This is a genomic window from Psychrobacillus sp. INOP01 (assembly GCF_018140925.1).
GTDB lineage: Bacteria > Bacillota > Bacilli > Bacillales_A > Planococcaceae > Psychrobacillus.
In genome coordinates this window covers 3,401,843-3,459,513 of record NZ_CP073315.1, presented here as the reverse complement: position 1 = coordinate 3,459,513, position 57,671 = coordinate 3,401,843, and the positions used below count along the sequence as shown (strand labels likewise).

Sequence of the window (57,671 nt, the reverse complement as noted above, 5' to 3'; positions counted from 1 at the left end):
TGAACCTCTATTAAGGGGATTCTTTTATGTTTTGGCGTTTAAGTTTTTGAACTCTCAAGTACGTCTAGCATTTTTTACCGACTACTTACCATATAAACTTAGAATCACTCCGAGAAGTTGTAAAAACTGTAATTAGATTAATAGCGCAAACAATGGGCAAACAAAAGATCCAAATATCGCACTTAAAGTCATAGAAACAGATCCCATCGTCAATGTTTCCTCTCCATATTCAGTTAGTTTGGAAACTCCGATACCGTGGGAAGCACTACCCACTGATATTCCTCGACTTATCGCTTTATCTATACGAAAAATCTTAAAAATAACAGGCCCAAATATGGCTCCAACAATACCTGCAAAAATAACGAAAACAGCTGTTAATGTTGGGATCCCCCCTATTGCCTCACTAATCGGAATAGAAACCGGAGTCGTAATCGATTTCGGTAATAAGGATAATAATATATGATCATCCAATGACATTAACTTAGATAATATTGTAATACTGATTAAACCCGAAAACAGAGCAGTCAATACACTCAAAAGAATTGGAACTTTGTATTTGAAAATTTTCTCCCGGTGAATGTAAAGAGGATAAGCCATACTAACAACAGCTGGTCCTAATAATTCATTAATCCACTTTCCACCCGACATATATGTATCATATGGTATTTTACTTATTACTAAAATAATCACAATTACCACCGTTGTAGAGAAAATAGGAATTAATAACGGATATGTAAATCTTCTATATATGAGATTCATTACATAAAAAAGCACAATTGTTCCGATTATCATCATAAACGCAATCATTCAATCTGCTCCTTTTCTAATAGTTTCCGCTCGAGATATTGACAAAATTTACCTGTTATAACAATAGTTATTATCGTACTAATGACAATTGATAGAACCATCCCTAAACCAGCCCAGGATAGGAGTTCTGGATAGTCCATTATTCCAACAGTAGCAGGTATAAAAAACAACGCAAGAAAGGTCAATAAAAATCCTGCTCCATCTTTTATTAGTTGGACCGGAATAATGTTAAAATATAAGCAGCCAAAAAGTAACAATAATCCAATAATACTTCCAGGAAATTGAAGGGATAGAATTTGTACAATCCAAGATCCGATAAACGAGAAAAGGTATAAAATAATTACTTGAAGCACAATACGAATAATCCTAACCATATATACACTTTAAAAGATCTTTCATAAAGCTTTCACCTCCAATGGTATATAGGGAATAATTTTACGCTTAATATGAAACCCTGTCTATGTAAAAAGACACCTTTGGATTATCCAAAGGTGTGTAGATTATTAAATTCCTTTAATCGTTTTCGGATCAATTAAATCATACCCTTTTGCACGAAGACCCTCAACAATACCTCGTAATGCCTCTGCAGTCCATTCACGATCATGCATTAATAAATTTGCGCCATCTGTCAAATATTCAGTGTTCAACATAATATTAGTCAAACTTTCAGCATCTCGATATTGTTTTTCCCAATCATATCCGTATGTCCAATTCATTAAAAGCATTCCTTCTTGTAGGACAAGAGACTTACTGAAATCTGTATTAACTCCAAATGGTGCACGGAAAAATTTAGGCTTTTCTCCAATTACTGCTTCTACTGTTTCATTTACTTTTAAAATTTCTTCCTTTTGCTGTTCTTCAGAGCTTTCCTTTAAATTAGCATGTGTTTGTGTGTGATTACCGATAGAGAATCCCATATCGTATATAGCCTTTAAGTTAGTCTTTTCTTCATCTGTATCTATAAAATGTCCATTCACGAAAAAGATAGCCGGGGCATTTAATTCTTTCAACGTTTTTGCCATTTCTACTGCATATTTTTCAGGTGCATCATCGATGGTAAGTAAAACTGCTTTTGGATTTGCATCTTCAATTGGCTGGAATGTCCAGTTTGCCTCGTTTAATTCGTATAGGGGTTCAGGCTCCTTAATGGTTACCTCCTCCTCTACTGCCTCATCCACTTCTTCTACTACAGGCTCTTGAGATACTGGTGTTGTCTCTTCCGTTTCTTTTTCTACTTCAGGTTTTTCATCTGCAACGCTACATGCAGAAAGTCCAAGTAACATAACTGCTGGTATTATCCAAGTTGTAAGTTTCAATCTAATCACCCTGTCCCTTCCTCTATATTTTAACAGTGGAATGAGATGGATAGTAGGGTATATCCTTACTACTTTTACTCTCCTAATCACAAACATATAGGTCATTAAATCCATAAATACTGAAAATGAGTATTTGAGACAATATTATTTCCGACAGTTTTTCTCTTCACAAGGGAATGATGGTATGGAGCGTAATAGTCAACTATAATTTCATTAATAAATATAGCAATTTAATAATAAACACACTAAGAATAATTTCCTTAGTGTGTTTTAGAAGACTGATATTGTTCCGAGACGATGAAATCGTCTTCCAGTAGAACATAAGGATGTGTTTCCATCAAACTTGTTTTGAGGTAATCTGGTAATTTCTCACCATCGTATGCACATATCAATGGAAAGGCAAGCAGATTTACAGCTTCATCTACAATTTCCTCTAAATCTTTTATGAGATGCAATGGCTCTTCCATAGTAGCCCACTCAACATGAGCCCAAGCTCGGAAAGAGATTTTGTTTTCCACATAAGGCTGAACCGTTTTACTAAAGTAATCCGCGATTGAAGGAGGATGATAACTACCACTCGACCAATAGAAATCGAGACTATTTACATAGTGAACTAACTCTAATTGATCTACCGTAAAACGTGTGCTTAATTCTTTTTGAATAATAGGATAAAGACGAGAATTCTCAATAAGAATCACGTAATCACCAGCTGCAACACCATCTTCTATATAACTCAAAATCTGAATAATGTAATTTTCTATTCCACGGTACTTATACAGAATATGAAGATGAACATCTTTGTTATTTTCAAACACCTCGTGCATTTTGCTTTTTACTTCACTTTTAACAATCTCATTCGAGATTTCGTCCACATTTATCACCCCCTTTTTTTAAAATTCGACAGATATCTCTATAATTCCTTCGTTAACGAACAAACTCAAGAAAACTAAATAACATTTTCTTTGTTGCCACTTAAGAGCTAAATTCCATTCATATAAAAAAAATAGACTTGTCGCAAAAAGCGAACAAGTCTATTTTTTAACCCTAGAGGGAAATTATTTAGAAAGAATATGAATCGGGTGACCCATAACTACTTCTGCAGCTTCCATAGCAATTTCACCTAATGTTGGGTGAGCATGAATAGTCATTGCAATATCTTCTACAGTCATTCCTGCTTCGATAGCTAAACCAAGTTCAGCGATCATATCTGAAGCACCTTGACCAACGATTTGCGCTCCAAGTAATAAACCATCTTCTTTACGAGAAACAAGTTTAACAAAACCATCTGTAGCATTTAGAGCTAGTGCACGACCGTTAGCTCCGAATGGGAATTTCCCAGCAGCAACGTCATACCCTTGTTCTTTTGCTTGTGCTTCGTTAAGACCAACTGTAGCCATCTCAGGATCTGTGAAGCAAACAGCAGGAATTGCTAAGTAATCCACAACAGATGTCTGACCAGCGATTGCTTCTGCAGCTACTTTTCCTTCATAAGAGGCTTTATGAGCAAGTTGAGGACCAGCAACAATATCACCAATTGCATAAATATTAGATATGTTTGTACGACACTGTTTGTCTACTTCTAATAATCCGCGCTCAGCAAATTTAAGACCAATTTCTTCTAGACCCATTTCATCAGTATTTGGACGACGACCTACAGTAACTAAAACGTAATCAGCTTCGACTTTTTTCTCTTCTCCGCCAACTTCATAAGTTACTACTACGCCAGTATCTGACTCTTCCACACCTTTTGCAGATGCTTTAACTGCTATTTCAACGCCTTTTTTCTTCAAGCCTTTTTTAACAATTGTTGTCATTTGTTTTTCGAAGCCAGCTAGAATATCGTCGCCACCTTCAACAATAGTAACTTTTGAACCTAAGTTAGCAAAAGCAGAACCTAGTTCCGTACCAATGTATCCTCCACCAATTACAACTAAGTTCTCTGGAATTTCAGGTAAGCTTAATGCACTCGTAGAGTTTAATACACGTTTAGAGTATTTAAAAGTTGGAATTTCTACAGGACGAGATCCTGTTGCAATAATTGCATTTTTAAATGTATATGTTTGCGCAGATTTTTCGTCCATTACACGAACAGTGTTAGCATCAACGAAATAAGCTTCGCCCATAACTACTTCCACATTGTTTCCTTTTAACAATCCAGAAACTCCGCTAGTTAGTTTTTTAACTACACTGTCTTTAAAAGCTTGCGATTTAGAAAAATCAATTTTTACATCTGTAGCTGTAATTCCCATATCATCAGCGTGTTTCGCTTGTTCAAAACGGTGACCAACAGAGATTAATGCTTTAGAAGGAATACATCCCACGTTTAAGCAAACTCCTCCGATATGTTCTTTTTCCACAACTACAACTTTTTGTCCTGTTTGTGCTGCGCGAATAGCTGCAACATATCCTCCAGGGCCTGAACCTATTACAAGTGTATCTGTTTCGATTGGGAAATCTCCTACTACCATTTTTTACGCCTCCATTAATAATAATTCTGGACTGCTAAGCAAACGCTTCATATGATTCAACGCATGTTGAGCAGTCGCACCATCGATCATTCGATGATCAAAGCTCAATGATAATGCTAACACAGGTGCAGCCACAATTTCACTATTTTTTATTACAGGTTTCTCTGAAATTCGACCAATACCTAAAATAGCAACTTCTGGATGATTGATAACTGGAGTGAACCATTGCCCGCCCGCTGATCCAATATTTGTGATAGAACAAGAAGCGCCCTTCATTTCGGCAGCAGCAAGTTTACCATCACGTGCTTTTCCTGCAAGTGCATTGATTTCATCCGAGATTGCAAAAACAGACTTGCGATCAGCATTTTTGATAACTGGAACTAATAATCCTTTATCCGTATCTGCTGCGATACCTATATTGAAGTAATGTTTTTGGATTACTTCGTTTGTATCATCATCATAAGATGTGTTTAACGCAGGGAATTCTCTAAGTGTACTTACTAAAGCTTTTACTACATAAGGTAAGTAAGTTAACTTGATATTTTTTTCTGCAGCAATTTCTTTGAATTTTTTACGATGTGCAACAAGTTCAGTTACATCTACTTCATCCATCAATGTAACATGTGGAGCTGTATGTTTGGAATGTACCATAGCTTTAGCAATTGCTTTGCGCATCGGTGAAAGTTTTTCTCTTGTTTCAGGGAATTCACCTTCAAAAGTTACTGGCGGAGCAGATTTTTTAGCCGTTTTTTCAACTTGTGCTTCAGTAGTTGTTTCAGCTTTTTCTTCTACTGCTGAAGACTGATCTCCGGATAAGAAAGCTTCAATATCTTCTTTTAAAACTCGACCATTTTTACCAGAACCAGTCACATCCGCAATGCTCACTTCGTTTTCACGTGCAAACTTACGAACAGAAGGCATAGCAATAACGCGTGTATCACCTTTTGGTTGTTCTTTAGGTGCTGTGTTAGAGTTTTTAGTAGAATTTACTTTTTTGTCAGAAGTCTCTACTTTTTCTTTGTCTACTGCTTGACCATCTTCTGCAGTTGCTTGAACTTGTGCTTCTGTCTTTTCTTCTGCTTTTTCCTCATCACTATGATCGCCTTTAAATTTAAGGTCTTCATAACCAGGTGCATCAAGCTTAACTAGCACATCTCCAACAATAGCTACTGTTCCTTCACTTACAAGAACTTCCGTAACTTTCCCTTTTACAGGAGAAGGAATTTCAACAACGGCCTTATCATTTTGTACTTCACATAAAATATCGTCCTCTTGTACCTCATCGCCAACTTTTACAAACCACTTAACAATTTCACCTTCATGTATACCCTCACCGATATCTGGTAATCGAAATTCAAATGACAATGTATTCACCCTTTCTATAACAGATTTTATATTAGAACGTTAGGACTTTTTTAGCTGTTTCTACTATATCCTTAGAACTTGGTAACCAAACTGTTTCCGCTTGAGAGAACGGGAAAACAGTATCTGGAGCAGTTACACGTAGTACAGGAGCTTCTAAACTTAAAATAGCACGTTCTGTAATTTCCGCTACAACGTTTGCTGCAATACCAGCTTGTTTCTGCGCTTCTTGAACAACCATTGCACGATTCGTTTTTTCTACAGAGGCAATAATTGTTTCAATATCTAACGGCTGCACTGTACGCAAATCGATTACTTCTACAGAATGTCCTTCTTTTTGAAGTTCTTCTGCAGCTTTTAAGCTTTCATGTACCATCGCACCGTAAGAGATAATTGTTAAATCCGATCCTTCACGTTTAACATCCGCTTTACCAAGAGGAATTGTATATTCTTCTTCAGGCACTTCGCCACGGAATGAACGATATAATTTCATATGCTCCAAATAAATTACTGGATCATTATCACGAATTGCAGAGATTAATAGCCCTTTTGCATCGTATGGAGTAGAAGGAATAACAACTTTCACACCAGGTGTTGAAGTCATAAGAAGCTCTAAACTATCTGCGTGCATTTCTGGTGTATGAACACCGCCACCAAATGGAGAACGGATAGTTACAGGTGCATTAAATGCCCCACCAGTACGGAAACGCATACGAGCTAGCTGACCAGCTATAGAATCCATAACCTCAAAAACGAATCCAAAGAATTGAATTTCTGGAACAGGACGGAACCCTTGTAATGATAGACCTACTGCAAGACCACCAATACCTGACTCTGCAAGTGGTGTATCAAACACACGATCTTCTCCGAATTCTTTCTGTAATCCTTCTGTTGCACGGAAAACCCCGCCGTTAACGCCTACGTCTTCACCGAAGACTAGAACGTTTTCATCATTTTTAAGCTCAGTACGGAGTGCGTCCGTAATTGCTTGAATCATCGTCATTTGTGCCATCGGTTACTTCGACTCCTTCTCTGTGTAGTAAGCTAATTGCTCATCTAAGTTATATGGATTTTCTTCATACATAATATTGATGAGGTCAGTTACTTTTTGTTTTGGTGCTGCATCTGCTTTTTTAACTGCTTCTTTAATTTCTTCTTTAGCTTTTTCAATTACTTCTGCTTCTTTTTCTTCATTCCAAATACCTTTTGTTTCTAGATATTTGCGGAAACGAACTAATGGATCTTTCTTTTCCCATTCAGAATCAGTTTCTGAAGTACGGTAACGAGTCGGGTCATCCCCTGCCATTGTGTGTGGACCGTAACGGTAACATACAGTTTCGATCAGACTAGGTCCTTCTCCTTTAATAGCACGTTCTCTAGCATCTTTCGTAGCCGCATAAACAGCAAGTGGATCCATGCCATCTACTACAACACTCGGAATACCAGCAGCAATACCTTTTTGAGCTATTGTTTTTGCAGATGTTTGTAGTTCACGAGGTGTTGAAATCGCAAATTGATTGTTTTGAACGATAAACACTGCCGGTACTCGGAAAGCCCCAGCAAAGTTAATACCTTCATAGAAATCCCCTTGAGATGATCCACCGTCACCAGTATAGGTGATAGTAATTGCTTTTTTACCACGTTTTTGCATACCAAGAGCTACTCCAGCTGCTTGGATAAATTGGGCACCGATAATGATTTGAGGTGGAAAAACATTTACACCTTCAGGAATTTGGTTCCCCATAAAATGCCCACGTGAGAATAGGAACGCTTGCCACAAAGGTAAGCCGTGCCAAACAATTTGAGGTACATCACGATAACCAGGTAAGATAAAATCTTCTTTTTCTAGCGCATACTGAGATGCTAGTTGTGATGCTTCTTGACCTGCCGTTGGAGCATAGAAACCTAAACGTCCTTGTCTGTTTAAAGAAATAGAACGTTGATCTAAGATACGTGTATAAACCATACGACTCATCAACTCTACTAATTCCTCGTCTGATAAGTTAGGATTTGCTTGTTCGTTAACAATTTCCCCATCTTCGTTTAAAATCTGAAACATTTCAAACTTTTCTTCAATTTCGTGAAGCGTTTTCATAGGGTCTAACTGCGCTGGATTGTTTGCAGCCATTATTACATCTCTCCTTTTCTTCTGTATTAAAATTTTCATTTAAATATAGTAGTACAACAATATTTCCTTTTTAGTATACTCAAGAATAAATCTGGGGTCAATCATATGAAATAAACGAATTTAATTGTCGGAACATTGAAATTTTCGTAATCTGTATCACTCTTAAATTATGTCTGTACTATATCAGATTACTATGATTATATAAAAAAGCAGCTCTGTGTAGAGCTGCTTTTTTATTTTTCTTCTTTCTGTAAAGAAGTTAATACTTCTTCTTTTACTTCATTTACCCTTACAGTTGCATCATTAAACTTTTGGACAGATTGTTGAACTAATTCATTATACTTATTTACTTCTTGAACCTGTTCTTGTATTGCAGTAACATCTGCAGATTCATCGATTAACATATTATATAAATCTTGTTGCATTGTAGCCAACTCATTATAGTTAATCGTCACTTCTTCATACGCTGTAATACGGTCTTTCAATGAAGTTTCCATTTCTTTTAGACTTTCTTTTTCAGAAACATCTTTTGTATCAGTAATAAGTGTACTAATTTGTTTGATGCCGTCTGAAGTAGAGTTTATAGAGGCAGCTTCCTTCTCTACTAAATCTAATCTAGTTGCTAATAGAGTTGCAGTATCTTCAACCATTTTAGTAAGTTCTTCTTTTTGATCCTTGGTCAGTTCCATCATCTGTTGAAAGTTTGCTTGTTCTTTTGATTCAGTTTCAGCTAACTCTTCTTGCACATCTCTATAATCGGCTTCTGAATCATAAATTTCTGTTAAGATGTTTGATAGCTTTTGTTCTGTTGACTCACCAAAATTACAGCCAGCGAGTAGTAATATACTGCTGAAGATGAGTATATATTTGCTTATTTTCATCATGTAACCCCCTATACCCATTCAACTATAATTGTATTAACTATTAAATTCAACTGACAAAAAGGCTGTTTTTTGTTTAGTAAATGGTCAAATTTCGCTATAATAGATATATGAACATTGAAAGGACGATTAAAATGATTCTAATGAATAATATTGTCAGAGATGGACATCCATCTTTACGAAAAAAAACCGAGGAATTAACTTTCCCCTTATCAGAAGAAGAGCTAACTCTAGCAAACGATTTACTGGAATATGTCATTAACAGTCAAGATGATGAAATGGTAGAGAAATACAAAATACGTCCAGGAATTGGTATTGCTGCTCCACAGGTAAATGCTAACAAAAGAATGTTCGCACTTCATTTAGAAGATGAAAACAATGAAGAAGTTAGCTTTGTGGCAGTCAATCCCAAAATAATTAGTCACTCTGTGGAAAAAACCTATATTTCTGCTGGAGAGGGTTGTTTGTCTGTAGATGAAGTAATTGAAGGATATGTGCCAAGATACGCACGTATTACTGCAACAGGATTTTTCCCAGATGGAACTCCCTTCAAGAAACGATTAAAAGGATTAGCAGCAATTGCTTTCCAGCATGAGCTAGATCATCTAAATGGCATCATGTTTTATGACCATATTAATAATGAGAATCCGTACGCTCCTATTCCGGATTCTGTTCCATATGATCGTTCTTAAGTTAAACGCCAGTCCTACAATTGTAGGACTGGCGTTTTGCCTGTTATATTGCGATTCATCGTATCGAACTTGCGTTTTGAACAGATTATATTGCAATTCGAAGCTTTGAATTTGCGATTTATATCAATACTTCATTGTTGTAGGTCTATTAATCTTGGCATGGCAGATAATGCACCGGACTTAGTAGCGCAGATTCCGCCTAGTTTATTGCCAAACGCGATATATCTAATCCAAGCTTCTTTTGTTGAGGGGTGACCATCCAAATAAATTTTAGAAAGAATACCTGCAACAAAAGCATCTCCAGCTCCAGTGGTATCAATCGGAATTACTTTTTCCACTGGAACATGTACCGCTTCCCCGTTAATCACTGCATAGGTACCTTCAGCGCCAATTGTAATAAGTAATACCTCGATATTATACTGCTGTAGGTAAGTGACTCCTTCTTCTATTGTTGTCGTTTTCGTTAAAAAGAATAACTCTTCCTCGGTCAACTTCAATATATCTACAAAATCAAAGAAAGAACATATCGTTTCCCTACAAATCTCTTCACTCTTCCAGCGTAATGGTCTGATATTAGCATCGAAGGATATAAGAACATTCGATTTTTTCATACTCTCTACAATTTTTCTTGTAGTCGCAAGAGCAGTCGGATGAAAAAGTGTTCCAGAACAGAAATGAAAGACAGATGTCTGATGAATTGCCTCGCTTTTAATAGAGGAAAAGTCTACTTGGATGTCAGGCGTCGCATCTACATAACGTTCAAAATGACGTTCATTATTTTCCAAAAGATGCACGTAAACTCCACTTACCTCTTTTTCTGGCACTATCTGTGAAAAGGATAAATCAACCCCTTCAGAAATCAATTCATTTCTAACAAATTCAGAGGTTTCATTTTCTCCTGTTACAGTTATAAACGAGGATGCTGCACCGAGACGGGCAACACCTGCGGCAACATTAACCGTAGCCCCGCCTAAAAACTTTGAAAATCGACTATTGCTCTGATCCTCCGCAATATAATCGACAAACGCATCCCCATATATGAGGACAAACTTTTTGGACATCTAGTAAACTCCTTTAGATTAAACTTAATTTTTTCATTGCGTTGGATAATCCGCTCTCTGATACATGATCCGTAACAAAGGTAGCGTGTTCTCTTAACTCTTCGACACAGTTCCCCATAGCGACACTTGTCCCAGCGAATTGAAGCATTTCTATATCATTTAAACCGTCTCCGAAAGCAACTGCATCCTCCGGCCCTCTACCAATATGCTTCAATAATAGATCCATTCCTTTAGCTTTTGAAATGCCTTTCGGAAGGACATCACAGGAAACACGATGCCAACGGACGAATTTCAAGTTAGGAAAAGCTTGTTCATATTCCTTTTGCTCTTCCAAGTTGCAAAAGATTAACGCTTGATGAATATCATTTGTTAAAAAGAAATCTTCTACATAACGCGGAATGTTTATCTTCAATGTAGAAATACTATCAAATACATCTTGGTGATCTGGGAAATTAGAAACCATCTCATCACTATCCATATAAACTAGTGGTTGATTCTTTACGTTCGCAAAATCCGTTAACCGCTTCAGCTCTTGCCTCTCAATAATTCCCTTATGTAGTATTTCTCCTTTAAACTGAACAATTTGCCCATTATAACAAACAAAAGAATCTACCTTTAATTGATCTAACACAGATTGAGCAGTAAAAGGTGAGCGTCCAGTCGAAATGACAATTTCATGTCCGTTATCTCTAGCTTTTTGTAGTGATTCCTCTACCCCATCCGGAATATTTTTGTCGTGATCTAAAATAGTTCCATCAATATCAAAAAATAAAATTTTATTTTTCATAAAAATCCTCCATTCTAAGATACAAATTATTTGACTTTTCTGTCTTAATCCTTTACACATTTCTTCCTTGAGTATATAATACTCTATAAGGAGTGAATAGCCATGTTGAAACGCCTGAAAAGGAAATTGTTGAGACGGCTCGGTGGAATGCTCAGAAACAAAACGATCGCTTAAAAATAAAACTTCAATCCGGGTGTTCTTCATCCCCCCGGATTGTTAGTTTAATCAATCAAGCGTTTACGGACAGTTAACGCGGGATAAATACTTTTGCCCTCTTAAAATGGAGGGCTTTTCTTTATTTTAAATAAGTGTCGTGATAATATAAAGAGAATTGATTTATTTTGAACGTGAAAAAGGAGAGTATAAAATGATTTTTAAAGTTTATTATCAAGAGAATGTTCTAGAAGTGCCAGTTCGCGAAAACACACAATGTTTATATGTAGAGGCTGAAAGTGAGCGCGAAGTTCGTGCCCTTTTAATAGACCGCAAATACAATATCGAATTAATTCAGTTGCTTGAAGGTAATCATTTAGAGTACGAACAAGCTAGCGAAAATTATAAAGTAGAGAAGATTTAACATATGAAATTTGTAAAAAATGACCAAACTGCAGTTTTCGCCCTCGGCGGACTAGGCGAAATCGGCAAAAACACATATGGTGTTCAATTTCAAGATGAAATTATTTTAATCGATGCTGGTATTAAATTTCCAGAGGATGACTTACTAGGTATTGATTATGTAATTCCTGATTACACTTATTTAGTAAAAAATGTTGATAAGATTAAAGGATTATTTATAACACATGGTCATGAAGATCATATTGGTGGTATTCCTTATCTATTGAAACAAATTAATGTACCAGTTTACGGTGGAAAGCTAGCACTTGGTTTATTACGAAATAAATTAGAAGAGCACGGCTTACTTCGTCAAACAAAAATGATTGTTATTCAAGAAGAAGATGTTATTAAATTTAGAAAAACTTCCGTAAGTTTCTACCGTACAACACATAGTATTCCAGATGCGTTTGGTATTGTTGTAAAAACTCCACCAGGTAATATTGTACACACTGGTGACTTTAAGTTTGACTTTACTCCTGTTGGAGAACCAGCTAATTTAACAAAAATGGCTGAGATTGGTCGTGATGGAGTTTTATGCTTACTATCAGATAGTACAAATGCCGAAATTCCTAACTTTACAATGTCTGAGCGTAAAGTTGGAGAAAGCATGGATTCTATTTTCCGTAAAGTAGACGGTCGTATTATCTTTGCTACTTTTGCATCTAATATTCATAGACTTCAACAAGTAACAGATGCGGCTGTTCTACATGGTCGTAAAATTGCTGTATTTGGTCGAAGCATGGACAATGCTATGACGATTGGTCGTGAACTTGGCTATATTACTGCTCCTAAAGAAACGTTTGTGGATGCAAGTGCATTGAATCGATTACCGGCAAATGAGGTACTGATCCTTTGTACAGGTAGTCAAGGTGAACCGATGGCAGCATTATCGCGTATCGCTAACGGTACACACCGACAAATTCAAATTCAACCTGGAGATACAGTAGTATTTTCTTCTTCTCCTATCCCTGGAAATAGAGCAAGTGTCAATCGTACGATTAATCTTCTATTCCGAGCTGGAGCAGAAGTAATCCACGGTTCATTAAATAATATTCATACTTCTGGTCATGGCTCACAAGAAGAGAATAAGCTTATGCTTCGCCTTATGAAGCCGAAGTTCTTTATGCCGATTCATGGAGAATATCGTATGTTGAAAATTCATACAGAGTTAGCCGTTGATTGTGATGTAGATCCGGATAATACATTCATTATGGAAAACGGAGAAGTACTTGCCTTAAGTGCCAATGAAGCACATGTCGCTGGTCGAATCCCTTCTGGTGATATTTATATCGACGGAAGTGGAATTGGTGATATTGGTAATATTGTCCTTCGTGATCGCCGTATTTTATCAGAAGAAGGTTTGGTCATTGTTGTTGTAAGTGCTGATATGGAGAAGAAAAAAATCGTATCAGGTCCTGATATTATTTCACGAGGATTCGTTTATATGCGTGAATCAGGAACAATGATTAATGAGGCTCAACAAATGTTAAACAAACATTTAAGATACACTATTCAAGGTAAAGAAACAGAGTGGGCAGAATTGAAAAATGAAATTACGGATGTACTAAGTCCATATTTATATGAAAAGACGAAACGACGTCCAATGATACTTCCAATTATTATGGAAGTCTAAGTAAATAGCTAACAAAAGAAATACCCTTCGATTCAGGTAGAATCGAAGGGTATTTCTTTTTATTAATTCGGTCTGTTCTCTTAAGATAGAACTTTCTTTTCAAAACGATTGATGTCCACGTCTGCTCCAATAATGATTAGAACATCATTTAGTATTAGTTTTTCATCCGCTTGTGGAGAAACAATAATATTATTTCCACGTTTGACCGCTACAATATTAATGCCATATCGTGCTCGGATATCTAAGTCAATAAGCGATTTACTTGCTATTTTCTCATTCACTCTTATTTCCATAATAGAATGCTCATCTGAAAGCTCAAGGTAGTCTAATACATTATTAGACAAGATATTGTTGGCGATCCGAATACCCATATCTCTTTCGGGATGTACTACCTGGTCTGCCCCGATCTTTCGTAGCACTTTTTCGTGGTAGTCATTTTGTGCTTTCACAGTGATTTTCTTAACACCTATTTCTTTTAGCATTAAGGTTGTCAAAATACTCGATTGAATATCATCACCAATAGCAACAATAACATGTTCGAAATTTCGAATACCTAGTGATTTCAGCACAGCTTCGTCTGTTGTATCAGCTACTACTGCTTGCGTTGCGATAGTGGCATACTCATCCACTCGCTCTGATGCTATATCAATTGCCATAACATCCGCTCCTTGGTCAATAAGCTCTCTTACAATACTACCGCCGAATCTTCCTAAACCGACTACAACAAATTCTTTGTGCATTCTAATGCCCCCTACATATCTAGTGCATTAAGTTTACCACATCCATTCCGTTTATTGATACGAAATCAATATGATATTATTTGTTCTCATTCATCAGTAAAAGTAGTCTTTTTTCTAACATCATCATTCCTGCTTCTCCCAATTGTATATGACGTAATAATCCCTTTTTATCAAACAAATAAAAAGATGGAACTATTCGATTTTGAAATTGTTTAGTCACTATCAATTCGTGGTCTAAATAAATGGAATCTTCCATCTGTCCCTTTTGAATTGCATCTTGAATGCGTTTCTCCTGTAAGTCCTCTTTAGATCTTGGCATATGAATACCGATAACGTGGAACATTTTCCCATATTTTACTTTCCACTGTCGAATGTAATTATAAGCTCCTCCACATAATGGACAGCTTACTGACCAAAAGTAAACGAGAACAGGCTTTTCCCCTATTAACTTTTCATTGTTTATACGTCCATTTATCCATTTTGCATCTGTTGGAAATGATGGTATTTTAGTACGTAACTTCACTACGTATATCCCTTCTTTCTATAAGCATTCATTAGTATATGCGTTCGCAAAAAATAGCGTATATTCAACTACCTAAAAAAATTTTGAAATTCATCAAATAAATTGTTAAAGTAAACTTTAAGTTGTGTTAAAATAAACTTTGTTTCAAAATATGTTATTTTATTTCCGAAGGAGCCTAAAAATATGCAAATTGGGAAAAAAATAAAAAGGTTACGATTAAAGAAAGGTCTTACACAAGAAGAATTAGGAGAAAGAACAGACTTAAGCAAGGGTTTTATCTCTCAATTAGAAAGAGATATAAACTCTCCTTCTATAGAAACACTATTTTCAATTCTGAATGTTCTCGGCTCCAAGCCAAAAGACTTTTTTGATGATGAACAATATCGCACGAAAGTGGTTTATCCAATAAAAGAACAGACCATTTACTTGGATGAAGAAAAAAAGTACAAGCTCCACTGGCTGATTTCAGAATCCAATGAAAATGAAATGGAACCAGTGTTGGTTTCACTGGATATAGGGGGACAATTTAAACAATTTGAGCCTTCTCTTTCCCAAACTTTCATCTACGTGCTACAAGGAAAAGTGACCCTAACACTAGGTAAGCAAAACTATATTGCAACGGCGGGTGAATCCCTTTATTTTGAAGCATCTGACAATCATCTTCTAGAAAATGCAGCAGAAGAAATTGCAAAGGTAATCTACGTCGTTACTAATTCTTATTTGTAAGAAATTTTGATATATAACAATGGAGGTAAATTATGTCTGATAATACTATTATTCGTTTTGAGAATGTTTCAAAATCATATGACGCAGAAACAACAGTATTGAATAACATCAACTTGGAACTAGAGCGCGGGAAATTTTACACGTTGCTTGGTCCATCGGGTTGTGGAAAAACAACTATTTTACGTTTAATTGCAGGATTTATGCAGCCCACAAGTGGGAGCATTTATTTTAATGGTAAAGTTATCAATAACGTCCCTGCCAACGAGCGACAAGTAAATACAGTATTTCAGGACTATGCTTTGTTTCCGCATTTAAATGTATTTGAAAATGTAGCATTCGGTCTTCGAATTAAAAAACTTGGCAAAAAAGAAATTGATCAAAAAGTTATAGAAGCATTGAAATTTGTTAACTTAGTAGGTTACGAAAAAAGAGAGATTGCTGAAATGTCAGGTGGACAAAGACAACGTGTAGCAATCGCACGTGCAATTGTAAATGACCCTGAAATCATTCTTTTGGATGAGCCTCTTTCTGCATTAGATTTAAAATTACGTTCAGAGATGCAATATGAGCTACGTGAGCTTCAACAAAGACTTGGCAAAACATTTATTTTTGTAACACACGACCAAGAAGAAGCATTGGCAATGTCTGATGAAATCTTTGTTTTAAATGAAGGTGAGATTGAGCAAAGTGGTACCCCAATGGATATTTACGATGAGCCGATTAATCGTTATGTAGCTGATTTTATTGGGGAGTCTAATATTGTTTCTGGCACAATGGTCGCAGATTTCCGAGTAAAAATTGGTGGGAAAGAGTTTGAATGTGTGGACCAAGGACTTAATCCAAACGAAAAAGTAGACATTGTCATTCGTCCAGAGGACTTAGAAATAACAGCTGTCGAAAAAGGGAAAATGAAGGTAAAAGTAGATACTCAATTATTTAGAGGAGTTCACTATGAGCTTTCTACATACGATGACGAAGGAAATGAGTGGCTTGTACACTCAACAAAAAAAGCAGACGTTGGAGAGTTTATTGGCTTAGATTTTGATCCGGAGGCTATTCACGTTATGCGTTTAAATGAAACAGAAGAAGAATTTGATAAACGTCTCGAGTCTTATGGAGAAGACGCATATGCAAACTAAAACTACAAAAGCGTTTTATTTAATACCATATTATGTATGGATTGTGTTATTTGTTGTAGCTCCAATTGCATTAATTGCATATTATTCCTTCTTCGATTTAAGTGGAAATTTCACTTTAGACAATTATTTAAACTTTTTTACGTCTGTTTACTTAAAGCTAACACTTAGTTCGTTTTGGTATGCTTTTCTAATAACATTCTTCACTTTACTTATTGCATATCCAACAGCATATTTGCTCACAAAAACGAGACATAAACAATTATGGCTTCTGTTGATCATCATTCCCTCTTGGATCAATTTGTTATTAAAGACTTACGCATTTATCGGAATTTTCGGCTTGTATGGTCCAGTGAATGCATTTTTAAATGTATTTGGGTTTGGGGAAACACAAATTTTATTCACAGATTTTAGTTTCGTCTTTGTAGCTGTATATATATTTATCCCATTTATGATCTTACCTATTTTTAACTCTTTGGATAAATTAAATCCATCCTTAATAGATGCCAGTCGAGATTTAGGTGCATCAAGCTGGACTACTTTTTCAAAGGTTATTTTACCCTTAACTATCAATGGTGTTAAAGCAGGGATTCAAGCTGTATTTATCCCTTCCCTATCGTTGTTCATGATTACTCGCTTAATCGCGGGGAATAAAGTAATTACTTTAGGTACAGCTATTGAACAGCAATTCTTGGTTACGCAAAACTGGGGAATGGGATCCACTATCGCAGTTTTCTTAATCATATTTATGGTAATTATTATGATCATTACTGGTCAACGTGATAAGGGGGCCACTTCAAATGGAAAAAACAAGTAAGTCAGCGAAGTTTTACTTAGCCCTTGTGTTTATCGTATTATATACACCAATTCTTTACTTGATTTTTTACTCTTTTAATAGTGGTGGCAGCATGAATAGCTTTGAATCATTCACTTGGGAACATTACGCCGCTGTATTTTCAGACACCCGCCTAATTATGATTCTTATAAACACAGTAATTGTAGCCTTACTTTCGGCATTAATTGCAACAATTATTGGTGTTTTCGGTTCGATCGGTATTGTATTTATGAGAAATAAATCACTACGTAGATCTATCCTTTCTTTAAATAATGTTTTAATCGTAAGTCCAGACGTTGTAATTGGTGCATCTTTCTTAATCCTATTTACTGCCATTGGGGTAAAACTTGGATTTGCATCCGTACTAATATCACATATTGCATTTAGTATTCCTATTGTAGTATTAATGGTATTACCAAAGCTACAAGAGATGAATAGCACGCTAATAGATGCAGCAGCAGATCTTGGAGCAACAAAGCGTGATATTTTGACTCGCGTTATTATCCCATTTATTAAGCCTGGGATTTTTGCTGGATTTTTTATGGCATTAACATATTCATTAGACGATTTCGCGGTTACATTTTTTGTAACAGGAAATGGCTTTAGCACACTTTCAGTCGAAATTTACTCTATGGCAAGAACGGGTATTACGTTAACTATTAATGCTTTATCTGGAATCGTCTTTATCGTGACACTTCTTCTCGTTGTTGGTTATTATTTTGTTAGCCAACGTGGGAAAAACCCTGTCGGAATGGGGGTTCGAAAATGAAAGAAATAACAAGAGCAGCTATAGCAATAGTTATAGTTTGTATTATTTTGTTTGGTGTTAACAAATATTTAAATCAAAGCTCCGGAAATGCTAGTAGTGATACATTGACTATCTTTAACTGGGGTGAATATATTGATCCAGAGTTAATCACTCAATTTGAGGAAGAATCGGGTTTCCGAGTCGTATATGAAACGTTTGACTCCAATGAAGCAATGATGACAAAAATTGAACAGGGTGGCACATCTTATGATATTGCGGTACCTTCAGAGTATGCTATTGAAAAGATGAAAGAAAAAGATTTATTGCTAGAAATTGATCATTCAAAGATTCCGAATTTGAGCAATATGGATCCATACTTTTTAGATTTAGCATTCGACCCAAAAAATAAATACTCTATTCCTTATTTCTGGGGAACAGTTGGTGTTGTATATAATCCTACCCTACTAGATGGACAAACTTTTGAAAGCTGGGATACACTTTGGGATCCTTCCTTAGAAGGTAAAGTGTTACTAGTAGATGGTGCCCGCGAAATCATCGGAATGGGATTAAACAGCCTTGGCTATTCCCTTAACTCTACAGATGAAAAAGAATTACAAGAAGCTACAGCTAAACTGAAGGAATTAACCCCAAATGTAAAAGCAATCATTGGGGATGAAGTAACTCCATTAATGATTAATGAAGAAGCTTCTGTAGCTATAACCTTCTCCGGGCAAGCAGCTGATATGATGTGGGAAAACGAAGATTTAGATTATGCAGTTCCTCAAGAAGGCTCTAATTTATGGTTTGATAATATGGTTATTCCTAAAACGGCTGCAAATGTCGAAGGGGCTCATGAGTTTATCAACTTTATGTTAGATGCGGAAGTTGCTGCACAAAATGCAGATTATGTTGGATATTCGATACCAAATGCTGCAGCAGTTGAGTTAATGGATGAAGAAGTTACTTCTGATGAACGATTCTATCCTCCAGAAGAGGCTAGAGAAAACCTAGAAGTGTACAAAAATTTAGGACTGGAAATGCTCGGTAAATATAACGAGCTGTTTTTAGAGTTTAAAATGAGTGCTAACTAAACTGGTGAGTCGTCGCTTAGACGGCTCATTTTCTTCGTCTTCAAAAATCATATAATTCGTTACACGAAAGTTTTTATTCTTTGAAGAATATGGTAGAATCGATAGATGCGTAAAAGTATTTATAGAAAGCAGGAATTTTATGGCGAAGAAAACTAACAACTCTGCATTATATATTTTAATGTTTAATATGTTTATTGCAATGTCTGGTATAGGATTAGTAATTCCAGTTATGCCTCAATATTTAGAAACATTTGGAGTGGCAGGTCAGGCACTCGGGTTTATCATTGCTTCCTTTGCATTTGGACAGTTTTTATTTTCACCACTAGCTGGTGATCTATCTGATACATTAGGAAGAAAAAAACTCATCATTGTAGGACTGATCATCTTCTCAGCCTCTCAATTATGGTTTGGGCTAGCTACTCATGAATGGATGTTGTACACCGCGCGATTTATTAGTGGTATAGGAGGAGCTTTTTTAATTCCAGCGACTATGGCATTTGTTGCAGATATAACCACACTAGAAGAACGTGGAAAAGGAATGGGCTTCTTAGGGGCATCCATGTCTTTAGGATTTATGATTGGACCAGCAATAGGAGGGTTTTTAGCAAAAGTAAGTTTAACTTTCCCATTTTATATGGCTTCAATAGTAGCAGTAATTGCAGCTATAATTTCAGTCATTATCCTACCCGATATTAAAAATGCAGTTTCTGAAATTCCGCCGGAACCTAAAAAACGTGAAAATATATTAACACAAATGAAAAATTCAGTGAAGACACCTTACTTTATGATGTTAATTATTATATTTGTTTTCACTTTTGGTATAGCAAATTTCCAAACGACATTTTCATTGTATGTAGATCATAAGTATAATTACACTCCGCAAGATATAGCTGTTGTTTTAACAGTTGGAGGATTTATCGGTGTCATTGTGCAAACGTTAGTAGTTGAGAAACTATTTAAACGTTTTGGTGAATTAAATGTTATCTTGGTCAATCTAGTTGTTGCTGCTATAGCATTTCTATTATTCTTCATCGTAGACGGTTTCGCTCTAGTATTACTTGTTGCATCGATTTTCTCTACTGCTACTACGCTCATTCGTCCAGCAGTTAATACTGTTATATCTAAATTGGCAGGAAATGAGCAAGGCTTTGCTGCCGGTATGAATAATGCCTATATGAGTTTAGGAAGTATGATTGGACCAGCACTTGCAGGAATGTTTTTTGATATCAATATTAATTATCCATTTATTGTAGGATCTATCATTTTATTAGGTTCTTGGGCAATCACACTTATTTGGATTAAGAGAAAAAAACCAGTACTTGAATAGAAAAAGATTACTGCAACGCGGCATAAGAGTTCTTCTATTGTAAAAAAAGTACGAGTAACCTTAAAGGTCAAAACTTGATTCTATTGTTTACGGTGTGCTTTGAATAGACTTTTTGCTATAGTATTACCGACTGATTTTTTAAAGGTGCTAGTCGTGACGTCAGTCACGACTAGCACCTCTTTTTCTCGGTAATCTTATAGCGTTTGTCTGTCCTATCGCCCTCCTTTAACTTTAGATACAATTGCATATAAAAGAAGCGCCGGAAGATACAATTTCTGGCGCTACTCTCCTTCTTTATTGTTTTTTATCCTATTTATCTTTTTTTCTTTTCTCTAACTAATTTTTCTACATTTGTTGTAGTAGTTGAATTTACTGGATCCATTTTTTTACCTGCTCTTTTAAACGGAGCAAGCAATAGATTGAAACCAAATCTTCTTATCGTAATATCGATGAAAAATAAGAAGATAGCTAACATTAGAAGAAATTGTTGAATAGATTGTTTCTCTGAGCTAGATAGCTCCATTTCACGGAAAGCTTCAGAAGCTTCCGTCAGTAGCTTTCCATTCGTTCTACTAGTAATCATCTCCAGAATAGCTGTATTCGGCTTTTGTATTTTGTATTCCTCGCTATAGGGAATGGAAATACCTGCTTGATAAACAGCATCCTGTTCATTGGAAATACGAAAGAACACAAGTCCTGGTTCACTGTCTACTGTTACTCTTGCTTTACCAGGTGCAAGTGCTTCAGATGTTACTGAAAGCTCTTCCCCTTTTTCATTGACAGCAGCTATCTCTAGAAATGATGACTTGCCAGTAGGATCCGTAACGGTAAATGATTCATCCGATGACTTTTGGATAGAAAAAGGCACCTCACTATAGGCTGGTAGTAACCTCGATACTGCCGTATTCCAAAAGTCTCCCCAATTACTCCATCTTGCAAAGTCTCCGCTCCACTCACCGGTAGAATCCGATGTAAATGCAATTGTGCGACCGAGTCCATACATCCATTCAGCTAATACGGGGTCTTCTTTTTCACTTTCTGCAATAACGGATGCAGTTTGTTTCGCAGTTGTTGCTATATAAGCATTCATTTGCGGAACTCCTTCTGCAAATAAGCTCGTCCATGCTGCGTCCCCATAAATAGTTGGATAGAATGGATTATCCTCAATATAGGTTCTGGAAATCATTGCTGTCTCGGTGGACATTATCGCTGGAATGGTGGATTCATCTTGGACATCGTAAAACGTGCCCCCTCCCATTTCTGCTAAACTTTCTAATAATGCTCTATCTGCATCTTGTCCAACAGCAACAGTGGAAACGGTTATCAAATTATTCTTCCCGTCCTCTAACAGCGTTTGATAGTCATTGCTTGTAGCTGACTGACCATCCGTCAATAATATAATATGCTTTCGCTGTAATTTTAGAGGAGATAATTTTTCATATGCTAGAGCTAAACTCGTATATATTTCTGTTCCTCCGCCTGCTCCTACTGAAAGTATACTTTCGACAGAGGTTTCTTTATCGTTTAATGGAGAGGCTTCAATAATTTCCCATGGTCGATCATCAAATGCGATAAACCCAAGAGTGTCTCCTTCTCGAAGCATTTCCACAGAACGTGCCGCTGCTTCCTTCGCATATTCTAATTTAGTTCCACTCATACTACCTGACCGGTCCATTACGATGATTAACCCTAATGAAGGCAGTTGCTGTTTTCCTTTTATCTCCATCTCAACTGGTAATAATCGTTCAATTGGACTCTTAAAATAACCTCCTAAACCGAAACTGTTGTTCCCGCCAACCATCATAAAGCCGACACCAAAGTTTTTCACTGCCTGTTCAATAACCGTCATCTTTTGTTCTCCGACGACATGACCAGGTACATTATCAAATATAATAGCATCGTATGCTAAATAATTTGATAAATCAAAAGGTAGTACACTTGCATCAATAACATCCGTTGCAATCGCCTGCTGATCAATCACAGTCGCAATATTAGAAGAATTACCATCATGAGTGACTACTAATAGTCTCGGAGAGCTCTCCACATTCGTGACACTTGTCAACTTGTTATTCTCAATTAACCCATCCTCTGCTAGTACTACTTGAGCTTCATACTTAAGTAATCCTTCCCCCTTGGAGGCATTTCGAAATGTAAACGTATTAGTTCCTGGCTCTACACTAATTTGCTCTCGCGTGATTAGCTGATCATTTTGATATAGAAGTAACTCTGCCTCTGTATTAGTCGTCGCCTCTAGCGTGACATTTAGTTGTTGCTGCTCACCTTCAAAAGCTACTGGTGGCGTTTCAAAGGAAGTTATCGCAACATCCTCCGACGATAGTCTTGCCATTTGAACAACATCTATCGTTACATTTCCTCCAGCTATTTTGACGATTTCATCACTAACAGATCCAGTCGTTTCAAGTCCGTCAGTAAAGAGTACAATTCTTGTTGCCTTATTAGGCTCTACTATGCCTGTTGAAAGCTGTAAGGCCTTTGCTAAATCAGTATTCCCGGCTTCTAACATAGGGGTAAAAACAGGTAAATTTACTTCCCCATCTGTTATGGCAATTTCAGTTTGAAAGTCTTCTGCAAAAGTATAAACACCTACTAGATGAGAAGCTTTTTTAGATTGTAAACTTTCTTCTATCCATTCCGTTATTTGCTGATCAGTTCCATGTAGGGAAGCAGAACGGTCTACCAAAAATAATACCTGTTCTTCTTTAATAGGTAATAATAAATATGGATTAGTAATACCTAATATCAAACATAGGATAGCTATAATTCGTATACAAAATACTATTTTTCCTTCTCTTTTTAAGCTCTTCTTATCTTTTTTCCAAGTCCAAATAAAATAAATACCAATAGGAATTAATAACAATAGCCATAGCGGTTGGTCAACTCGTAAATCCACGTCGTCTTTGCACCTCCCACTCTATAACAAATAGCAATACTAATAAGAATAATATATAAGGAACAAAGGAATGGGCTTGATGGTCATCTGAAGCATTTATCTGTTGTCCAGTCACTTTATACGAAGTTCCTTTATCAATCACTTTTTCCTCTTGTGGCAATATAATAGAAAGATTCTTCACGATGTCGTTTGAACGCAGAACATATAGTCCTGGTTCACTTGGTGCAACGAATTTTCCACCATTTTCAATGGCATATTCATACTCATCATCCATTGTATAAATTTCCCACTCCGCCGTAGCTCCAAGGGATAGAGGCTTTCGCTCGTTTGGAGTGAATGTTCCTAAATAATCACTTCCTGCTGAAAGATGCTCCTTCACACTCCACATGAAAAGTGGAAACGTTGGACTCAAAGGCCAATCCGTCATTTGAATATCTGCAAGAATAATAATATCTCCAGTTGGTGAGGTTTGGATGAAAGGATCCTCTCCAATAGTAGCAATAGTAGTATATCCGTCTATAGGGGGATATACCGAGCTCACATATATATCCGATAAATTAGCAAAAGCAAATAACGGAGATTCCGTAGTCTGAACTATTCCATTTACTTCTTTAGGAAATGCATCATTCCTCCCTATATATAAGGTTGGTTTCTGAGTTTCACCCTTTATTCCAAATTGATTGGTGACAATTATTCCCTCTTCCTTTAACAACCCTACTTGTTCTGAAGGTACACTGCTCACATTAATATCTAATGACTGAAAGGCAGTTCGAACGAGCGAATGAATGGAGCTATCTATGAAAACATTAGACAATTGATCCTGCATGAAAACAATATTCTCATTATCTAAAAGGTAAGAATCTTGTATGTCTATATTTGCTTTCAAATAACTTGAATTCACTAGGTCATCAAAAGATAATGTAATCGTTTCTTTTGGTGGCAATTTAACTACCTCAGAGACTAATTTCTTCTCTTCATTTGATATCGTCAGCTCTGTTACAACCTCTTTATTTGATTGATTTTCCAGTTGAACTAGCGTCGAGATTCCATTTGCAGTTTCTGTTGCACCAAAACGTTTAATAGATGCATTCGTAATATTTGTGGTTAAAGCTTCTACATTCCAGCTTACATTTTCATGTTGTAAGGGAAGAGATTGTCTTTCTAATTCATCTGTAAAAATATAAACAGAGGTTGCTTTGTTTTGAAAAAAGGATTGGGCAAAATCCAAAGATTTTGACATATTTTCTGCTTCATAGCTTATTTCTAGTTTCTTAATTTCTTTTATCATTTGCTCTGTATTCATTTCTTGGCGTAATAGGACAGCTGGTTCGTTTCCGGTAGTGATTAATGTAAGAGGCTTGCCTGCTAACTGTTCAACTAGCTCAAGCATTTTCTCCCTATGCTGTTCAAAAAGAGAGATAGAATTATTCGCATTTACTTTCATCGTTGCAGAAGTATCTACGATAAATACAATCTGTTCCCCAGCTATTGCTTTCGTTTTCCAATATGGTTGGAGTAATGCTAGAACAAGCAAAAGCATAGCCAGCATTTGTAAATAAAACAAAGCATTCCTTTGCAAATGCTGCAAATACGGAGAAGCTTTCGTTTCCTTCATTGCCTCTTGCCAAAACAGTGTAGAGGAGACAGACTTTTTGACATATTTTTTTCGAAAAAAATAATACAGAAGCACAGCGATTGGTAAAATGGCTGTCCAAGAATATATTAACTGATTAATACCCAAACCTTTTCACCTCATTGCACCCAATTTGCTCGTAGTAATTGATGAAACATAGTATGCGAAATACCTTCATCTGCATTTACCTGAAGTATTTTAATACCAAACTTATGACAAAGTAGTTCTATTCGTTGCTGATGCTCTTTTCTTTCCTTATGATAGGCTTTTAGTACTCTAGAAGATATGGATACATTTACTTTTTCCGATGTTTCGATATCCTCTAATTGCACATCTCCACCGTATGATGGAGCAAGCTCTTCACTAGTAACTACTTGTAAAATTCTAATATCACTAGCGAACTTTGGCAGTTTTTGAAGTAATCGTTCCCATGATTCAATACTTTCTAAGCAATCAGTTATGACAAATAAAACTGTACTATCTTTCGGTAGAAAGGGTAGTGCATTATCTGTAAAAGAGGAACTCATGGTTGGATCGTCCATGTCAGAAATAGTTTGGATAAAGGCTTTCCGGTAAGTTGCTCCTTTTCTTCTAAAAGGAAGCTTTTTCCCTTCACTAACGGCTGAAAAGGATAATCGATCATCTCTTTGTAATACAAGAATTCCCAACGAGGCTGCTAATTGTTTAGCGAAGGTCCATTTAATAGAACCTCCCATAGACTTAGTCGTATCAAGTAAAATATGCACCCGCATTTCTTGTTCGTCTAAAAACCGTTTGATAAAATACTTATCGGTACGTGCATATACATTCCAATCTATTTGCCGTACATCGTCACCTGGTGTGTACTCCCGAAAGTCTGAAAAGTCTAGAGAGGCACCAAAACGTTGTGAGCGATGAGAACCTTTATGCTGACCTCTTAGTTTTGATTTGGTTGTTATGGATAATCTACTTAGCTTCCCTGCCCAATCCTTTGGAACTAATTGTTCGATACTCATACAGTTTGTCCTTGCTTAACGGTTTGTAGGATAAGGTCGATCAGTTCTTCTGCCGTTTTTCCTTCTGCTTCTCCTTCATAATTGAGTAATAAACGATGCCTCAATACGGGTTTAGCAACTGTTTTAATATCTGCAATCGATACATGGTAACGTCCTGCAACTAATGCTCTTGCTTTGGCAAGCTTGATTAGACTTTGTAAGCCACGTGGACCACTTCCGTATTGAACATACTGAGCAATTTCAGGAATACTTGCTTCTCCAGGATGTGTAGCAGCAATGATATCCACTGCGTATTCCAACATATCATCTGCTATAAGTACTTCCTTAACCATCTGCTGTGCATGCACTATTTCTTCTGCATTCATTATTTTATTCAATTGAATCGTTTGTCCGCCAGTAGTACGTTTCGTTATTTCCATTAATTCGTCTTTGGAAGGATAGGAAACGAGTATCTTGCATAGGAAACGGTCCATTTGAGCTTCTGGCAATGGATAGGTACCTTCCATTTCAATTGGATTTTGCGTTGCAAGCACAAAGAATGGCCGATCCATTTGTTTGGTCTCTCCAAGAACGGTAACTGTTTTTTCACCCATAGCTTCTAGAAGCGCACTTTGTGTTTTCGGTGTTGCTCGATTTATTTCATCCGCTAACACCATTTGGCTAAAAATTGGTCCTTTTTGAAAGGTAAATTGTTGTTTTCCATTTTCTAATCGCTCAATCATACTCGTACCAGTGATATCTGAAGGCATCAAATCTGGGGTGAACTGAATACGTGAAAAGGATAAATCTAACACTTCCGAAACTGTTCGTATGAGCATAGTTTTACCTAATCCAGGTAATCCCTCTAAAAGGGCATGCCCATCAGCTAACACACAATAGATAGAAAACTCAACTGCCTCCTTTTGACCAACGATAAATTGACCTATTTCTGTTCTTACATCATCTAAACGCTTACTCATATACATGTAGTCTTCTGTTGTAAAAGTCATAGTTCCCTCCGTTATTCACTATTTTCAACTGATGAAAAGTAATCTTGAACAATCCTTTGTAAATCGGATGGTAACTGCATACGCTCGGAGCTTTTTATATACGACTCAGAATATTCGTTGACCACTTCTTCATATGGTCTTGCAGAACCTCGAGTAATAGGTGTATCCGCTGGTTTCTCACTAGCGGAATCTCCTTCTCCAAGTCCACCTGAATCGACCGAAGTTTCTCCATTTCCTCCAATTCTTGTAGGAATAGAAAGTAAATCTCTACCTCCTGAACCTAAACCTGCTCCTTGGCCATTACCTTGTCCCTGGCCCTGGCCTTGTCCTTGTCCTTGTCCTTGTCCTTGTCCTTGTCCTTGTCCTTGTCCTTGTCCCTGACCCTGTCCTTGACCTTGGCCCTGTCCTTGACCTTGACCCTGTCCTTGACCTTGGCCCTGTCCTTGACCTTGACTCGATTGATTTTGTCCCTGTTGACCTTTAGAGCTACTTGAAGTTTGTGCATTGCTATTTCCCAGGGCTATCCCGCTGGAACTGAACGGTAATGATTTACCCATCTTACTTAAAGTAGTTTGAGAATTAGAAGCACTTTTTGCAAGTGAATTACTAATATCCTCTAAAGAAGCTAGCTCTTTTTGCTCCTCAGCTGTTAAAGATGATTCAGATGCACCTTCCTGCTCAGCCACCTCTTTTTTTTGTTCTAGCTTCTGTTCTTTAAGTGCTAGTTCCTTTTGCTTTTTCACTACTTCACGTAAAGCTTTTTCTGCTGTATCTGCTTCTTTTAATTTTTCTTTAAGATCATTCAATTCTTTTTTTACTGACTTTGATAACTCTTTTTTCTCTAGCTTACTTACTTCTTTCTTTAGCTCCTTTACAATTTCCTGCTCTTTTTCCAAATCCTTAGCCTCTAATTGCGTAGCAGCTGGAAATGCATACAAAAAGAGTACTACTGCAAGCGCCAAAACAAATCCCGTAATACACTTAGGTAAAAAGTACTTTTTATCACGTTTCTTGAACAGCTGGAATGCAATTTCACTGTTTTTTTCAGCTTTATCTATTAACCCTTTAACGAGCAAAGATTTTTCCTGCATGAAAGCTAAAGCACTCACCAATAAATTATCCAAATAGAAGGAATCCAACTTCTGTACTGCTTCATTTTTTGAAGGTCTTTTCCAAAAAGCATACAAAAACGTGCCTATAAAAACAGAACTTCCAACAAGAATGGAAGTTCTTAAAAAATACGGAAAGACAAACAAACGAGATACTAAAAGAATCATCGCAGTAGCACTAAAGCCATAAAATAAGGCTGCTTGGAGCATTCTAATATAATGCTCCACTGCCAGACTGTTTTTAGCTCTAGTAACGTACCGGATTAACTTTTTTGGACTATTCATCTATTGTCCTCCTCACTTTGTCCGATTCATATTAACCCGCAGTTTTTTAACCGATATAAAAATAGCAAATGCTGTAATACAAATATAAAAGATGGCATAGCCTGCCCAAATTGGGAAATCGACTTTAGTTGTATCTGTTATAAAAGTATCAGAACCTGGTGATACAAGCGTCAGAACTAACACAACTGGGTTAATACTCGCAAAGAAATGACCTACTGGTGATGATGCTAGTGAACCTGATACCATAGTATTCATGCCTGTTATAACTAAGTAGATAAAACCGGTTACCGCACTTAAAAAGATCATTGTCCCGTATGTCGCTATCATAGAAACAATTGTTTTACGAATGATGGTCGAGTACATAATTCCGATGCTTCCGATGGCAAGCATTGTTAAAAAGAAAAATAAGAAAATAATGCCTAATTGACCTGGTGATACCCCACCGAATAAGAAAACCATGCTATAAATAGGCAAGCCTGCTATTAATAACAAAAGTAAAAATGCAATGGAGGAAGTTAATTTGCCAAAAATAATTTGAAATGAAGTCTGCGCTGTTGTTAATAATATATTCAATGTTTGTTTTTCTCGTTCCGAGCTAATAGCACCTGCTGTTAAGCCTGGAGTGATGAAAAGTATTAACCCAAGTTGAATATAGGTGAGCATCGTAAACATAAAAAAGCTTTCCTCAGGGCGGAAATAACCAGTACCCGAAAATTGAGTAGTTAGCATGATAAACCCAAATACAAAAATACACATAGCAATTAAATAAAATAGAATTCCTATGAAACTTTTTGGGGAACGAAAGCGCAACTTTATTTCTTTTACCAATACTGGATTAGAAAACACCTGCTTCATGTTATTTCGCTCCTTTCGTGATTTCCATAAAGACATCCTCTAAATCCGTTTCTGTCTCGGAAAAGGAAATAATTTTTATCGAATGATCCATCGCTTTTTTAAGTAAATTGATTTGATCATCCTCAGTCCCTCGATAATGGAAGGTAACTGAATTTTTCTCTGTGTGTAATTCTACTGAAGATACAAAAGGATCCTCTTCAAAGAAGGTCGCAACATTCTCTAATAATCCCTTCACCTTCACTGTAATATGTCTTTCTCCTGCAAGCTGTGCTTGAATATCTGCAACAGAGCCATGTGCAATAAGCTTTCCTCCATCAATCACACCTATTTCATCACACATTTCAGCTAACTCTGGTAATATATGTGAGGAAATGAGGATCGTTTTCCCCATCCCTTTTAGCTGTTTTAAAATATCTCTCATCTCTACACGTGCCCGTGGATCAAGTCCTGAAGCCGGTTCATCCAATATAAGAACCTTTGGGTCATGTATTAATGAACGAGCCAAACATAATCGCTGTTTCATCCCTCGTGAAAGTAAATCGACATATTCATAACGTTTATGGGTCAAGTTGACAAGATCGAGCAACTGCGGAATTAATACCTTTCTTTCCGCTTCGGAAATTCCATAACTTGCGCCATAAAAATCTAGATACTCATTCGCTTTTAATTGATCATACACTCCAAAAAAATCAGGCATATAGCCAATTTGTTTGCGCACTTCACTTGCATCTGTCCTTACACTTTTACCATTTACAAAAGCATCTCCAGAGGTCGGCTGAAGCAATGTAGCCAGGATTGAAAAGGTTGTAGACTTACCTGCTCCATTTGCTCCAACAAAACCAAATACCGTGCCTTCTTGTAGTGTTAAATTTAAATCATTTAATGCATAAAAGGAGCCATACTTTTTAGTTAATCCTTTAATTTCTATCATTACTTCACTTCCCCCTTCATACGCACTTCTGGAAGTCGTGTATATGGATCACCTTGTACTGATTTTTTGATCAATTTGTAATGTATTATTCCTGTTTCATTGATATACGTATCAATATTTTCAGTTAAAGTAAAACGGCTTTCAGTGATTTCTTCAAAAGATTCTGTTTTTAAGTTCCAAATCTCAATTGTATGGGAATTACGATCTGTATTCGCAATTTGTAGCTGCGTCCAATTGACTTTGTCTAAAGGAAGTGTTTCTGGTACTGCCCAATACACATTATATTCCCCTTCATCTAAATACCATTCGAGGTTACTATTTTGAACCGGCTCCATATATTTGCCGTATTGCTCGGTATTCACATTGACTGTAAACATATTAGCTGGAAGCGTAAACTCTCCCGAGAAAATAGTAGTAGCTGTGAAAGGTTGAATAACTAAATGTAAGGCAGAAAGCTCTACTTTTTTATCCTTCAATTCAACCGGAAGAATATTGTCCTCTGCAAAGCCAGTAATAGCTGGAGTCGAATTAGTGTTTTTAAATATAATGCTTGATGAATATAGGGCTTGTTTACGTTGGGACATTAAATCGATTTGGTTGTTCGCAAATGCTCCGTAATTTGCATTAACATATGGGTTCGAAGTTGGCATAAGCATAACTGTACCAAGTTCTTTATCAACCTCTAGCTTTTCTCCAGCGGCTAAATCACCTAATTTATATAGTTTACTACCTGACCAAATAGCGACATCTTTTAATCCAAAAGGAAAATTATTTTGAACTGTACCGAGAATTTTACTAGAATCGACTCTTAAATCTACCTCGAAATTACCTACGTCCTGGATTTGTGTCTCTCCAAACAATGAAGATACAGACCAATAACCAACATCACGGAATGTTAGCTCACTATTCGTTGCATGTTTTTCCATTATTGCATTTTCATACACATTTGCAGTTTGACCCGTAAACGAGTTTGTACTTCTCTTTGCAACCATCGTAGTGGTAATTGGTGCCTCAAAAGTGAAGTCTCCGCTTTTATTACTTAAAATCGATTCCGCATAGTATCCATTCAGGCTCTTATCCTCATTTACTTGAAGGAATGAGGATTGCTGTACTTGAGGCCTTGCAATTCTGTCCTTTGCACCGTAGCCAAAAATTGCTAGAGATGCAATTATAGCTGTGAGAGGAATGATACCCCAGGCATACTCTCGTTTATCTTTTCTTTTCAAAATAATATATAACAATGGAACTATTATGATCATGTAGACAATGACAATTCCAATCATTAATGGTGTTGATACTTTAAAGGAACTAAATAACGAATTTGTATCACCTAAATTATATACAAGCTCGTCTTTTAGATTATTATAACCGTTCATACTATGTGTATTTTTCACTTGTACTGCCTGCAGTATAGTTGACATTAAATCACTATACACAGGATCAGCAGCCAAAGGAGCATCTCCTAGTGAAAAAGTAGTTTGAATGATCGTTCCGCTACCGAGCTGTTTCTTACCTGCTAATATTGTCCCATCCAGTTGTATCAACGGTGACGATCCACTAGTTAATGACGCATCATATATCTTTAGATCATTTGTCAATAAGTTATTCGCTGTTAATGCACTTGCTTGCTGAGCAGTAATACTTTGAGTTGATGTATGTAAATTTAATGGTAAGTAGTTGCTTAGATTCCCAAGCTCTGCAGTTACATTATCAGAAGCACCAACTACAATTATTCCACCGGTAGAGACATAATCGATAAGCGCTTGCTGTTGTTGTTCAGTTAAATCAGCAATCACGAACTCATCTATAATGATGTAATCTGCCATTTCCCAAGCAACTGCCTCTTCAGGTAATGCAAAGTTATTCTGTTGTGCTACATGAATAATTTCATCGTTAACTTGATTTGGTTGCTTAAGCTGATTGAGAACCTTTAAGCGATCAGCACTTTCCGTTAATGTTAAATAGTAGATAGTTGCTGGATCTTGAAAGTTTGTTCTGAACGTTTTATTCCCTTTGAAGTCGATGGACTTACCTTTTTCCCATCCTCCTTCGAAAAAGTGAATCATTTGAACATTAGTTCCTTGATACATATAATCTTCCGCTAACCCACTTGCTGCAATTTGTATGGTCTTTGTTTCACCTGCTCCAATCTCGAACGGAATAGACTGAGCATTTCCTAAATTATAGGACTCAGCTAGATCAAGAACAATATCACCTGAAAACGCATCTCCTTTGTTTTCCACTGTTAGTGATATAGGCAAGCCTTCTCCATATTTTGCTTTTCCATTAAATCCAGTTGTCACTTTTACATTTAGTTCAGGCGCTGCTAATGCTTCTATTGATGGCGTTAAAATAAAATAAATCATAAATGCTGAAATAACCATCACAAACTTTTTTATATGCATCTTTTTCCCCCCTTTGTCTTTATATGTATTAGTACGATAATGGCTTAGTTAGGTTCCATTATTGAAAATTTTTAGCATGTTTTTTTACAATTTCGACAAACGCATCAACTTGTGGTAGATTGAATGACGCGTCATAGCCGATAAGCCATGTATCTCTCGTCAATTCAAATTGTTCTTCATTATTCGTTAAGGGTATTTTGTTCACTTCCTCATGACCCGTTAATGTGATGGATGGTAAAATCGCATAACCTATTCCATTTAGCGCCATTTGTTTACAAGTTTCAATTTGATCGACGATAATTTGTCTTTTAGGATTAATCGAAAAATGCTTTTGCCACCATTGTTGAATTTCCTGATAGTAGTTAGAATCACTTTTGAATTGGATGAAAGGCTTTTCCGTAGTCAACACTTCATCAATGGACATCATCTCCTTGTCCACCAAATATAAAGTATCTCTAAATAAATGAATTTTATTTCCCTTCCAATCAGATTGACCACGCACTATTCCAATTTGAGCCTCTCCATCGTAAATCGATTTAACGATTTCTGAGCTCCATCCAGTCAACAAGGAAATTTTTGCTTCTGGGTAAGTTTGCACGAAGTCCTTTAAGACCATTGGTAACCAGTTTTGACCAACAATAGAAGCACATGCAATTTTCAAGGTCCCATGTACTTTCGATGTTAATGATTGAATCGTTTCATATACTTCTTCCCTTTGCTGAAGTATTTGGTTAGCAAACTCAATTACAAGCTCTCCTTCTGGAGTTGCAGTTAAGCCTTTTTGTGATCTTAAAAAAAGCTTCGCATTCCACTCTTTTTCAATTGTTTGAAGTCTTAGAGATAACGCTGGCTGAGATAGAAACAATCTTTCTGCTGCTTTTCGCATATTTTGTTCCTCAGCTAGTGTTCTAATAATTAGAAAATCTGTTACCATTGGCTTTCCTCTTTTCAAATGGGATTGTGATGTCATTCATGCGCATTCTAATAGGATACGCGCATTTCATGAATTGATGGAGATACAAAGCATGAGATTAATGGCTAAAATACCCTTTCGAAAGTAATTCTCCTTTGTGAGCATGTAAACTAACAGTGAGCCAAAGTATTTTATAATAGTAAGCGAGTAAATTCATCATGAAGGCAAGTAAAAGACGTGTCAAAGTAAGTAAATGTTTGTAGGATAAAAATATCTATTCATCAGGTTTTTTTACACAGATGCACGCTTCGCATGAGCCTACAAGGACGTGGTCGTTTCGCTCCTACGACTTGTTGGAGCACACCCTAGTGATTACAGTTGAGAGGACAACACTTTCTAAAATAAGTATCCATACTTTGCAACAACCCGAACTTGTATTAATTCTATTAATAATCATCGTGTTATTATAAGCGCCTTAACCAATCATTTAGTTAGTATCTGTTCACTATTTGATTGAAGTGGAATGCGGCGACTCCAGCGGGACAAACGAGAAAGTCGAGACCCCTCAGGAGTGTTTTTAAGAACGAAGACTAAGAATGCCACATCGAATGTCGACAATTTGTAACCAGTATCATACTGCCCAAGGAGGCTCGACCTCGCCCGCGGAAAGCGTCCGCATGAAACGAAAATCATCAGCATTACTTATTTAAATCTTTTAGCACTCGAATCTTCTATACAATATCAATTTCTATGCCATAAATCTTATGAAAAAAGAAGGCCAACTAAGATTGGCCTTCCATGCGTAAAAAATATCTGGGATTTTATTGTGCTTGATAAAGGTACTTTTTCATTTGTTTTAAAATGACTCTTCTTGTTAAAATCCCTAAAAAGGTCTGCTCATCGTCTACTACACAAATATAAGGATTGTTTACTAGTAAATCTAATCCTTTTTGAAATTTTTCATCCACATGAATGACAGCAATATCTGTTTTCATAATATCGTCTACTTTTAAATCTGGTAAACGTTCGTATTCAATATGTTCTAATCCTAAAATTTCATCTGTAATTTGTTGAGAGCTTATTAAGCCCTGAAGTCTATATTTTACATCTAATACTGGAATAGAAGAATACCCAGTCTTTGTGAGTACAAGTAAAGCATGTTCTGCGTTATTTCCTAATTGTACATGTGCAACCTTTTCTGCAGAAATAATGTATTCCAAAATCGGAATTTGTAAAAAATCTTTGCTGCTCACAGTTATCATTGCATCCTACTCCTTTGTTTGCTTTCATCATAAGAAAACACCCTATGTAACTATCATAGCATATTAAAGGAATAAAAAAACCATGAAATCGCTTTCTTTTTTTATTAGAAAGGATTAGGATTCAGCCATTGTCCACCATCTAACGTGACAATTTCTCCATTCATATAAGAAGCTTTATCGGATAATATAAATGTTGCGAGCTCTGCAATTTCCTCTGGTTTTCCAAGACGTCCAAGCGGTACAGATTGAAGTGTTCTCTTCGCAGCTTCTTCGGATTCCCAAAGCTTTCCTGCTCCTCCTGTACGTTCAATAGGACCTGGTGCAATTCCATTTACTCGAATTCCATATTTACTTCCCCACTCAACCGCTAATGTTCTTGTTAATGACATCACACCAGCTTTTGCGGCGGCTGAATGTACTACCCCAGCTCCTGCTCCCCATGCGTATGTGGCAAGCATATTTAATATAGACCCCTTGCTTCCTTTGCTAATCCAATAGTTTCCGATCGCACTTGAACAATAAAAAGAACCATTCAAAACGATGTCAATTACTGCTTTCCATCCATTAGGAGAAAGTTTTTCTGCTTCTACTATAAAATTGCCCGCAGCATTATTAACTAAACCATCAATATGACCGTATGCTTTGTCTGTAAATTGAATCATTGCCTCAACATGCTCTGGATTGCGAACATCCATTTGAAAGAACGATATAGTATTACCATATGCTTCGATTTCCGTTTTAGCTCTCTCTAACCTTTCTAAATCACGCCCGGTTATGACTACGTTTGCACCTTCTGAGACAAACTTCATCGCCATGTATTTTCCCATTCCGTTCGAACCACCTGTAACAATTATCGTTTTCTGTTTCAACATAATAAGACACCCCTTTAATATTGAATGAACACTCACTCAATATTTTACCATACACAAACGAAAAAATCCGAAAATTCTAAGAACCAAAACCTGTTTCTATCGTTTCCAAGGTGCTTTGGACAGACTTCTCGCTCTTTGACTACTATTTTCATCTATGCAAAAAACTTTGCCAAATCTTATAGTTGAGTACTACATTCTATATTGATTGTATTGGGAACAGCGTTAGGCGAAAGCATCCGTCTGAAACGAAAATCAACTGTGTCGATATTTTGATTTTATTCTTCATAAATACCTGTATCACTCTTCAAGACACAATATTTTATACTTTCATTCATTAAAAAAAGCCGTAAATTCTTAACAAAGGAATTTACGGCTTTTCAGATTGCATATAAGATTCGTTGATATGTTCAATTGGAACAGGTTTACTAAACAAATAACCCTGAGCTTTTTGGCAATTAGCAGATTTAAGTATTTCTACTTGTCGGTCCTTTTCCACTCCTTCTGCAATAACTTCCATGCCTAAGCTGTGAGCAAGTTGGATAATGGTTGTAGCAATAGCTGCATTTTTATCATCTAATTCCATATCTTTGATAAATGATTGATCTATTTTGATAATATCGATAGGATACTTCTTTAAATAGCTTAGAGAAGAATAACCAGTACCGAAATCATCAATCGAAATAAAAACTCCTATATCCTTCAATTCTTTTAAAGTAGTAAGAGTATCCTGCATATCGGTCATTGCACTCTCCGTGATTTCCACTTCTAGTGAACTTGGACTGATATCATACTTTTGAATTTTTTCGTGAATCTTCATAGCAAAATTGTCTTGTATAAATTGTTTTGGCGATATATTTACAGCTATTCTAACTGGTCGATACCCTTTTTCTTGCCAATACTTTAGCTGTTTACAAACCTCTTCTAATACCCAATCTCCTATTTGCATAATCATACCGGACTCTTCAGCAATTGGTATAAAATTCATGGGTGATACATATCCAAATTTCCTATTATTCCATCGAAGTAACGCTTCAAATGAATTTATTTCACCCGTTACTAGATTCACCTGCGGCTGATAATGAATAGAAAACTCTTCTTTCTCAATCGCTCTTCGTAAATGCGATTCCATCAAGGCATCATTTGGAAAGGCTAAGTTCATTTGTTCTTGATAATAGCGATAATGCGCTCTTCCTCTATCCTTCGCAATATATAATGCTTGGTCCGCTTTAATGAGTAGCTCATCCATCTTTTTTCCGTCGTATGGATACATAGAAATACCTATCGAAGCTGTGACGAAATATTCTTGGTGATCTAAGTATAGTGGCTTAGAAAGTTCTAATAAAATATTTTCTGCAAACTCACTAGTTTCATCTCTAGATTTATCTATAATGATAAAAACAAATTCATCCCCACTTTGACGGTATAAATTACTTGATTTATCTATGTATAACCCAAGCCGATCTGCAATTTTTTTCAGTAGCTCGTCTCCATAATTGTAGCCAAGCGATTCATTTATCATTTTAAATCTATCTAAATCAATCCGTACTACCGATATTTCACTACCCGGTTCCGCATTCACTAAAGTATCCCGTAAATGCTCCTTTAGAGCACGTCTATTCCATAAGCCTGTAAGATGATCATGGTAAGCAAGATAATACAATTGTTCTTGTTCATCTGATTCTGTTGCTGTATCTCGAAGAACCAAATGGAAACCATTTACATTATTATTTATTTCCAGCGGTATTGCTTTTATGTACATAGGTAAATAATGACCTTTAACATGCTGTATTAAGCAATTTTGCATTTCTGTAGCATAGCCAGTTAATGTTTGCTTCATCATCAATTGAAAATTTCTCATCGAGTTTTCCTCTATCAACTGTTCAATTGATTGACCTACTAAGATTTTTGGGTCATAGCCTAAAATTTTTGATGTTATAGCGTTCAGGTCGGAGACATTTCCATTCTCACTAACCGAAATAATGGGATCCAAATTATTATTAAAAAGGGAAAGATATTTGTCTTTATATCCCTTTAACATACTTTTTTCTTTCTCATCCTTCGTTCTATCGTACATTGTCACACCGTAGATCGTTTCTATTTCATCTTCTAGCAATATAATAGTAACATCATATGTATACTGTTTTTTTTGAATAGTAAAAGGGATATTTTGATGGAATTCATACTTTCCATTGCTAACAAGTAGTGTTTGTAGTTGTTTCGACACTGATTCTAGAGAGCTTTGTTCAAATGGTTGAAAAATAGAAGTAGCAGCATCATTTACATAAATAACAGAAAATCCATTTTGTTTATCTTTTTTCAGCATATATGTTGGGATTGAGGGATTTTCCTTGATGACATTTATTAAATAATCACTGATAGCTAATTTTTTATCTGATGAATTATGCATATAGTCCTCCAATGATTACGTAAAAGTACTTGTTATATAAATAACTTTACTTCATTTTATCGGTTTATTCACTATATTCTTTAGAAATGTTATCCAAATATATTTATTTTCAATATTTTTTTGATTTGTGTACACAATTTACTATGGAATTGGTATGATATACTTATGGAGCAGCTTTCGAAGGGGGATTATATGTCAGTTATATTAGATGAAAAAAACATAGCAACCGCAATCTATACAGTAAACCGTCATGCGAAAACAGCAATAGATAACAAGCCGCTTTATGAATTAAAAAAGTTAACAATTGATAAACTATTAGCCGAAAACAAAGCCAAAAAAGTTGGTCTTCATTTCGTTCGAAACCCTAAACATAGTCAACAACAATCCTCTGTCTTGATCCAGTATGCCGACTATTATTTTCATATGATTCCTGTAAAAGAAGATTTTAAAAACCTCCCTCATCTTGGACACTTAGACGACACCTATCGAAACCCAATTCGAAAGATGAATTTAAAGTTAGCTAAACAGTTACTTGCTGAATATATTGGTCCTCAACTTATTGTGAAAAAGTCCCCAAAACAACCTGTTGTTTGTACTAAGCCCTACATGAGAGAGCACCGAAAAAAGCGTACGATGAAATCCTATCTAGATAGGTAAGTAATCTTGAATTTATTTTACATTGTGGTCAGAGTAAGCAAATATAAAAAAGGCTAGCAGGAAGAAATTAATCTTCCTGCTAGTTTTTTTAAAAGAAAAGAAAGTATATTAAAATGTCCCTTGAACACTGAGCTCTTGGGACTTTCTTGAAGGAATAGTACTGTTGATTTTCGTTTCAGGTGGAGACAAGGGTACGATGGCTAAGAACGCCACTTCGTGTGGCAACGCGTTCGTCTGTGATGGTTCATCTTGCTCACTCATCCTGCCGGAGTCGCCACCTTCCACTACAATCAATATAATGTGTAGTACTAAGGATATAGTATAGCCTATAGCTAAGATGATAAGATTAGTTAAACTTTAGATAGTGAAAATCATCTGTAATGGCAGTTGAATTAGAAATGTTATTATCCAATAATAGATGGAGAAAGCAGATTTTCTTTTATTCTAGTGGAAATAAAGAAAAGTAATAAGTGATTGACTCATAAAGAAGCGAAATAGCGAACGAAATTGCATCTTCGAGAGCTTTTTCTCTAAATTAGAAAGTACCTTTTCTCCAGTTATCCAAAAACGCACTAACCTGTTTCTAAAAGTTGTAGGATGGCGACGGACAGATAAAGTGAAACTTCAATCAGTGGGGCTTCTTCCCCCACTGATTGTTAGTTGAACCATTCGGGCTTTTACGGGCAGTTATCTACTGCCCGTTAATGCGGGATAAACGCCATAAGATTACCGAAAAAAGTGATATTGGTTGTGACGGAGGTCACAACCAATATCACTAAAAATTCACTCGGTAATAAATATAGCAAACGTCTGTCCAAAGACCTTCGAAAATGATAGAAACAGGTTTTGACCATAAGTACCGGTCGTATTTTAGCCCGATTTTCTTAGAAAGTACATTAGATAGGCTTATCTGAATATTTATTTGAGAATTCTGGTCATATTTATTTCTGTCCATATTAAAAGTACACTTGAATTCAAATCTCCAATGGACCATCATTCTTTAACTGTTTCTTTTGAATCACTTTACTAAATAATGAAGCAAGCACTTGCTGGAATAACATTCCAAAGACTACAGGCATGGCAACTTTTGCAGGGAAATAAGTGGTAGCAACAATAACACCTACAGCAATATTTCTCATACCACCAATGAATACGAACGTAGTTAAAATACTTGTATCCTTCCAGATAAATCTACCAAGTAGCATAGCAAAAGTATAACCAGAGATAGATAGAATGAGTACAAAGAATATTACCCTAAATAATTCCCAATTAATATCTTTTAGGTAGGGAGCTACGGCACTACTGTTAATCATAATTATCCCAAAAAGACTTAATTTTGAAAGTGGTGCTAAGTGTTTCCCTAAAGTGTTTTGGATAGAACCTTTGGACAGTTCATTAAGTGCAATCCCTGCAATGGAAGGCAGTACTATCATCCATAGTAAATCTATGATAATTGATGTTGTATCAATAGCAATACTTTCTCCAACAATTATATGCAATAAATATGGCATAATTATTGGAGATAATAATGTATCAATTAAAATGATAGATAAACTAAGCGGAATATGTCCTTTACACATATTAACCCAAATTACACTGGTAACCCCAGTAGGGACAGCAACAGAAAGAACGTATCCAATAGTTAACAAATGATCATCAAATACAATTTTAGATAAGGAAAAAGCCCATATAGGCATCAAAATATGTAAAAATGCGATACTAAATAAAATAGTTTTGTGATATTTGCTAAACACCTTAATATCGCTAAGCTTCATACTCAGACTACTGGAAAAAGTCATGAATGCAAATAACCATGGAACTAAGAATAAGAGATACCCACCCACATCTTCAAGAAATACACCTAGTACTAAACTTAAAGGAGTTAAAACAGCCATCCATTTTTGGATAAAGAAATTGAACTTTTGTAGCAAGGTACTTCCTTCCTTCTAACATGATAAGTGCACATTAAACACCTAGTTTCTTTATAAAAAAGGTCTATAATTAATAACGAGGTTGATTTATGATTGCCCGATAATAACGCCACAAGACTACCCAAAAAAAAGGAGAGCACGATGCTAGTCGCGACCCTCCATATATATGCTAAGGTAATGGTACAATTCTGTGTTTAATTGCACTTTTATTCCTTTTTAAATTTCATATTAGCGACGCTTATAAAATAAATTTATCGATTTTTAAGACTAATTCCGCTATCTCTGGTTTACTAATTTGATCCTCTGCGCCGACTTGATCTCCTTTATGACGAAGATCATCCGTAATTAAACTTGAGAAAATAAGAACAGGTAACTTCGATAAATTGTTATGCTCTTTTATCTTTTTAGTTAGTGCATGGCCATCCATTTGAGGCATTTCAATATCTGTTACAACAATTTGGACATGTTCTGAAATGTCACTTGTTACTATTGTTAATTGTTCTAAATAGTTAATAGCATCTAATCCGTTCTCAAAAAACTCTAAGTTTGCGTAACCCGCTTCCGCCAAAGTATCATGTAACAGTTTACGTAGTAAGGGTGAATCCTCTGCTATCACAATTTTTTTGTCTGAACGCTCACGTTTTCCAAGCTTTTTAACGGACTCCACATTAATACCTGAATCTGGGTTAATATCAACAATAATTTTCTCGAAATCTACTAATAGAATCATTTCTTCCTGTCTTTTAATAACCCCAATAACATGTGAAGCACTGCCTTGATAAATATCTGATGGTTTTTCAATTTGATCCCATGAGATCCGATGAATTTGAGTGACGTTATCCACATGGAATACGACCCGTTGTTTGTTGAATTCTGCTACGATAAACTTTTCTTGGTCGCTTTTGTTTTGGGTAGGAATACCTAATACTCTATTCATGCTTACTACAGGTAAAACCTCTCCGCGAAGTTGAACAATGCCCTCAACATGTGGATGTGCATGAGGAATAAATGTAATTCCAATAGGTTGAATTATTTCTTTAACCTTTATCACATTTATACCAAACTTGTTTTGTCCAACTTGAAATTCCACAATTTCTAATTCGTTTGTGCCACTTTCAAGTAATATTCCTTTTTGGTCGTTCATGATGAGTCGCCTACCTTCATAATATGTGTTACAGCTATTATAACATGCACTAGTAAATAATTACTATATTATAAATAGCTATTAATCAGGGCTTGTGTACCATTATCTGCGTAACCTTCATTCATTAAGTCCTCATACAATGATTTTGCAAGTGTTAAACCAGGTAATTGAAGATCCATCTTATCTGCCTCTTCCAAAGCAATCCTCATGTCTTTCACAAAATGCTTTATATAAAAACCTGGCTCATTATTTCCGGCTATCATTCTCGGCGCCAAATTGCTAAGTGACCATGACCCTGCTGCTCCTGTTGAAATGGAACGCAAAACCTGATCTAAATCCAAGCCAGCTTTCCTTCCATAAGCTAATGCCTCACAAACACCAATCATGCCTGTAGCAATAGTTATTTGGTTACACATTTTAGTATGCTGACCTGCACCAGCAGTCCCTTGGTATAAAATCGTTTCCCCAAAGAGATTTAATATTGGAAGAGCTTTGTCAAATGTAGACTTTTCTCCACCGCACATAATAGAAAGCTTCCCAAGCTGTGCCCCAATATCTCCTCCAGAAACAGGGGCATCTAATGACAGCATACCTTTCTCTTTCGCTTTTTCATCAATTTTCTTTGCCAATGTTGGTGTAGACGTTGTCATATCTATAACCGTTAAATTGGTATTGTCTATTTGAAAAATACCATTATCTCCAAAAAACACTTCTTCTACGTCATGAGGGTAACCGACCATTGTAAACAAAATTTCTACCTGTTGTGCAACTTCGCTAGGAGATGAGACGATTTTTGCTCCTTCTTTTACAAGATCAGCTACCTTCTCTTTCGTTCTAGCATAAATTGTTACTTCATGATTAGCATTCAATAGATGCTTCACCAAGCTTTTTCCCATCACACCCGTACCGATAAATCCAACCTTAAATTGTTTTGACATACTTAATCCTCCATTTATTTTCTTAATACATTTAGTGTACCAAAAAAAAGAGGACCATCCATATAACTTTTGGATGATCCTTAAAAAGGGGGAAATGAGAATGTTGCTGTGTTCTTTATTATTATGCCCCGCTCAGACATTTTTAAACATCTTTTTCAAAAAAATATTTTGTTTTTATTATTTCGAGGTTTGATAGGAAAAATTCAGCCTTCTCCGACTGAATAGCTCGACCGCCATATCTTACTTCCTCATAAACTTGGAAGAACTCATCTTTCACTGTCCATTCCATCCGATGGAACCATTCACGTACTGTTTCACTTTTAGTTCGATCATAATCATATAAGGTGGCCTCTACTTCAAATTCTTTATACTTCTCTCTTAATAGAGACGTATCCACTAGATACAGGGATTGCTGAGCATTCAACTGTTTCTCTTTCCTATCCTCCTCTAACTCTTTATTTATATAATGAATAGCACTAGGATCTGCCGATAACGTATCTGGTTTATTTTTCAATAATAATCGGATAAAAAATACAATTACAATAATTGCTAACACAAAGAAGATTATTTCAAACGGAAAACCGTTACCAATACTTTCCGAAACTATTTCGTTTGGCTCCAATTCCGTTTGCTCTTCTGACTGGATACGTTCACTTTCTTCCGGTACTTTAATTTCTAACCGACTCAACAACTTGTCTAGATATTCTAACAATGGGATGAATGGAATGATGGCGATACTCATAACCTTCCCCAACAGAACATCAAGTCCTTTTCTTATAAACGGAAACGTAAAATAAAGCACAGTGGATAAGCTCGCTACAGATAACAATCCTAGGGAAAATCCGCCTATTACCTGAGACATAGAAGCTGAGTTTTGTTTATTCGTGCTCACCCAAACAGCATACAATCTCAAAGCGACAGGCAACACAACTCCTGAAATGACTACACTATATAATGGAAAGATATAGTTCTCTAATCCAAGGATAAAACAAATAAAATGAACAGCTAAAAATATTAAAAAGAAATTCAGATTATAGTTACTTTCAACCGTTTGCTCATCCTGCATTTTATTAAATCTTATTTGTATACGCCATATAGAAATTCCTGCACCTAACATAAATAACCAGAGAGGGCTATTAAACAAAAATAATATTAGTAGAACACTGGTAGGAACAATAAACGGAATGATTGGATTTGGACCCGTTCTATCCATTGTTATTTGCATACATATAGCAATGATAGTTTGAAGAATTAACCATAAAAAAGGTAATTCGAAGGTTGTCTCATGCTGAAAAATAACCAAAGGTAGCGCAACGATCCATACATCTTGAATGTATTTCCCCAGCGACTGTGCTTGAACTTTTACATTGTTAGTCATTATATCCATGAGATATGCCCCCTATCTCTGTAGGCGACTTATATAATACATTTGTTCGCTGCTCCCATCGTTGTAGTAACGGTGTATACGTCTCTACACGATGCGTCATCACATAAGTTGCAACTGGTAGCTCCTCATTCAAATCTAAGTATGCTAATAATTTATCAAAAGGAATAATACTATGCGCAATCGAGAGGATCGAGAGTAATTCCATTGCTTGTATACGATGTGAATCCCCACTACCTAATGGGAGATAAACAAAAGGGACTTTTCCAGATGTTCGAACATTTAACGCAAATGAAAAGGGGATATCTTCCTTGTAGCAAGCATCGATGTAAGAAGAAAGCCACTCTAATTTATCTTCAAAATCTGAAAGAACACTATACTTCTCACCTACATTGACTACAAATAATATAGACACATTTGCCACACGTGTAAAAACCCTTGTCTGTAACTGCCCAGTCTTCGCACTAGCCTTCCAATGTATGTGATGAAACTGATCACCAGGCTCATATTCCCTTGTACCTACTGGAAAGAAAGGATCGTCAAACAATGAGGAATTCAACGCCAAATCTCCTTGCTTCAGTTTGGATGGAGCAAAATTATCCTTAATATCGTATATATTTGGAAACACAATCGCATCCAAAAGTATATATGGTTTAAACTCCAGTAATATGGAACCATCTGTTAAAGGATGAGGTATTTCGACATCAAGTTGCTTAATCCTGGCAAGTCCTCTACTCACTCCTTTTATAGGAACCTTTAATGTGACACTTTTTTTATAGCCAATCGAAAAAGGAATTTTAACTTCGTGAAAGTCACCCACTCTTGTATTAGGTATTCCATTTGGCACTATATTTGTTTGAAAAGATATAGTTAAAACTGCGTTCCAAATTGGCAGTCCTTTATTGTTAAAAGTCAGTGTAAGGTCTGAGGAAGTATTCTTCATTAATCGTATTCTTTTTTTATCGTTTACAAATTCAAACCTTTGCCCAACTTTGCGATAATAAATTATTTGAACTAGCCCGATTAACAATAAGAAAGAAATAATCGCAACAAAAATATACTGTTTAAAAAGAAAACTAAAAATAAAAGTAAAAACGAGGATATCTAAGTACATTTTATTCTTGGTCATACCGGAATCTTGACGATTCCAATTCATCGTACATTAGCCTCAACAGGTGCTTCCACCTCTTCTACTATTGTTTTCAAAATCTCTGCTAGATTGTGGATAAGCATACCTTGAGATGATAACTTCATCCGATGAAGACATACTGGCTCAATAACCTTTTTCACATCATCTGGTGTCACGAAGGTCCTATTGTTCACAAAAGCATGTGCCTTCGCAGCTTGTAAAATCGCCAAAGAAGCACGGCTACTGAGCCCTAGTTCTATGTATGGATGATTTCTTGTATAATGTACGATTTGAACGATATACGTCATGATATCCTCATGTACAGTTACTTCTTTCACTTGTTCTGTCCACTTTCCAATCTGTTCTAATGAGACGATTTTATCGATATTAACTTTTCCTGGCGTGCGACCAAATTGCTGCAAAATGCTTTTTTCCTCTATTTGAGATGGATAATCTATCGTCAATTTAAATAAAAAACGGTCTAATTGTGCTGCTGGCAAAGGAAAAGTTCCCTGTTGCGATTCAACTGGGTTTTGTGTTGCAATAACCATGAAAGGCTTTAAAAGAGGAATGGTTTCCCCATCTATGGAAACCTGTTTTTCTTCCATTGCCTCCAACAAACTAGATTGAGTTCGTGGTGTTGCTCGATTGATCTCATCCGCAAGTAATATATTACTCATTACTGGTCCTACCCGAAGAACGAATTCTTGTTTTTGTGGATGAAAATAACTAATACCCGTAACATCTGAAGGTAATACGTCCGGTGTAAATTGTAAACGTTTAAATTCACCGTGAATCGCTTCCGCAAACGCCTTAGCCATCATTGTTTTCCCTGATCCTGGAACACTTTCTAATAGCACATGACCTTGTACTAATAACCCCATTAGCATAAAGTTAATTTCATTTTCTCTTCCAACAATGGCTTCATTCAGTTCTTGTTGCAATAATGATATACTACTCATTTTACTCTCTCCCCTATTATCCTTCTTTTTTAGTATTTTCCTCATCCATCTCTATAAATTGAAAGTCATTTAATAATTGGTCTAACTCTTCACTTAACTTAATCGTATCATGGTTTAAGATTCCTTTTTCTAAAGCGGATCTTACCATTTTCTCTCTAGTAGCCTCTAATCTTTTTAATCTTGTCTCTGACATACTGAATCGCTCCCTTTAACAATGTATATTCTTTTCAGTATACCTTTTGAGGAATGGGACTAAACCATAAGATGTATGACAATTAACGACATTCTCAACTTCTAGGTATATTTAAATAGGTATATGCTACTTGCCCCCCTTGTTTCGCATTACCAGAAAAATGTTTAAAATCCTCTCGTAGAACTAATACTTCTCTAAAAGCTATAAATTCATTTTTTTCAATGACAATGTCTTTAATATCCCCATTTTGAAGCATATTAAGTTTTTCTTCATATGATTCTTGCATAAGTATCAATCCTTTTATTTATTATTTTTTATATTTTTTTAAGAAGTTTAGTCAAAATACTTTACGTACTCTTTATTTTAAGGCAAACTGTATTATATTATGTTCTTAAGGGGATGGGACACTCTATGAAAATAGCTGAAGTTGGGAATATTATTGAATTCAAAGATGGTCTTCAAGGTATTGTAGAGAAAGTCAATGAAAACTCGGTCATCGTAAACTTAACTTATATGGAAAACTTTAACGAACTGGAGACAGAAGAGAAAACAGTTATCAATCATAAGCGTTATAAAATATTATATAGTAATGAAGATTAAACGTCATGCCGTTCCTCTCAAAAGATGGACGGTTTTTTAAATATGAGAAGGATGTGTATTATGTTTCGTCAATCACCGATATATCAACTAGTACTTTCATTAATTCTTGCTTATTGTCTATCCTGGATTACTTTTTCAAATGAAAAAGTTTTTTGGTATTTTTATACTTTTTCCGTATTTTTCCTTATGGCAGCTTTTTTCTATTTTTCCAAAATGGAAGAAGACAACAATTCAATCCGCTTAAGTTTTCTTGGAATAATGTTCGGTTTGCTCTCTTATGCGGGTATTCTAGGAACATATCTCATAATGGACATGGGACCAGCCTATTTGACAAATAGTATAGATAAATTTTTAAGTCATTATGGACCAACAGCTATTTGGCATTATCTATTACTAATTTTCATCATTGCTCCTGGGGAAGAGGTTTTTTGGAGAGGATTAATCCAACAACAATTGAAAAAATATATGCAACCTAAGTTTGCTGTTATCTTGAGTTCCCTACTTTTTGGGTTGTCGTTCATTTTCACTGGTTTTTGGATAGGTATATTAGGAGGATTTTTCGTAGGTCTCGTCTTTGGTATACTATATGAGTGGAAAAAAAGTATCACTGCTATTGTTCTAGCACACATTACATTGCTAGTTCTATTGTTTTTAGTATTACCTTTCACTTGAAACAAATGAAAACCCCTTATCGTCAATATATAAAAGGAGCTGAAAACGGATGAAAAAAATTTACACATTGCTTTCTATTCTATTACTAACAGTTCTTCTCGCGGCTTGTGGTACAAGCACAGCAACCGAGGATCAGGATGAGACCCAAGTAACAGGGAATGAAAATACGGAACAAACTACTTCTCCGGAGGAAACGGAGAATAATGAAGCAGAAACAGATGCATCACAATCCACTACTTCTCCTGAAAAAGTATTAGAAGGAACTACTACGGAAAGTGATAGCCAAAACTATTCCATCACTGTTATGGAAGGCTATGAGTTAACTGGCGAAGAACCTAACAAAGACTTGTTATTCAACCTAAACAACGATTTACAGTCAATGCGAATCGAAACTTTCTCTGCAGATGAAGCAACTATCGAAGTAATTAAAGAAAATTTAATTGCTACTTTACAAGCATCCAATGAATCTGCAACAGTTACTGAAATTAAAGATAAAAACCTAATTCCTACTAAAGATTTTATAGAAAATACTTCCTCTCATCAGATTGATACACCTGAAGGTAAGGTTTCAGGTTATGTGTTTGAACGAGAAGGACTCATTGTTAAACTAACAGTATTCGACACAGTTGATTCTCCTGCCCTCGAAACATTTGTACAGATGGCAGAAACAATTAAAGCGAAATAAGAAAAGATCAAGACCCTTTAAAGACAGATTTTTATTACCGACTTATTTTTTTGAGAGGCAGGTCGTGACTGACGTCACGACCTGCCTCTCTTTTTTCGGTTATCTTATGGGATTTTACTGCCCGTCGCCCGTCTAAAACTTTTAGAATCAGGTTAGTGCATTCTTGGATAATTAGAGAAGCGATTTTTCTCTCATATAATAAGCACCCGAAAATACAATTTCGGGCGCATCTCTTTTTCTTTATTGGATAGACACTTATTTTGCTATAAGAATAAATAAAAACTTCGATCCCATTTGCAAGGCTCGAAGTTTCTATTATTAATAAGATAAGTTTTTAATAGATAGACCTAGTTTTTTTAGGAGTTCAATTGCTTCTAGTTTCTCGTTTTCTGGCAATGCATCCATGAGTCTGATCAATTGTTCCTCATGACGTGGAAATAACTCATCCATAAACTTTGTACCTTCTTCAGAAATTTCTGCAAAGGTCACACGTCTATCAGTTGGACTCGATACTCGTCTAACGTATCCTCGTCCCTCTAGTTTATCAACAACATATGTGATAGAACCACTTGCCAATAAAATCTTATTGCCAATTTGCTGTAGTGGTTGTTTACCTTTATGATATAAAAGCTCTAACACAGCGAATTCCGTTGGATTTAAACCATTTTCTTGAAAGAACTGATTGGAACTTTCATGAATTACTTTGTGGGCACGTGACAATACAATAAATAGTTTTAATGCACTGTTTTGTTTTTCAGCTGTCATATTACGTCATCCTCACCTATATAAAATACATTACCCACTATTATATAGGTCCATGGTTTGTATTGTCAAAAAGCTTCACAAACTATTTTGGCACGGAAGGATAAAATCGAAAGTAGTACCTTCCCCAACTAAACTCTTAATCTCTATATTTCCACCATGTTCTTCTATAACTTTGTAGACATGTGATAATCCAAGACCTGTCCCAGTTGGTTTAGTAGTAAAAAATGGTTGGAAAATTTTATTGATATGTTCATCCTCAATCCCATGTCCTTGATCACTCACAGAAATACTAACAAAGTTTCCAAGCTTATTTGAAATAGTAATGTGGATATTTCCACCGTTAGGCATTGCTTCTATCCCATTTTTAATGGCATTTATAAATACCTGCTTCAATAATTGACTATCTCCAGAAACTTGACACTCTTTGTTTATTTGACTAGTAACATTAAGATTAATTGATTTTAATAATGCTTGAGGAGCCATAAAATTGACAACTTCTAAAATTGTATCTTCTACATTTATGACAGTAAACTTGGATTTACTCGGCTTTGAGAGTTCTAAAAATTGAGTGAGGATTTCTTCCATTTTATTTATTTCGTCATTTATAACAGTTAAGTATCGCTTTGCATCTTCTGTTGCATTTTGAGTTAATAGTTGTGTAAATCCTTTTAATGATGTCATAGGATTTCGAATTTCATGGGCTATACCTGCTGCTAGTTGTCCTAATGTGCGAAGTGATTCCGACTGATCGAGTCTTTTCTTCATATAGATTTTTTCTGATTCATCCTTTATCTCAACCAAATATAAACCACTATCGTTTTGTTTTGAAATTACTAGATGTACATATTTATATTCACCTACAAAAGTTTGAAATTCAACATGAGTCTCCAAATATCCGTCGTTGAGAAGTTTTTCTAAAAAGCTATCTTTTGCTTCAAGAGTCTCATTGAACAAACTATATAGATGTTGAGCATTCATGCCAATGAAGTCGCTTTTGTTTATGTGCAGAATTTTTTCGGCATATGAATTCAAATCTAAAATTATTCCTTTGTCATTAATAAAAATAAGTCCACTTGAAAAAAGCTGAAATATATGTTCAAACTTTTCCTTATACTCGTATTTTGTATACAAGCAATACACCAGCCTTTCTGAAAATTACTTACATCAAATTATAAATATGATTAGCTTAAATTTGTTTATTTATTCTGATTATTCCACATAATTGAATAGATTGACATAATTCTTATGACCTATATTGTAGACGGGATTATTGACTGATACAATAGAAATACAAAAAGGAGTTTATGAATCATGAATATAATATTGACCACTTTGAATGCGAAGTTTATTCACACTAATTTAGCACTACGCTGTTTAAAAGCTTACGCAGAACCCGAGTATCACCCCTCTATAGTAGAGTACACAATAAAAGATCCTACTTTTAATATTGTTGCCGATCTTTATCAAAAGAAGCCTAATGTTGTTGGTTTTAGCTGCTACATTTGGAACATTGAAGAAACGATAAAAGTAATTAAAATGCTAAAAACTGTCGATCCATCCGTTGTTGTCGTTTTAGGAGGTCCTGAAGTTTCCTATGATACAAATATCTGGTTACGACAAGTAAAAGAAATCGACTACGTAATCGTTGGCGAAGGGGAACAATCGTTTAAAGATTTGCTAGATTTTTTATCAAAGAAACAAATGATAAAAAAGGTTCCTGGTTTAGCTTATGTACAAGATGACAAATTTATACTAAATCCGCTACCACCAAAACTCGATTTAAGATTATCCCCCTCCCCTTACCGTTTTGAAGAGGATCTCCCTGATCTATCGAAACGTATCGTCTATGTGGAAACAAGTAGAGGTTGCCCGTTTTCTTGTCAATTTTGCTTATCTTCTATAGAAGTTGGCGTACGATATTTTAATCGGGATAAAGTAAAAGACGACATTCGTTTCTTGATGGAAAATGGCGCCAAAATTATTAAATTTGTGGATCGAACATTCAATATTAGTCGAAGTTATGCAATGGAAATGTTTCAATTTCTAATAGATGAGCATCAACCTGGAGTAGTTTTTCAATTTGAAATCACAGCAGATATAATGCGCCCTGAAGTTATTCAATTTTTAAACGAAAATGCTCCTGCGGGATTATTCCGATTTGAAATAGGCGTTCAATCTACAAACGATTTAACAAATGAACTTGTTCAACGTCGCCAAAACTTTGAAAAACTGAAACGAACTGTAACGATGGTTAAGAATGGCGGAAAGATTGATCAACATCTAGATTTAATCGCCGGTCTTCCAGAAGAGGATTATTCTTCTTTTAGAAATACATTTAATGAGGTTTTTGAGATGCGTCCTGAGGAACTTCAGTTAGGATTTTTAAAATTACTACGTGGAACTGGTCTACGCGTTGAAGCTAAAAAATATGGCTACGTATATGTAGATCAAGCCCCATACGAAATATTCTCTAATAATGTATTAAACTTTGATGATATTTTACGTATTAAACAAGTAGAAGATGTTTTAGAGAAATATTGGAATGCACACCGGATGGATAGCACACTCGAGTATTTATTCGAACATGTATTTGAAACTCCGTTCGATTTTTTCCAACAGTTCGGCACATTCTGGGAAGAGCGAAACTGGTCTAAAATCGGTCATCAACTAGAGGATTTATATACTAGACTCTATGCTTTCTTAGAAAGTCTAGATAATATTTCATTACCAACTATTCGAAGTGTTATGAAGTTGGATTATTTATCAAAACAAAAGTTCCAGCCTCGAAAGCCTTGGTGGAATAATGATCTTAGTAAGGAAGAACAATCTAAAATGTACAAATTATTACTAGAGGATCCGAGTCTAGCTGGAGAATCATTTACTACATTACAGTTGAATGAGCGAGAATTGTATAAACAAACATTTATCACACCTATTTCTATTGATGTAGATGCATTTATGCAAGGAACTATTGAGAAAAAAGAAGGATATTTGTTAACTACATTTGGTAAAACGGAGACTCCTCATTTATCTTTTGTTAATGAAATAACTGCCTCCCAAATTTAGTTGATTTAAAACTATGATTAAGAAAAGCGTAGTACGCCTTTTAAGTTCAAAACCTGTTTCTATCTTTTTCCGAAGTGCTTTGGATAGACTGGTTGCTATATTATTACAGGTTTAATTGAGGAAGAGGCTGGTCGTGACTATCGTCACGACCAGCCTCTCTTCTTTCGGTAATCTTATGGAGTTTATCTTTCCGTCGCTCTCCTACAACTTTTAGAAACAGGTTAGTGCCTTTTTGGATAACTAGGGAAAAGATGCTTTCCTATTAATTGAATAAGCGCCCGAAGATACATTTTTGGTCGCTTCAGCGATTACAGGATGATAATACATTCACTACACCTTCCTATCATCTAAAACGCTAAGTAGTGTGGCTTTGCTAAATCTAATTCTTGTATTTACTCACATAATTGATTGTAGTGGAGATCGTCGACTCCGGCGGGATGAGTGAGACTGATGTAACATCACAACGAACGCGAAGCGGCGGTGATCGTTCATCGCTCACCCCGCGGAAAGCGCCAGCCTGAAACGGAAATCAGCGGTATCGTTTAATTCTTTAAAGGACTATGAACCCAGTGTTCACGCTCTATTTTTATAAACTTTCCTTTAAAAATAACCGAGCAATAAGTCCATTGCTCGGCTTTTGATATTACCCAATAATTACACGCTCTTTTGGGTAATGATATTTTGTTTTGTTGTGTTTCCCTCCTAAAGTAAACAGGAAGGATATTAAACCTACTCGCCCTATAAACATCAGAATCATAATTGTTATTTTCCCTATATTTGACAAATCCTCTGTAATTCCGAGACTCATACCACATGTTCCGAAAGCTGACGTAATTTCAAAAATTAAAGAGGAAATTGGTACATCAGGCTCCGTAACGGAAAGTAACAGTGTAGCCGTGAAAACCATAACTAAAGCAAGAATAATGACAGCATATGAACGATAAACATCTATTAAGTGAATTTCTCGATTAAATATTTGAATATTGTCTTTTCCTCTTGAAAAATGGATTAAAAATAGGAGCGCAATGGCAAAAGTTGTAGTACGAATTCCACCACCGACAGAACTTGGAGAAGCTCCGATAAACATTAGAACACTCATTAAAAAATTGGTACCCTCACTAAATAACGTAACATCCATAGTCGTTAAACCCGCTGAGCGTGTGGATACGGAATGAAAAAATGCGGTAAAAAACTTCTCATGCCATGGCATACCCTTAAAGGAATGAAAAAGCTCTAATATAAAAATCATAACTGTTCCAAATAACAGAAGTACTCCATATGTAATGGTTGTTAACTTTGTAAATAAAGAAAAACGGAAATTTTTGTTTTTGTTTGATAAAAACTCTTTTACTTCAATTAAAACCGGAAAACCTATTGCTCCAAAAACGATTAATATACTTGTTATCGTTTGCACAAAATAATCATTATGGTATGCAAATAATGATTGTCCAGTAATATCAAACCCTGCATTAGTTGTTGCTGATACAGATGTGAATATTCCATGTATTGCTGCTTGTTCTAGCGTATCAAAATACTTTGTAAAATATAAAGTTAATAGTATCGCACCGATAATTTGAACTAATAGCAGAATTTTAACAATCTCTTTAATTAGATGAACAACTCCTGATAAGTTGGATTGGTTATGATCGACCATTATTAACTGCCTTTCACGAAGTCCAATCTTCTTTCCTGCTATCAACCAGATAAATGTCCCTAACGACATAATTCCAATTCCACCAAGTTGTAAAATAAGAATAATCATGAAATAGCCAAATACACTGTAAGTTTCCAAAATACTAACCGCAGTTAAACCAGTAACGGAAACAGCGCTCACAGCGGTAAACAGACTATCAATGAATGCTACTTCAACCCCAGGTTTATGCACTCCTGGTAAACGAAGAAGTATAACAGAAATAGCAATGGCAATGAAATAATAAGTGACAATGACTTGAGCAGGTGTAAATTTCAATTTCTTTTTTAGTTGTGGCTTCTTCATTTTTTTATTCCTTTCGGTATTCCGAGTAATCATTATCTCATTGTAAAAAAAATAAGCGTAAAAAGATAGTTAAAACTATCTTTTTACGCTTATCCTATAATTATTTCGCTGTTTTTTTCTCTTTCATAACCCCTAATACGTAACCGCCAATAGCAATAACAAGTAAAACGGTCCAGAAAGTTAACTTCCATGGAGTAGAATGTGGGAAATGCTCATCTAACACTCCTACACCAGGGTGAGATAATGTCATAACCGCAAGTTTAACCCCAACCCATCCAACGATTAAAAATGCTGCTGTTTCTAATGTAGGCATCTTCTCCAGTAATTGAACGAATTTATGTGCAGCAAATCGCATAATTACTAAACCGATAACTCCACCTAAGAACATTACTGCGAACTGTCCACCATTAATACCACCAACTTCAAATTCTCCCAAATGTGGTAATGTAACAGCTATTGCAACTGCAGCTAACATAGAATCAATAGCAAATGCTATATCTGCAAGTTCTACTTTTAAAACAGTCATCCAAAAGCCAGAGCCTTTTTTAGGTTCCACACCTTCAACATCCAAGTGTGGCCCAGGTGTTTTCCGCTGATCATAAATATGTTTAATCGATATGAATAACAGGTATGCCGCTCCAAGTGCTTGAACCTGCCAAATGTTCACTAAGAAAGTGATCATAAATAACGCTAAAAATCTAAATACAAACGCACCTAACAAACCATAAAATAACGCTTTTTTCTGTTGTGCTTTCGGCAAATGTTTTACCATTACTGCCATTACTACTGCATTATCTGCTGCTAATAAACCTTCTAAACCTACTAGCACAAGTAATACCCATCCGTACTCCAATAATATTGACGTATCCATCAAAATCCTCCTTTTTGCATATAAAAAGACCCCTGCCTTTTAAAAAGGCAAAGGTCTTGCTAAGCAAAAATAATAAAATTGCTATCATAACCGGTGGCAATACCACGTAATGACGACTATGAAATAGGTTTCCCTATAGCTACTCCCCTTTGACGTTAGTCAAGAGTCTATTTAATTATGTAATTAATTATAACATATTCAAAGCTTTTGTAAACTCATAACTACTTTATTGGAATATGAAATGCTGAATCGTCCTTATGGGCATTATAAAATGTGATCATAGAAGGAATAGATTGTATAAAATCTGGACATGAAATTTTTCCTTTTTCTAGAATGGATTCGGCATTTGTCGTATCAAATGTAGCATTCCAAGTTAAATAATCTAATGTTTCTTTTTCTACCTGTAAAAATTTTCGAACAGGATACAATCCAACAGAGGATTTTGCAATAGGTAATGGGAGTCTCCATTTTGGAAACTTCCCGGTAATTTCTTTCACAAATGCTCTATAAACCTCTTCAACTGGATAAGGCTGTGGATCGGTTAAATGTATAGTTTGACCAATCGCTTCGTCACTAAAGGAACAATAGATTGATGCCTTAGTTATAAAATCACTTGGAACAACATTAATATATGAGTTTGATTTACCTAAATACGGAATGATAGGCAACTTCCTTAATTTTGAAATCATATTAACAAAGAAATAAGGACCATCAAACTTAATCGTTTCTCCAGTTTCTGAATGACCCCTTACAATCCCAGGTCGAATAATTGTAACTGGAATCGTTTCTTTTAGTTTTTCCACAAGTAACTCTGCTTCATATTTCGTTTCTTCATAATGATTTTTAAACCCATCCGGTCGAATTAATTCAGTTTCTAACAATTTACCTTCTCTTAAACCTGCCACATATGCTGTACTAAAATATACATATCGTTTTAGTTTGGAGAACTGAGTGACTACTTTATTAAACATATCTGTACCATGGACATTCACTTTCCAGGCAATTTCTTTTGATACAGCTAAATCATAAATAGCAGCAAGATGCCAAACGTATTCAACATCGTTTCGCAACTTTTTAAGAAAAGCCTCTTGAATTCCGGCTTCTGGAAGGGTTATATCTCCTTCTACGATCTCAATTAATGGAGTATGTAATTGGTCTTGATAAATTTCCTCAATCATTTTTTCTGCTAATCCTGTCTGCGAAGGTAGAACAAGTACATAAATTTTTGAATAAGCTTTCTGCTGCCTTAACTCTTTTATAATATTCTTTGCCAAAAATCCTGGAAATCCTGTCATCAAAGCAATGGACATGTGTAACACCCCTTTTTTCCATTATACGTAAAAAGAGTCTCCAATTGAAGACTCTCCCTAATAATTATCCGAATATTACGTTTATATTTTTTTTCTAGTTTCTTTATCAAATAAACTGTAGATTATTGGAACTACGTATAGAGTGAGGAAAGTAGAACTTACTAATCCCCCAATAACAGTTATAGCCATTGGCTGATTGATTTCAGTACCTTCTCCTATACCTAAAGCTAAAGGCACAAGTCCTAATATTGTCGTCAACGCAGTCATCAATATGGGGCGAACACGATCACGGACAGATGTAATAATTGCCTCGTATGAAGACATACCATCCATTTTTCGTTGATTAATATAATCGACTAGGACGATACCATTGTTTACTACAATTCCAACCAATATCAAAATTCCAATTATGGCAGAAATACTGATTGGCAAATTCGTGGTAAAGAGTCCTATGAAAATACCTATGACTATAAGCGGAACGGTAAACATAATAACAAAAGGATATTTATATGATTCAAACTGGGCTGCCATCACAATAAATACTAGTACTACTGCCAGTAATACTGCCAATATCATATCATTCTTGGAGTTATCCAATAATTCTCGGTCACCACCAAAAGATATTGCAATATCCTCTGAAAATTTCTGATCCTGTATAATCTCGTCAACTAAATCTGACATTTCACCAAGTGAATACATGGACTCATATTTTACTGAAAATGACACCGCACTAGCTTGGTCAACACTTCGAATTGCGATGGGCCCTTCTGCTATTTCCACATTTGCAACCTCTTGTAGTGCAATATACTGACCTGATGGAGTACGTAATTGCAATTGCTTTAATTGTTCCAAATTACTTCGATACATTTCATCATATTTCACATAAACGCCTAATACTTTGTCGTTGTTATCAATTATTTGAGAA

Annotated in this window: 53 protein-coding genes (1 of these 53 cut by a window edge); 14 read left to right on the top strand and 39 right to left on the bottom strand. The window is 35.8% G+C overall.

Annotated elements, in window-relative coordinates:
* Window positions 1–132 precede the first annotated feature (132 nt).
* The 9 genes from KD050_RS16880 to KD050_RS16840 all read right to left on the bottom strand — a co-directional run bounded on the left by KD050_RS16880 (window position 133) and on the right by KD050_RS16840 (window position 8,962).
* Window positions 133–807, bottom strand: a complete 675-nt coding sequence (locus KD050_RS16880) for an LrgB family protein (protein WP_211893491.1) — start codon at window positions 805–807, stop codon at window positions 133–135.
* Window positions 804–1,181, bottom strand: a complete 378-nt coding sequence (locus tag KD050_RS16875; RefSeq protein ID WP_211893490.1) for a CidA/LrgA family protein — start codon at window positions 1,179–1,181, stop codon at window positions 804–806. Before KD050_RS16875 ends, KD050_RS16880 begins: the two co-directional genes overlap by 4 nt.
* A gap of 129 nt (window positions 1,182–1,310) precedes the next feature.
* A complete protein-coding gene (locus KD050_RS16870; protein WP_370627237.1) occupies window positions 1,311–2,123 on the bottom strand; it encodes a polysaccharide deacetylase family protein in 813 nt (270 codons plus the stop codon).
* A 260-nt stretch (window positions 2,124–2,383) separates the two neighbouring features.
* The gene (locus KD050_RS16865) at window positions 2,384–2,995 is read right to left on the bottom strand and encodes an MEDS domain-containing protein (RefSeq protein WP_370627127.1); all 612 of its coding nucleotides are present in this window, start codon (window positions 2,993–2,995) and stop codon (window positions 2,384–2,386) included.
* A gap of 183 nt (window positions 2,996–3,178) precedes the next feature.
* Window positions 3,179–4,591 carry a dihydrolipoyl dehydrogenase gene (lpdA, locus tag KD050_RS16860; protein WP_211893489.1) on the bottom strand — a complete coding sequence of 471 codons (1,413 nt, stop codon included), beginning with the start codon at window positions 4,589–4,591 and terminating at the stop codon, window positions 3,179–3,181.
* 3 nt (window positions 4,592–4,594) lie between these two features.
* Window positions 4,595–5,956, bottom strand: a complete 1,362-nt coding sequence (locus KD050_RS16855) for a dihydrolipoamide acetyltransferase family protein (protein ID WP_211893488.1) — start codon at window positions 5,954–5,956, stop codon at window positions 4,595–4,597.
* A 31-nt stretch (window positions 5,957–5,987) separates the two neighbouring features.
* Entirely contained in the window at window positions 5,988–6,965 is a 978-nt protein-coding gene (locus KD050_RS16850; RefSeq protein WP_211893487.1) for an alpha-ketoacid dehydrogenase subunit beta, read from the bottom strand.
* A gap of 3 nt (window positions 6,966–6,968) precedes the next feature.
* Window positions 6,969–8,081: a pyruvate dehydrogenase (acetyl-transferring) E1 component subunit alpha gene (gene pdhA, locus KD050_RS16845; RefSeq protein ID WP_211893486.1), complete on the bottom strand. Its 1,113-nt coding sequence runs from the start codon at window positions 8,079–8,081 to the stop codon at window positions 6,969–6,971.
* 233 nt (window positions 8,082–8,314) lie between these two features.
* Window positions 8,315–8,962 carry a YkyA family protein gene (locus KD050_RS16840; protein WP_211893485.1) on the bottom strand — a complete coding sequence of 216 codons (648 nt, stop codon included), beginning with the start codon at window positions 8,960–8,962 and terminating at the stop codon, window positions 8,315–8,317.
* Window positions 8,963–9,096: 134 nt separating this feature from the next.
* On the opposite strand from KD050_RS16840, the gene def reads away from it, so the two are divergent.
* Complete coding sequence (gene def / locus KD050_RS16835) at window positions 9,097–9,654, top strand: peptide deformylase (protein WP_211893484.1); 558 nt, start codon at window positions 9,097–9,099, stop codon at window positions 9,652–9,654.
* A gap of 131 nt (window positions 9,655–9,785) precedes the next feature.
* Here the strand turns inward: def and KD050_RS16830 are convergent, their stop codons facing one another.
* Window positions 9,786–10,715 carry a carbohydrate kinase family protein gene (locus KD050_RS16830; RefSeq protein WP_211893483.1) on the bottom strand — a complete coding sequence of 310 codons (930 nt, stop codon included), beginning with the start codon at window positions 10,713–10,715 and terminating at the stop codon, window positions 9,786–9,788.
* A gap of 13 nt (window positions 10,716–10,728) precedes the next feature.
* Window positions 10,729–11,502, bottom strand: a complete 774-nt coding sequence (locus tag KD050_RS16825) for a Cof-type HAD-IIB family hydrolase (RefSeq protein WP_211893482.1) — start codon at window positions 11,500–11,502, stop codon at window positions 10,729–10,731.
* 367 nt (window positions 11,503–11,869) lie between these two features.
* Between KD050_RS16825 and KD050_RS16820 the strand changes: the two genes are divergently transcribed.
* Window positions 11,870–12,079 carry a DNA-dependent RNA polymerase subunit epsilon gene (locus tag KD050_RS16820; protein ID WP_211893481.1) on the top strand — a complete coding sequence of 70 codons (210 nt, stop codon included), beginning with the start codon at window positions 11,870–11,872 and terminating at the stop codon, window positions 12,077–12,079.
* 3 nt (window positions 12,080–12,082) lie between these two features.
* Complete coding sequence (rnjA, locus tag KD050_RS16815) at window positions 12,083–13,750, top strand: ribonuclease J1 (RefSeq protein ID WP_211893480.1); 1,668 nt, start codon at window positions 12,083–12,085, stop codon at window positions 13,748–13,750.
* Between the two features lie 80 nt (window positions 13,751–13,830).
* On the opposite strand, the gene KD050_RS16810 is transcribed toward rnjA, so the two are convergent.
* Together KD050_RS16810 and KD050_RS16805 are read right to left on the bottom strand one after the other, a co-directional pair.
* On the bottom strand, window positions 13,831–14,490 hold the full coding sequence (locus tag KD050_RS16810; protein ID WP_211893479.1) for a potassium channel family protein: 660 nt from the start codon (window positions 14,488–14,490) through the stop codon (window positions 13,831–13,833).
* Between the two features lie 76 nt (window positions 14,491–14,566).
* Window positions 14,567–15,013, bottom strand: coding sequence for a TlpA family protein disulfide reductase (locus KD050_RS16805; protein WP_211893478.1), 447 nt, complete (start codon window positions 15,011–15,013; stop codon window positions 14,567–14,569).
* Window positions 15,014–15,196: 183 nt separating this feature from the next.
* On the opposite strand from KD050_RS16805, the gene KD050_RS16800 reads away from it, so the two are divergent.
* From KD050_RS16800 to KD050_RS16775, 6 genes are all read left to right on the top strand, one after another.
* Window positions 15,197–15,739 (top strand): helix-turn-helix domain-containing protein, encoded by a 543-nt coding sequence (locus KD050_RS16800; protein ID WP_211893477.1) that lies wholly within the window; start codon window positions 15,197–15,199, stop codon window positions 15,737–15,739.
* A 32-nt stretch (window positions 15,740–15,771) separates the two neighbouring features.
* Window positions 15,772–16,878 (top strand): ABC transporter ATP-binding protein, encoded by a 1,107-nt coding sequence (locus KD050_RS16795; protein ID WP_211893476.1) that lies wholly within the window; start codon window positions 15,772–15,774, stop codon window positions 16,876–16,878.
* Complete coding sequence (locus tag KD050_RS16790; RefSeq protein WP_211893475.1) at window positions 16,868–17,692, top strand: ABC transporter permease; 825 nt, start codon at window positions 16,868–16,870, stop codon at window positions 17,690–17,692. Before KD050_RS16795 ends, KD050_RS16790 begins: the two co-directional genes overlap by 11 nt.
* Window positions 17,676–18,479, top strand: coding sequence for an ABC transporter permease (locus KD050_RS16785; protein ID WP_211893474.1), 804 nt, complete (start codon window positions 17,676–17,678; stop codon window positions 18,477–18,479). Before KD050_RS16790 ends, KD050_RS16785 begins: the two co-directional genes overlap by 17 nt.
* Window positions 18,476–19,549: an ABC transporter substrate-binding protein gene (locus KD050_RS16780; protein WP_211893473.1), complete on the top strand. Its 1,074-nt coding sequence runs from the start codon at window positions 18,476–18,478 to the stop codon at window positions 19,547–19,549. Before KD050_RS16785 ends, KD050_RS16780 begins: the two co-directional genes overlap by 4 nt.
* Window positions 19,550–19,688: 139 nt before the next feature.
* Complete coding sequence (locus KD050_RS16775; RefSeq protein WP_211893472.1) at window positions 19,689–20,876, top strand: MFS transporter; 1,188 nt, start codon at window positions 19,689–19,691, stop codon at window positions 20,874–20,876.
* Between the two features lie 313 nt (window positions 20,877–21,189).
* On the opposite strand, the gene KD050_RS16770 is transcribed toward KD050_RS16775, so the two are convergent.
* The 12 genes from KD050_RS16770 to KD050_RS16715 all read right to left on the bottom strand — a co-directional run bounded on the left by KD050_RS16770 (window position 21,190) and on the right by KD050_RS16715 (window position 38,443).
* Window positions 21,190–23,787: a VWA domain-containing protein gene (locus KD050_RS16770; RefSeq protein ID WP_211893471.1), complete on the bottom strand. Its 2,598-nt coding sequence runs from the start codon at window positions 23,785–23,787 to the stop codon at window positions 21,190–21,192.
* Complete coding sequence (locus tag KD050_RS16765; RefSeq protein WP_211893470.1) at window positions 23,771–25,528, bottom strand: vWA domain-containing protein; 1,758 nt, start codon at window positions 25,526–25,528, stop codon at window positions 23,771–23,773. The genes KD050_RS16770 and KD050_RS16765 overlap by 17 nt, the downstream gene beginning before the upstream one ends.
* An 11-nt stretch (window positions 25,529–25,539) precedes the next feature.
* Window positions 25,540–26,415, bottom strand: coding sequence for a DUF58 domain-containing protein (locus KD050_RS16760; RefSeq protein WP_211893469.1), 876 nt, complete (start codon window positions 26,413–26,415; stop codon window positions 25,540–25,542).
* Window positions 26,412–27,404: an AAA family ATPase gene (locus tag KD050_RS16755; protein ID WP_211893468.1), complete on the bottom strand. Its 993-nt coding sequence runs from the start codon at window positions 27,402–27,404 to the stop codon at window positions 26,412–26,414. Before KD050_RS16755 ends, KD050_RS16760 begins: the two co-directional genes overlap by 4 nt.
* A gap of 11 nt (window positions 27,405–27,415) precedes the next feature.
* The gene (locus tag KD050_RS16750; protein WP_211893467.1) at window positions 27,416–28,798 is read right to left on the bottom strand and encodes a hypothetical protein; all 1,383 of its coding nucleotides are present in this window, start codon (window positions 28,796–28,798) and stop codon (window positions 27,416–27,418) included.
* A gap of 12 nt (window positions 28,799–28,810) precedes the next feature.
* Window positions 28,811–29,653 carry an ABC transporter permease gene (locus KD050_RS16745; RefSeq protein ID WP_211893466.1) on the bottom strand — a complete coding sequence of 281 codons (843 nt, stop codon included), beginning with the start codon at window positions 29,651–29,653 and terminating at the stop codon, window positions 28,811–28,813.
* Window position 29,654: 1 nt separating this feature from the next.
* A complete protein-coding gene (locus KD050_RS16740; protein ID WP_211893465.1) occupies window positions 29,655–30,584 on the bottom strand; it encodes an ABC transporter ATP-binding protein in 930 nt (309 codons plus the stop codon).
* Window positions 30,584–32,989 (bottom strand): hypothetical protein, encoded by a 2,406-nt coding sequence (locus tag KD050_RS16735; protein ID WP_211893464.1) that lies wholly within the window; start codon window positions 32,987–32,989, stop codon window positions 30,584–30,586. The genes KD050_RS16740 and KD050_RS16735 overlap by 1 nt, the downstream gene beginning before the upstream one ends.
* A 58-nt stretch (window positions 32,990–33,047) precedes the next feature.
* Window positions 33,048–33,923: a transcriptional regulator CcpC gene (locus KD050_RS16730; RefSeq protein ID WP_211893463.1), complete on the bottom strand. Its 876-nt coding sequence runs from the start codon at window positions 33,921–33,923 to the stop codon at window positions 33,048–33,050.
* 800 nt (window positions 33,924–34,723) lie between these two features.
* Window positions 34,724–35,164, bottom strand: coding sequence for a cyclic-di-AMP-binding protein CbpB (cbpB, locus tag KD050_RS16725; protein WP_211893462.1), 441 nt, complete (start codon window positions 35,162–35,164; stop codon window positions 34,724–34,726).
* Between the two features lie 104 nt (window positions 35,165–35,268).
* A complete protein-coding gene (gene fadH, locus KD050_RS16720; RefSeq protein WP_211893461.1) occupies window positions 35,269–36,036 on the bottom strand; it encodes a 2,4-dienoyl-CoA reductase in 768 nt (255 codons plus the stop codon).
* A gap of 367 nt (window positions 36,037–36,403) precedes the next feature.
* The gene (locus tag KD050_RS16715) at window positions 36,404–38,443 is read right to left on the bottom strand and encodes a sensor domain-containing protein (RefSeq protein WP_211893460.1); all 2,040 of its coding nucleotides are present in this window, start codon (window positions 38,441–38,443) and stop codon (window positions 36,404–36,406) included.
* Between the two features lie 192 nt (window positions 38,444–38,635).
* On the opposite strand from KD050_RS16715, the gene KD050_RS16710 reads away from it, so the two are divergent.
* Window positions 38,636–39,100: a YkyB family protein gene (locus KD050_RS16710; RefSeq protein ID WP_211893459.1), complete on the top strand. Its 465-nt coding sequence runs from the start codon at window positions 38,636–38,638 to the stop codon at window positions 39,098–39,100.
* Between the two features lie 974 nt (window positions 39,101–40,074).
* On the opposite strand, the gene KD050_RS16705 is transcribed toward KD050_RS16710, so the two are convergent.
* The 8 genes from KD050_RS16705 to KD050_RS16670 form a co-directional block, all read right to left on the bottom strand.
* A complete protein-coding gene (locus tag KD050_RS16705; RefSeq protein ID WP_211893458.1) occupies window positions 40,075–41,031 on the bottom strand; it encodes a bile acid:sodium symporter family protein in 957 nt (318 codons plus the stop codon).
* Window positions 41,032–41,269: 238 nt separating this feature from the next.
* Complete coding sequence (locus tag KD050_RS16700) at window positions 41,270–42,175, bottom strand: chemotaxis protein (protein ID WP_211893457.1); 906 nt, start codon at window positions 42,173–42,175, stop codon at window positions 41,270–41,272.
* Between the two features lie 68 nt (window positions 42,176–42,243).
* A complete protein-coding gene (locus KD050_RS16695; protein ID WP_211893456.1) occupies window positions 42,244–43,113 on the bottom strand; it encodes an NAD(P)-dependent oxidoreductase in 870 nt (289 codons plus the stop codon).
* Between the two features lie 142 nt (window positions 43,114–43,255).
* Window positions 43,256–44,500, bottom strand: coding sequence for a hypothetical protein (locus tag KD050_RS16690; protein ID WP_211893455.1), 1,245 nt, complete (start codon window positions 44,498–44,500; stop codon window positions 43,256–43,258).
* Complete coding sequence (locus KD050_RS16685) at window positions 44,484–45,653, bottom strand: DUF58 domain-containing protein (RefSeq protein ID WP_211893454.1); 1,170 nt, start codon at window positions 45,651–45,653, stop codon at window positions 44,484–44,486. The genes KD050_RS16690 and KD050_RS16685 overlap by 17 nt, the downstream gene beginning before the upstream one ends.
* A complete protein-coding gene (locus KD050_RS16680) occupies window positions 45,650–46,588 on the bottom strand; it encodes an AAA family ATPase (RefSeq protein WP_211893453.1) in 939 nt (312 codons plus the stop codon). The genes KD050_RS16685 and KD050_RS16680 overlap by 4 nt, the downstream gene beginning before the upstream one ends.
* Before the next feature lie 16 nt (window positions 46,589–46,604).
* The gene (locus tag KD050_RS16675; RefSeq protein WP_211893452.1) at window positions 46,605–46,781 is read right to left on the bottom strand and encodes an aspartyl-phosphate phosphatase Spo0E family protein; all 177 of its coding nucleotides are present in this window, start codon (window positions 46,779–46,781) and stop codon (window positions 46,605–46,607) included.
* A 94-nt stretch (window positions 46,782–46,875) separates the two neighbouring features.
* Window positions 46,876–47,067 carry a hypothetical protein gene (locus tag KD050_RS16670; RefSeq protein WP_211893451.1) on the bottom strand — a complete coding sequence of 64 codons (192 nt, stop codon included), beginning with the start codon at window positions 47,065–47,067 and terminating at the stop codon, window positions 46,876–46,878.
* Window positions 47,068–47,192: 125 nt separating this feature from the next.
* Here KD050_RS16670 and KD050_RS16665 point away from each other — a divergent pair, with 125 nt between their 5' ends.
* Genes KD050_RS16665 through KD050_RS16655 form a run of 3 tightly spaced genes read left to right on the top strand, consistent with a single transcriptional unit; the run spans window position 47,193 to window position 48,738 of the window.
* Window positions 47,193–47,381 carry a YkvS family protein gene (locus KD050_RS16665; RefSeq protein WP_090563100.1) on the top strand — a complete coding sequence of 63 codons (189 nt, stop codon included), beginning with the start codon at window positions 47,193–47,195 and terminating at the stop codon, window positions 47,379–47,381.
* 60 nt (window positions 47,382–47,441) lie between these two features.
* The gene (locus KD050_RS16660; RefSeq protein WP_211893450.1) at window positions 47,442–48,053 is read left to right on the top strand and encodes a CPBP family intramembrane glutamic endopeptidase; all 612 of its coding nucleotides are present in this window, start codon (window positions 47,442–47,444) and stop codon (window positions 48,051–48,053) included.
* Between the two features lie 49 nt (window positions 48,054–48,102).
* Window positions 48,103–48,738: a hypothetical protein gene (locus tag KD050_RS16655; protein ID WP_211893449.1), complete on the top strand. Its 636-nt coding sequence runs from the start codon at window positions 48,103–48,105 to the stop codon at window positions 48,736–48,738.
* A 318-nt stretch (window positions 48,739–49,056) separates the two neighbouring features.
* Here the strand turns inward: KD050_RS16655 and KD050_RS16650 are convergent, their stop codons facing one another.
* A complete protein-coding gene (locus KD050_RS16650; RefSeq protein WP_211893448.1) occupies window positions 49,057–49,503 on the bottom strand; it encodes a MarR family winged helix-turn-helix transcriptional regulator in 447 nt (148 codons plus the stop codon).
* Between the two features lie 75 nt (window positions 49,504–49,578).
* Entirely contained in the window at window positions 49,579–50,634 is a 1,056-nt protein-coding gene (locus tag KD050_RS16645; protein ID WP_211893447.1) for an ATP-binding protein, read from the bottom strand.
* Window positions 50,635–50,814: 180 nt separating this feature from the next.
* On the opposite strand from KD050_RS16645, the gene KD050_RS16640 reads away from it, so the two are divergent.
* Entirely contained in the window at window positions 50,815–52,569 is a 1,755-nt protein-coding gene (locus tag KD050_RS16640; RefSeq protein ID WP_211893446.1) for a B12-binding domain-containing radical SAM protein, read from the top strand.
* A 643-nt stretch (window positions 52,570–53,212) separates the two neighbouring features.
* Here KD050_RS16640 and KD050_RS16635 read toward each other — a convergent pair.
* The 4 genes from KD050_RS16635 to KD050_RS16620 form a co-directional block, all read right to left on the bottom strand.
* Window positions 53,213–54,598 (bottom strand): TrkH family potassium uptake protein, encoded by a 1,386-nt coding sequence (locus tag KD050_RS16635; RefSeq protein ID WP_211893445.1) that lies wholly within the window; start codon window positions 54,596–54,598, stop codon window positions 53,213–53,215.
* 67 nt (window positions 54,599–54,665) lie between these two features.
* Window positions 54,666–55,436: a TerC family protein gene (locus tag KD050_RS16630; RefSeq protein WP_211893444.1), complete on the bottom strand. Its 771-nt coding sequence runs from the start codon at window positions 55,434–55,436 to the stop codon at window positions 54,666–54,668.
* Window positions 55,437–55,657: 221 nt separating this feature from the next.
* Window positions 55,658–56,746 carry an SDR family oxidoreductase gene (locus tag KD050_RS16625; RefSeq protein WP_211893443.1) on the bottom strand — a complete coding sequence of 363 codons (1,089 nt, stop codon included), beginning with the start codon at window positions 56,744–56,746 and terminating at the stop codon, window positions 55,658–55,660.
* A gap of 81 nt (window positions 56,747–56,827) precedes the next feature.
* Window positions 56,828–57,671, bottom strand: partial view of an efflux RND transporter permease subunit gene (locus tag KD050_RS16620; protein WP_211893442.1) — the 3' end only. 2,210 nt of this gene lie beyond the right edge of the window; the window shows 844 of its 3,054 coding nt (coding positions 2,211–3,054); its start codon lies beyond the right edge, outside the window — the gene reads right to left on this strand; its stop codon occupies window positions 56,828–56,830.

Bases quoted from the DNA above. Each gene is read 5' to 3' on its own strand.
- KD050_RS16690 (WP_211893455.1), bottom strand. From the start codon at position 44,500: ATGGATATAATGACTAACAATGTAAAAGTTCAAGCACAGTCGCTGGGG.
- KD050_RS16730 (WP_211893463.1), bottom strand. From the start codon at position 33,923: ATGGTAACAGATTTTCTAATTATTAGAACACTAGCTGAGGAACAAAAT.
- KD050_RS16745 (WP_211893466.1), bottom strand. From the start codon at position 29,653: ATGAAGCAGGTGTTTTCTAATCCAGTATTGGTAAAAGAAATAAAGTTG.
- KD050_RS16715 (WP_211893460.1), bottom strand. From the start codon at position 38,443: ATGCATAATTCATCAGATAAAAAATTAGCTATCAGTGATTATTTAATA.
- KD050_RS16850 (WP_211893487.1), bottom strand. From the start codon at position 6,965: ATGGCACAAATGACGATGATTCAAGCAATTACGGACGCACTCCGTACT.
- lpdA (WP_211893489.1), bottom strand. From the start codon at position 4,591: ATGGTAGTAGGAGATTTCCCAATCGAAACAGATACACTTGTAATAGGT.
- cbpB (WP_211893462.1), bottom strand. From the start codon at position 35,164: ATGATAACTGTGAGCAGCAAAGATTTTTTACAAATTCCGATTTTGGAA.
- KD050_RS16790 (WP_211893475.1), top strand. From the start codon at position 16,868: ATGCAAACTAAAACTACAAAAGCGTTTTATTTAATACCATATTATGTA.
- KD050_RS16625 (WP_211893443.1), bottom strand. From the start codon at position 56,746: ATGTCCATTGCTTTGATGACAGGATTTCCAGGATTTTTGGCAAAGAAT.
- KD050_RS16640 (WP_211893446.1), top strand. From the start codon at position 50,815: ATGAATATAATATTGACCACTTTGAATGCGAAGTTTATTCACACTAAT.
- rnjA (WP_211893480.1), top strand. From the start codon at position 12,083: ATGAAATTTGTAAAAAATGACCAAACTGCAGTTTTCGCCCTCGGCGGA.
- KD050_RS16630 (WP_211893444.1), bottom strand. From the start codon at position 55,436: ATGGATACGTCAATATTATTGGAGTACGGATGGGTATTACTTGTGCTA.
- KD050_RS16635 (WP_211893445.1), bottom strand. From the start codon at position 54,598: ATGATTACTCGGAATACCGAAAGGAATAAAAAAATGAAGAAGCCACAA.
- KD050_RS16840 (WP_211893485.1), bottom strand. From the start codon at position 8,962: ATGAAAATAAGCAAATATATACTCATCTTCAGCAGTATATTACTACTC.
- KD050_RS16775 (WP_211893472.1), top strand. From the start codon at position 19,689: ATGGCGAAGAAAACTAACAACTCTGCATTATATATTTTAATGTTTAAT.
- fadH (WP_211893461.1), bottom strand. From the start codon at position 36,036: ATGTTGAAACAGAAAACGATAATTGTTACAGGTGGTTCGAACGGAATG.
- KD050_RS16810 (WP_211893479.1), bottom strand. From the start codon at position 14,490: ATGCACAAAGAATTTGTTGTAGTCGGTTTAGGAAGATTCGGCGGTAGT.
- KD050_RS16785 (WP_211893474.1), top strand. From the start codon at position 17,676: ATGGAAAAAACAAGTAAGTCAGCGAAGTTTTACTTAGCCCTTGTGTTT.
- def (WP_211893484.1), top strand. From the start codon at position 9,097: ATGATTCTAATGAATAATATTGTCAGAGATGGACATCCATCTTTACGA.
- KD050_RS16650 (WP_211893448.1), bottom strand. From the start codon at position 49,503: ATGACAGCTGAAAAACAAAACAGTGCATTAAAACTATTTATTGTATTG.
- KD050_RS16685 (WP_211893454.1), bottom strand. From the start codon at position 45,653: ATGAATTGGAATCGTCAAGATTCCGGTATGACCAAGAATAAAATGTAC.
- KD050_RS16830 (WP_211893483.1), bottom strand. From the start codon at position 10,715: ATGTCCAAAAAGTTTGTCCTCATATATGGGGATGCGTTTGTCGATTAT.
- KD050_RS16780 (WP_211893473.1), top strand. From the start codon at position 18,476: ATGAAAGAAATAACAAGAGCAGCTATAGCAATAGTTATAGTTTGTATT.
- KD050_RS16670 (WP_211893451.1), bottom strand. From the start codon at position 47,067: ATGCAAGAATCATATGAAGAAAAACTTAATATGCTTCAAAATGGGGAT.
- KD050_RS16825 (WP_211893482.1), bottom strand. From the start codon at position 11,502: ATGAAAAATAAAATTTTATTTTTTGATATTGATGGAACTATTTTAGAT.
- KD050_RS16880 (WP_211893491.1), bottom strand. From the start codon at position 807: ATGATTGCGTTTATGATGATAATCGGAACAATTGTGCTTTTTTATGTA.
- KD050_RS16695 (WP_211893456.1), bottom strand. From the start codon at position 43,113: ATGTCAAAACAATTTAAGGTTGGATTTATCGGTACGGGTGTGATGGGA.
- KD050_RS16750 (WP_211893467.1), bottom strand. From the start codon at position 28,798: ATGAATAGTCCAAAAAAGTTAATCCGGTACGTTACTAGAGCTAAAAAC.
- KD050_RS16875 (WP_211893490.1), bottom strand. From the start codon at position 1,181: ATGGTTAGGATTATTCGTATTGTGCTTCAAGTAATTATTTTATACCTT.
- KD050_RS16820 (WP_211893481.1), top strand. From the start codon at position 11,870: ATGATTTTTAAAGTTTATTATCAAGAGAATGTTCTAGAAGTGCCAGTT.
- KD050_RS16655 (WP_211893449.1), top strand. From the start codon at position 48,103: ATGAAAAAAATTTACACATTGCTTTCTATTCTATTACTAACAGTTCTT.
- KD050_RS16735 (WP_211893464.1), bottom strand. From the start codon at position 32,989: ATGCATATAAAAAAGTTTGTGATGGTTATTTCAGCATTTATGATTTAT.
- KD050_RS16800 (WP_211893477.1), top strand. From the start codon at position 15,197: ATGCAAATTGGGAAAAAAATAAAAAGGTTACGATTAAAGAAAGGTCTT.
- KD050_RS16665 (WP_090563100.1), top strand. From the start codon at position 47,193: ATGAAAATAGCTGAAGTTGGGAATATTATTGAATTCAAAGATGGTCTT.
- KD050_RS16795 (WP_211893476.1), top strand. From the start codon at position 15,772: ATGTCTGATAATACTATTATTCGTTTTGAGAATGTTTCAAAATCATAT.
- KD050_RS16700 (WP_211893457.1), bottom strand. From the start codon at position 42,175: ATGAACGACCAAAAAGGAATATTACTTGAAAGTGGCACAAACGAATTA.
- KD050_RS16740 (WP_211893465.1), bottom strand. From the start codon at position 30,584: ATGATAGAAATTAAAGGATTAACTAAAAAGTATGGCTCCTTTTATGCA.
- KD050_RS16760 (WP_211893469.1), bottom strand. From the start codon at position 26,415: ATGAGTATCGAACAATTAGTTCCAAAGGATTGGGCAGGGAAGCTAAGT.
- KD050_RS16675 (WP_211893452.1), bottom strand. From the start codon at position 46,781: ATGTCAGAGACAAGATTAAAAAGATTAGAGGCTACTAGAGAGAAAATG.
- KD050_RS16710 (WP_211893459.1), top strand. From the start codon at position 38,636: ATGTCAGTTATATTAGATGAAAAAAACATAGCAACCGCAATCTATACA.
- KD050_RS16755 (WP_211893468.1), bottom strand. From the start codon at position 27,404: ATGACTTTTACAACAGAAGACTACATGTATATGAGTAAGCGTTTAGAT.
- KD050_RS16660 (WP_211893450.1), top strand. From the start codon at position 47,442: ATGTTTCGTCAATCACCGATATATCAACTAGTACTTTCATTAATTCTT.
- KD050_RS16680 (WP_211893453.1), bottom strand. From the start codon at position 46,588: ATGAGTAGTATATCATTATTGCAACAAGAACTGAATGAAGCCATTGTT.
- pdhA (WP_211893486.1), bottom strand. From the start codon at position 8,081: ATGGCTGCAAACAATCCAGCGCAGTTAGACCCTATGAAAACGCTTCAC.